The organism is Pseudomonadota bacterium, from assembly GCA_018823285.1.
In the GTDB taxonomy this organism is placed as follows: Bacteria; Desulfobacterota; Desulfobulbia; order Desulfobulbales; family JAGXFP01; genus JAHJIQ01.
In genome coordinates, this window is record JAHJIQ010000013.1 from 1 (window position 1) to 57,671 (window position 57,671).

General features: G+C 56.1%; 37 protein-coding genes (1 of these 37 running past the window's edge). 13 read left to right on the forward strand and 24 right to left on the reverse strand.

Features of this window, described 5'->3' with window-relative positions:
* Positions 1-236: 236 nt before the first annotated feature.
* The 4 genes from KKG35_03485 to lexA all read left to right on the forward strand — a co-directional run bounded on the left by KKG35_03485 (position 237) and on the right by lexA (position 3,151).
* A complete protein-coding gene (locus tag KKG35_03485) occupies positions 237-386 on the forward strand; it encodes a hypothetical protein (GenBank protein MBU1737176.1) in 150 nt (49 codons plus the stop codon).
* Between the two features lie 64 nt (positions 387-450).
* On the forward strand, positions 451-654 hold the full coding sequence (locus KKG35_03490; protein MBU1737177.1) for a hypothetical protein: 204 nt from the start codon (positions 451-453) through the stop codon (positions 652-654).
* Positions 655-1,275: 621 nt separating this feature from the next.
* Entirely contained in the window at positions 1,276-2,493 is a 1,218-nt protein-coding gene (locus KKG35_03495; GenBank protein MBU1737178.1) for an integron integrase, read from the forward strand.
* Positions 2,494-2,503: 10 nt separating this feature from the next.
* Entirely contained in the window at positions 2,504-3,151 is a 648-nt protein-coding gene (gene lexA / locus KKG35_03500; GenBank protein MBU1737179.1) for a transcriptional repressor LexA, read from the forward strand.
* Positions 3,152-3,206: 55 nt separating this feature from the next.
* On the opposite strand, the gene KKG35_03505 is transcribed toward lexA, so the two are convergent.
* The 5 genes from KKG35_03505 to polA form a co-directional block, all read right to left on the reverse strand.
* Positions 3,207-4,511 carry an NCS2 family permease gene (locus KKG35_03505; protein MBU1737180.1) on the reverse strand — a complete coding sequence of 435 codons (1,305 nt, stop codon included), beginning with the start codon at positions 4,509-4,511 and terminating at the stop codon, positions 3,207-3,209.
* 346 nt (positions 4,512-4,857) lie between these two features.
* Entirely contained in the window at positions 4,858-6,669 is a 1,812-nt protein-coding gene (locus KKG35_03510; protein ID MBU1737181.1) for an AAA family ATPase, read from the reverse strand.
* Positions 6,641-6,898, reverse strand: coding sequence for a hypothetical protein (locus KKG35_03515; GenBank protein MBU1737182.1), 258 nt, complete (start codon positions 6,896-6,898; stop codon positions 6,641-6,643). The genes KKG35_03510 and KKG35_03515 overlap by 29 nt, the downstream gene beginning before the upstream one ends.
* Positions 6,895-7,758 (reverse strand): carboxypeptidase-like regulatory domain-containing protein, encoded by an 864-nt coding sequence (locus tag KKG35_03520; protein MBU1737183.1) that lies wholly within the window; start codon positions 7,756-7,758, stop codon positions 6,895-6,897. Before KKG35_03520 ends, KKG35_03515 begins: the two co-directional genes overlap by 4 nt.
* A gap of 7 nt (positions 7,759-7,765) precedes the next feature.
* Positions 7,766-10,456, reverse strand: a complete 2,691-nt coding sequence (polA, locus tag KKG35_03525) for a DNA polymerase I (GenBank protein ID MBU1737184.1) — start codon at positions 10,454-10,456, stop codon at positions 7,766-7,768.
* Between the two features lie 228 nt (positions 10,457-10,684).
* Between polA and flgM the strand changes: the two genes are divergently transcribed.
* The gene (gene flgM / locus KKG35_03530) at positions 10,685-11,002 is read left to right on the forward strand and encodes a flagellar biosynthesis anti-sigma factor FlgM (GenBank protein MBU1737185.1); all 318 of its coding nucleotides are present in this window, start codon (positions 10,685-10,687) and stop codon (positions 11,000-11,002) included.
* A gap of 80 nt (positions 11,003-11,082) precedes the next feature.
* Here flgM and KKG35_03535 read toward each other — a convergent pair whose 3' ends face one another.
* Positions 11,083-11,181: a hypothetical protein gene (locus tag KKG35_03535; GenBank protein ID MBU1737186.1), complete on the reverse strand. Its 99-nt coding sequence runs from the start codon at positions 11,179-11,181 to the stop codon at positions 11,083-11,085.
* A gap of 219 nt (positions 11,182-11,400) precedes the next feature.
* On the opposite strand from KKG35_03535, the gene KKG35_03540 reads away from it, so the two are divergent.
* Positions 11,401-12,507 (forward strand): hypothetical protein, encoded by a 1,107-nt coding sequence (locus tag KKG35_03540; GenBank protein MBU1737187.1) that lies wholly within the window; start codon positions 11,401-11,403, stop codon positions 12,505-12,507.
* A 369-nt stretch (positions 12,508-12,876) separates the two neighbouring features.
* Here KKG35_03540 and fliW read toward each other — a convergent pair whose 3' ends face one another.
* From fliW to flgF, 11 genes are all read right to left on the reverse strand, one after another.
* On the reverse strand, positions 12,877-13,410 hold the full coding sequence (gene fliW, locus KKG35_03545; protein MBU1737188.1) for a flagellar assembly protein FliW: 534 nt from the start codon (positions 13,408-13,410) through the stop codon (positions 12,877-12,879).
* A complete protein-coding gene (gene csrA, locus KKG35_03550; GenBank protein ID MBU1737189.1) occupies positions 13,367-13,612 on the reverse strand; it encodes a carbon storage regulator CsrA in 246 nt (81 codons plus the stop codon). Before csrA ends, fliW begins: the two co-directional genes overlap by 44 nt.
* A 62-nt stretch (positions 13,613-13,674) precedes the next feature.
* Complete coding sequence (locus KKG35_03555) at positions 13,675-16,986, reverse strand: hypothetical protein (protein ID MBU1737190.1); 3,312 nt, start codon at positions 16,984-16,986, stop codon at positions 13,675-13,677.
* Between the two features lie 9 nt (positions 16,987-16,995).
* Positions 16,996-18,528: a hypothetical protein gene (locus KKG35_03560; GenBank protein ID MBU1737191.1), complete on the reverse strand. Its 1,533-nt coding sequence runs from the start codon at positions 18,526-18,528 to the stop codon at positions 16,996-16,998.
* Between the two features lie 1,000 nt (positions 18,529-19,528).
* The gene (locus KKG35_03565; protein MBU1737192.1) at positions 19,529-20,044 is read right to left on the reverse strand and encodes a flagellar protein FlgN; all 516 of its coding nucleotides are present in this window, start codon (positions 20,042-20,044) and stop codon (positions 19,529-19,531) included.
* 33 nt (positions 20,045-20,077) lie between these two features.
* On the reverse strand, positions 20,078-20,440 hold the full coding sequence (locus KKG35_03570; GenBank protein MBU1737193.1) for a rod-binding protein: 363 nt from the start codon (positions 20,438-20,440) through the stop codon (positions 20,078-20,080).
* Between the two features lie 14 nt (positions 20,441-20,454).
* On the reverse strand, positions 20,455-21,501 hold the full coding sequence (locus tag KKG35_03575) for a flagellar basal body P-ring protein FlgI (protein ID MBU1737194.1): 1,047 nt from the start codon (positions 21,499-21,501) through the stop codon (positions 20,455-20,457).
* Positions 21,502-21,962: 461 nt separating this feature from the next.
* Positions 21,963-22,679: a flagellar basal body L-ring protein FlgH gene (locus tag KKG35_03580; GenBank protein MBU1737195.1), complete on the reverse strand. Its 717-nt coding sequence runs from the start codon at positions 22,677-22,679 to the stop codon at positions 21,963-21,965.
* A gap of 28 nt (positions 22,680-22,707) precedes the next feature.
* The gene (flgA, locus tag KKG35_03585; protein MBU1737196.1) at positions 22,708-23,427 is read right to left on the reverse strand and encodes a flagellar basal body P-ring formation chaperone FlgA; all 720 of its coding nucleotides are present in this window, start codon (positions 23,425-23,427) and stop codon (positions 22,708-22,710) included.
* 5 nt (positions 23,428-23,432) lie between these two features.
* Complete coding sequence (gene flgG, locus KKG35_03590) at positions 23,433-24,215, reverse strand: flagellar basal-body rod protein FlgG (GenBank protein ID MBU1737197.1); 783 nt, start codon at positions 24,213-24,215, stop codon at positions 23,433-23,435.
* Between the two features lie 60 nt (positions 24,216-24,275).
* Positions 24,276-25,004 (reverse strand): flagellar basal-body rod protein FlgF, encoded by a 729-nt coding sequence (gene flgF / locus KKG35_03595; protein ID MBU1737198.1) that lies wholly within the window; start codon positions 25,002-25,004, stop codon positions 24,276-24,278.
* A 398-nt stretch (positions 25,005-25,402) separates the two neighbouring features.
* Between flgF and KKG35_03600 the strand changes: the two genes are divergently transcribed.
* Positions 25,403-25,738 carry a hypothetical protein gene (locus KKG35_03600; GenBank protein MBU1737199.1) on the forward strand — a complete coding sequence of 112 codons (336 nt, stop codon included), beginning with the start codon at positions 25,403-25,405 and terminating at the stop codon, positions 25,736-25,738.
* A 292-nt stretch (positions 25,739-26,030) separates the two neighbouring features.
* Here KKG35_03600 and KKG35_03605 read toward each other — a convergent pair whose 3' ends face one another.
* The 3 genes from KKG35_03605 to KKG35_03615 all read right to left on the reverse strand — a co-directional run bounded on the left by KKG35_03605 (position 26,031) and on the right by KKG35_03615 (position 31,688).
* Positions 26,031-27,377: a LysM peptidoglycan-binding domain-containing protein gene (locus tag KKG35_03605; protein MBU1737200.1), complete on the reverse strand. Its 1,347-nt coding sequence runs from the start codon at positions 27,375-27,377 to the stop codon at positions 26,031-26,033.
* A 126-nt stretch (positions 27,378-27,503) separates the two neighbouring features.
* Positions 27,504-31,379, reverse strand: a complete 3,876-nt coding sequence (locus tag KKG35_03610) for a hypothetical protein (GenBank protein MBU1737201.1) — start codon at positions 31,377-31,379, stop codon at positions 27,504-27,506.
* 33 nt (positions 31,380-31,412) lie between these two features.
* Positions 31,413-31,688, reverse strand: a complete 276-nt coding sequence (locus KKG35_03615) for an EscU/YscU/HrcU family type III secretion system export apparatus switch protein (protein MBU1737202.1) — start codon at positions 31,686-31,688, stop codon at positions 31,413-31,415.
* 173 nt (positions 31,689-31,861) lie between these two features.
* Between KKG35_03615 and sfsA the strand changes: the two genes are divergently transcribed.
* The 5 genes from sfsA (at position 31,862) to KKG35_03640 (ending at position 36,971) form a co-directional block, all read left to right on the forward strand.
* The gene (gene sfsA, locus KKG35_03620; GenBank protein ID MBU1737203.1) at positions 31,862-32,563 is read left to right on the forward strand and encodes a DNA/RNA nuclease SfsA; all 702 of its coding nucleotides are present in this window, start codon (positions 31,862-31,864) and stop codon (positions 32,561-32,563) included.
* Between the two features lie 215 nt (positions 32,564-32,778).
* Entirely contained in the window at positions 32,779-33,453 is a 675-nt protein-coding gene (locus KKG35_03625; GenBank protein ID MBU1737204.1) for a molecular chaperone TorD family protein, read from the forward strand.
* Entirely contained in the window at positions 33,356-35,605 is a 2,250-nt protein-coding gene (locus tag KKG35_03630) for a molybdopterin-dependent oxidoreductase (GenBank protein ID MBU1737205.1), read from the forward strand. Before KKG35_03625 ends, KKG35_03630 begins: the two co-directional genes overlap by 98 nt.
* Positions 35,606-35,669: 64 nt before the next feature.
* Positions 35,670-36,419: a 4Fe-4S dicluster domain-containing protein gene (locus KKG35_03635; protein ID MBU1737206.1), complete on the forward strand. Its 750-nt coding sequence runs from the start codon at positions 35,670-35,672 to the stop codon at positions 36,417-36,419.
* Positions 36,420-36,755: 336 nt separating this feature from the next.
* Entirely contained in the window at positions 36,756-36,971 is a 216-nt protein-coding gene (locus KKG35_03640) for a hypothetical protein (GenBank protein ID MBU1737207.1), read from the forward strand.
* 60 nt (positions 36,972-37,031) lie between these two features.
* On the opposite strand, the gene KKG35_03645 is transcribed toward KKG35_03640, so the two are convergent.
* From KKG35_03645 to KKG35_03660, 4 genes are all read right to left on the reverse strand, one after another.
* Positions 37,032-37,436 carry a helix-turn-helix domain-containing protein gene (locus KKG35_03645; GenBank protein MBU1737208.1) on the reverse strand — a complete coding sequence of 135 codons (405 nt, stop codon included), beginning with the start codon at positions 37,434-37,436 and terminating at the stop codon, positions 37,032-37,034.
* Between the two features lie 400 nt (positions 37,437-37,836).
* Complete coding sequence (locus KKG35_03650) at positions 37,837-39,342, reverse strand: hypothetical protein (GenBank protein ID MBU1737209.1); 1,506 nt, start codon at positions 39,340-39,342, stop codon at positions 37,837-37,839.
* Between the two features lie 259 nt (positions 39,343-39,601).
* A complete protein-coding gene (locus KKG35_03655) occupies positions 39,602-51,193 on the reverse strand; it encodes a DUF2341 domain-containing protein (protein ID MBU1737210.1) in 11,592 nt (3,863 codons plus the stop codon).
* 5 nt (positions 51,194-51,198) lie between these two features.
* Entirely contained in the window at positions 51,199-55,881 is a 4,683-nt protein-coding gene (locus KKG35_03660; protein ID MBU1737211.1) for a CxxxxCH/CxxCH domain-containing protein, read from the reverse strand.
* A 1,013-nt stretch (positions 55,882-56,894) separates the two neighbouring features.
* On the opposite strand from KKG35_03660, the gene KKG35_03665 reads away from it, so the two are divergent.
* Positions 56,895-57,671, forward strand: the 5' portion of a protein-coding gene (locus tag KKG35_03665; GenBank protein ID MBU1737212.1) for a cytochrome c biogenesis protein ResB. It continues 138 nt past the right edge of the window; 777 of the gene's 915 nt are visible here — the first part of the coding sequence; its start codon is at positions 56,895-56,897; the stop codon falls past the right edge of the window.

Below are 57,671 nucleotides of genomic sequence, written 5' to 3' on the forward strand. Positions count from 1 at the left end.
AAGAAATTGGTAGCCATAACCATATTCCAAACGGAGCAACTATAAGGCCTGTATATGCAAAAAATTTATACAATGGCCTAATGCCTATTGTTTCTATATTATCGATGCTTGCTTCCATTTTTGTTTAGACACACAACGCTTTAAATAAGCTGCGCCGCCTCTTTGGTGCAGATTTGGCGCGGACGTTCTCGGCGTCTGCTTAATTTTATTGTTATGTGATTTCGAGGATGATTATCATGGCACAAATTTTTATCACCTTAGTGATTGATGATGAAGAAACTGTTGAAAATTACAAAGAATGTGACCCTGACTATATTATGGATGATCTGTGGGATGGGAACCTAATCAAACAATGTTCAATGGTTGACGTTGTGGTTGAAGAATAATTTTACACATAACGCCATTATCAGCGGGCGCACTCGCTGGAATAACAATAACCAAGGAGATATTATGAGACAAGAAAATACCACAGAGAACGGACGTTCTAGCGTTCCGCTGGATAAAATTGTTATGCAAAATGGTTCGGTGGTTAAATTTGTAAAAAGTTGCGATGACAAGCCATTTGTTGGCACTGGCAAGATATTCTTTTGCCCGGAGTGTGGTTGCCCAACCAATGAAAAAACTGGTGCGATTATGTGCGAGTGCTTTGCATAACATCAAGTCTGCGGACGCCTGACCTATTGGAATAGGCGGATGGTAACCTATCACTTTGGACTTACAATCGGACGGCGCCTTCATTAAGCTTGACCAGTAATTCCTGGGAATCGCTGGCTCCTTTCCCTATCCTACAAATACTCTTTCCTGTCAATGAATCAGAGAGATCCTCTCTTGTCAACAAGAGAAGGTTCAGGTCTTGATTTTTGTTTGGCTTTACTCCTTTTGCCGCGCTGGATTTTTGCTGTAATAGGCGGAAGTCCAACCTATTGGAATGGGCGGAAGTCTCACCTATTGGGATAGGCGGAATCCGTACCTATTGGAAAAGGCGGAATCATTTTGCAAATTGCATCTCAATGTAAAAAAAATATTGACAATGGTAAATACAATGTGCGAGTAATTAAACACTGTTTACGCAACCTAGCTGTGAGGTTTTTACGGGAGGATGAAGACATGGATGCGGGATTAAGCAAAAAATACAGAGCAACAGTTGGAGCGCAGGTGAAATCCAAAAAGGTGGTTGAATTTTATTGTCATTGGGTCAAAAGTCTTGAAAAGACCTTTCCTGATAAGCCATTAAACATCATGACCGGCGATGAGATTCAATCTTATCTGAATCTTATGGTTTCTCGGAATAAATATCAGGTCTGGCAGCTGGAACAGGTTAATGATTCTTTCCGACTGCTGTTTGAAGTCTGCCTGAAATTACCTTGGGCCAGCCCCTGGCCGGTTCGTCTTGATGATTCAGCAAAAGCATCTGATTCTCTGAAAAAAATATTCCCCGGCTCTGATGCGCCAAACAAATTTAAGGATACCACAAATTATAATGGAGTTGCTTTGCGCTGCCCTGGTCTTCTTGACAAAACCAGAACCGTTTTGCGAACCTTGCATTATGCCTATAAAACCGAAAAGACATACCTGGAGTGGATCTGCCGATACATAAATTTCATTAATTTAAAAGAGCCGGATTCCGCAGGCCCAGAGGAAGTTAACAGATATCTTGAATATCTGGCCACCCGGCGAGAGGTGGCCGGGAACACTCAACGACAGGCTCTTAACGCCCTCGTATTTCTTTATGACAAAGTCCTCGAAAAGCCACTTGGGGAAATTGGGGCCTATGCAAAACCCAAAAAGCCACAACGGCTGCCGGTGGTCTTTACCAAGGACGAAGTAGACCAGGTGCTGGAGGCAATCGAAGGCACTGTCGGCCTGATGGCCGGTCTATTATACGGGAGTGGGTTGCGACTTACTGAGTGTATTCGTTTGCGGGTCAAGGATATTGATTTTGAACGCCAACAGCTTCTGGTTCGAGGCAAGGGTGACAAGGACAGAGTCACGGTCTTGCCAGAGCGTTCCCAGGAACCTCTCCGGGAACATCTGCAGCGGGTCAAGGAACTACACGATGCGGACCTGAAAAATGGTCATGGAGAAGTGTATCTTCCCACGGCCCTCGCAAGGAAATATCCGAATGATCTCACGGCCTGGGGCTGGCAATACGTCTTCCCTTCGGCCAATCTTTCCATTGATCCAAGAGGAGGCAAAGTGCGCAGGCATCATGTCAACGACACCACCTTGCAGAAAGCCGTGAAACGGGCGGTGCGGGAAAACGGTCTGACTAGACAGGGAAGCTGTCATACTCTGCGCCACTCGTTCGCAACCCATCTCCTGGAAGACGGTTATGATATCCGCACCGTCCAAGAGCTACTCGGCCACGCCGATGTCTCAACCACCATGATTTACACCCACGTACTCAATCGACCGGGCATTGCGGTGAAAAGCCCGGCCGACCGACCGAAGAAAGCAAAGGCAGTTCTTTTGCCCCGAAAAAAATCTCGATAGGAGCCAGTTCATGCGTAACCTGCTGACGCCAAAGCAACAGCGCGTTCTTGAATACCTGATGGCGGAAATTACCGGCCGGGGCTTTGCCCCCAGCTTACGGGAAACGGCGGCGGCATTGGGGATCAGCCATGCCGCAGTCGGCCAATATATAAAAACCCTGGAACAAAAGGGATGCATTCGCCGGGAGGGACGTTATGGCCGGGAAATCACGGTGCTTGCCGGGGGGGAAGGTGTCACCACGGGACAATTGAAACGCCAGCGTTTCCGGGAGGTGCCGATCGTCGGCAGGGTTGCCGCCGGCCTGCCCTTATATGCACAGCAGGAATGGGACGGCTCGGTCATTGTCGATGGCGATATCTACCGGGGAGACAATCTCTTTGCTCTGCGGGTCCAGGGTGACTCCATGAAAGATGCCGGGATTCTGCCGGGGGATCTGGTCCTCTGCGAACCCCGGCAATATGCCGAAAACGGCGAAATCGTGGTGGCGCTGATCGAGCATGAGGAAACCACCGTGAAACGATTTTTCCTGCATCCGGACCATATTGAATTGCGACCTGAAAGCGCTCAACACCAGCCATTACTGTACAATTTCGGCGAGGTACTGATCCAGGGGAAGGTCATCGGCCTCCAACGTGGTCCGGTGAATCCCATTTTGTGATATTCGTTTCCCGACAAACCATCGGGAAATGGAGGCTTGTTCAAAGCTGAGAGAGTCAATTGCTGCTGGTAATCAGCAGGTTGACGAGCGAGAGCAGGCCGATCAGCCACATGACCGGGGAGACCTCTTTTGCCCTGCCGCTCAGTGCGGAGATCACCACATAGGAGAGGAAGCCTACGGTAAGCCCGGTGGCGATGCTGAAGGTGAGCGGCATCAGGACGATGGTCAGAAAGGCTGGCAGGGCCATCCGGAAATCGGCAAAATCGATCTCTTTGATACTCCTGAACATGAACACCCCGACCACGATCAGGGCCGGGGCCGTGGCAAAGGAGGGCACGGCGCCGATCAGCGGGGCGAAGAAAAGGGCGAGGAGGAAGAACCCGGCGGTGCAGACCGAGGCGAGTCCGGTCCGGGCGCCATCGGCGATTCCCGAGGCCGATTCGATATAGGTGGTTGTGGTGCTGGTACCGATGAGCGCGCCTGCGATGGTGGCGATTGCGTCTGCCTCGAGCATCCGGTCGATATTCCGGATGGTGCCGTCCGGCTCCACGTGACCCGACTCATACGAACAGGCGACAATGGTGCCGATGGAATCAAAGAGATCGACGAACATGAAGGAGAAGATCGCCCCGGCAAGGCCCCATTTGAGCGAGGCGAGGATATCGAGCTTGAAGAAAAGCGGCGCAAGCGACGGCGGCGTCGATACGAGGCTCCCCACCATCCGCACCTCGCCGAAGACAATCCCGAGGAGGGCGGTGGCGAGAATCCCGAGGAGAATCGCCCCCCGGACCTTCTTCACCTCCATCACCGCAATCACCGTAAGCCCGAAAAGCCCGAGCAGCACCGGCCGGGTCAGCTCACCCATCGCCACCAGGGTTGGCTTGCTTGCCACGATCAGCCCCAGGTTCTTCATGCCGATAAAGGTGATAAAAAGCCCGATCCCGGCTGCGGCGGCAATCCGTAAACCCGCAGGAATCGCATTGACGATCTTCTCCCGGATCCCGACCACGGTCAGGACCAGGAACAGCACCCCGGAAACAAAGACCACCCCGAGCGCGGTCTGCCAGCTCAGTCCCTGGCCGAGGACCAGGGTATAGGTAAAAAAGGCGTTCAGTCCCATCCCGGGGGCCATCGCAAAAGGGACCCTGCCCCAGAGCCCGATCAGCAGGGTGCCGAAAAATCCGGCCAGGCAGGTGGCGGTGATCAGGGCCGGCTTGTCCATCCCGGCGGCGCTTAAAATGGCCGGATTGACGAAGATGATATAGGCCATGGTCAGAAAGGTGGTCAACCCCCCGACAAATTCCCGGCCGACCGTGGTTTTATGCTGTTCGAGTTCGAAAAATCCGGTGATGGAGTTCATGGTTTCCGATGTTCTTCATGCTAAAGCCGGGAGCCGGGAGCCGGGAGCCGGGAGCCAGGAGCCAGGAGCCAGGAGCCAGGAGCCAGGAGCCAGGAGCCAGGAGCCAGGAGCCAGGAGCCAGGAGAAAAATAAACCACCCGGACGCCTGACGCAACAACTTAACATGTTGATTTGATTGAATTTTGTACGATTCAGTCATTCCGGGCACGAAGTCTACGCTATCCGACCCGGAATGACAAGCATGAGTCTACAATCCACTCCTCGACCTCGCACCTCGCATTTTACATTTTGCATTTCACATTCTTCATTTTGCATTTTTCATTTTGCATTTTACATTGTTATTTCTTCACTCTTCTAAAAACCCCCAGTACGGATAATCAAACCGATACCGCGCCACCAGCCCCGGGCTGTGTTCACGGCTGGCAACGAGCCACAGGGAGTTGACCCTTTCCGACTCCGCGCTCTGCTTCACCGGGTCCCACTCGGGCAGGAAAACGAGGGCGTTGTCGGCGGTGTACTCGATGTCGCCGGAGCCCTTGAACATCCCCATGTGCGGCACTCCGTCGTAGCGGTCTTCCGCCTGGCGGTTCAGCTCGGAGAGGACCAGGAATGCTGCCTGGTGCTCGTCCCGGATCGATTCGAACTCCCGGAGCCAGGCGTCGATCCCGGTCCGGCGTTCGGAAAAATCCTTGAACGGCAGCTTGTGCAGACTGTCGATGACGATCACGATATCGTCCCGCCTGCTCTCATGACGGAGAAAATCGATATGCCGCCGCATGATCTCCGGCGAGAGCTTGCGGTCGTTGACCACCCGGAAATACTCGAGGATCGCCCGCAGCTCCTTTTCCGCTCCGGCAACCCTCTCCTTTTCGTCGCCCTCGGGGCTGCCTGCGACGAAACTTGCCACCGGCACCTTCCCCAATCGGGCAATGGTCCGCTGGTACACCTTCTGGCGGCCGTTTTCAAAATCGTAATAGATCACCGGCACCTTTCGCGCGGCCATCCCGGTGGCAAACTGCATGGCCAGGGTCGACTTGCCCGCCTTGGGAGCGCCGCCGATGATGTTGATCCCGTGCACCCCGCCGAGCGCCTGGTCAAAGCCGGGCAGACCGGTTTTCAGGTCCTGAAACTCGGCAGATTTCTGGCGCTCCAGCTCTTCCCGGAAGATCCGGAATTCCCGTTTCGGGGAGCCGAAGGGGGAAAAGGCCCGGGCCGACTTGATCATTCCGGTGACGGTTTCGCTCAATTTACCGGGCTCCGTCCGGGCGAGCCGCGCCAGGTTGAAATCCCGCTCCTGGCCGAACGGCCACTGGAAGATCCTCGCCTTGAAGCCGAGCCGTGAGGCAAAGCTCCGCGCCGCGACCTCCGATTCCTGGCTGTTGTTGACCACCAGAAAAACATTGCGGACATTGGCAAAACGGGCGACATCAATCTCGGCAAGATCAGCGGCATTCGGCACCGCAACTCCCGGAAACCCGAGCTCCCGGAGACAGAGCAGGTTCTCCTCCCCTTCCACGACAAAGATGGTGCCGTCTTCGCAATATTCGATGTCCGGGAGATTGAAGATCTGCAGGCCGCCGGTGGAGAAATTCTCGTCGCCATGCCAGAACAGCTCCCCGGATTTCTTATGGGAAACACAGCGCGCCACATAGCTGCAGGAGTTCTGCTGGAAATAGGGATAGACGATATAGCGGCCGTTGAACCCGACCTTCAGCTCGGCGAGAGTGGCCGCGCCGACCCCGATTCCGGCGAAATAGTCGCTGATCTCTTTGGTGATGCTCGCCTGGAATTTCGGGATCTCCTGATTGATATTGGTGATGGGCAGCACAACCTGCTGGATGTATGGCGCCCGATCCGGATCGTACCCCGGCACCAGCTCGGGGTCCAACGCCAGCAAACGTGCGAAGTGGGGGGCGAAACCGCCGGGGACACAGCGGGAGAGACAACGGAAATAACCGGTGAAATAGCCTGCGGCGTTTAAAAACACCACAATGGTGCCTGCCTTTTCCCTGCCCCTCCTCTCACAGAACGGGCACCGCCCCTTGAGAGTGGCCCCCTCCAGCGAGGTCTCCTGCAGGTTATTCTGGTAGAATTCCTGTAATTTCAGATCCAGTTCCACGCAAACCTCCCTATGGTTGACCGCACAGGGCAAAGGCATCATCCCAGCCCTGCCGGTAAGCGCCATTATACCTTGTCAGATCCTTAAAGTGGATATGATTTGCATCACCCTTCGCCGCCCGGCCGGATCCGCAGCCATCCAGATAACCCTGCCGGTAGTCGATCGAACTTTCCCCGGTTTTCACCATCAGGGAAACGATATTGTTACCGGCAGGAGCACATGCGGTGAAAAGCAGCGCCGCCAGGATAAAGAGGGTTCTTCCGCTCATTTCGCCTGCTGCCGGAGTTCTTTGATCTTTTCCGGGTCGGGAATGGTGAACATGACGATGTCCTTGTTGACGAAATGAGCCCCTGCTTCACCCACGACCATCGCTTCCCGCCCATACACGTTCCTGAAATTCCCCTGAAGGCCGACCTCCCGTGTTTCCCCGTATACTCCGAAGAGTTCTCCCGCGCGGGGCCTGCCGAAACTTGTCCCGTTCATTCTGGCAACAAGCAGGTATTCGCCGGGAGTAAGTTTCAAGAGATACTTTCCGGAACTGTCGACAGGTCTTGAGACAAATCGTGGCTTCAGATCGTCAAAAGCCCTCTTGGCCATCACCATTGCCCCGGGAACAGGTTCTCCCCTCTCCGTACTGATCAGGCCCTGGACAGTGAAGAGCTGCCCGTCATCGCCGCTCCTGTCGGTCGCCGAGATGGCGATTGTGCCGAAATCGATCTTTTCACCCGGTCCGACCGCATACCTTATGCCACCCGCTTCACCATCGGCGGCAAGATAGAATCGGTCACTGGCGGAAAAGGTTCCCCCGTATGCGAGACCGCTATCCAGGACTGCCCCGATAAAAAAGAGGCCGGGGCTCAATTCGACCCGGAACCTGCCCTCGCCATTGAGTTTTGCAACGGCATCAGGGACCCTGTTCACCCCTCTGGTATCAGGGGCACAGGACTGATCCGCCCTGAAAAGGGCCAGCCATCCCGATTGCAAAGGAGTCCCGGCAACGGTGACCACACCGCCGACCTCGGCCGGCAGCTCTGCCGCATCAGCCGCATTCCCCGCGAGAAGCAGCAGCGACAGAATGACCAGCGAGAGGGCCGGGCAGACCTTTCCGATGTAAGAATCTGATATCATTATACTTTCATGTTTCGGCGAGATTCTTGCCGCACGCCACGTTGACCACCAGGGGCACGGCCAGCTTCATGACCGATTCCATCTCCTCTTTCACCAGCGCGGAGACCTTTTCCACCTTGTTTTCCGCCACTTCGAAAACCAGCTCGTCATGGATCTGCAGGAGAAGCCGGGCCGGGAGATTTTCTGCCTTCAATCGCCGGTCCACCGCGATGGTCGCAAGCTTGATGATGTCGGCCGCGGTGCCCTGGATCGGGGTGTTGATCGCGGTCCGTTCGGCAAATTCCCGGGTGTTTTTGTTCGCGCTTCCGATGTCCGGCAACGGTCGGCGGCGTTTCAACAGGGTTTCCACGTAGCCGTCCTGCCGGGCCCGCTCGACGATCTCCTCCATATACTTTTTAACCCCGGCATAATGGGCGAAATAGCGTTCGATAAAAGTCGCCGCCTCCTTCCTGCTGATGTGGAGCTGGCTTGAAAGGCCGAAGGCGCTGATCCCGTAGACGATGCCGAAGTTGATGGTCTTCGCGACCCTTCGCATCTGGGGGGTGATAAAGGCCGGACTGACCCGGAATACCTCGGCGGCGGTCTCTGCATGGATGTCGCGGCCGGAGAGAAAGGCGTCAGCCAGGGCGTGGTCGCCGGAATAATGGGCGAGGACCCGCAGCTCGATCTGGGAATAATCGGCGCCCAGCAGAAGATCCCCTTTTTCGGGGATGAAGGTCTGCCTGATCCGCTGCCCTTCCGGGGTCCTGATCGGGATGTTCTGGAGGTTCGGGTCACTGCTCGAAAGCCTGCCGGTGGTGGTGACCGTCTGGTTGAACGAGGTGTGGACCCGGCCGGTTTTCGGATGAACGAGCTCCAGCAGCCGGTCGGCATAGGTGGACTTCAGCTTGGCCAGGTTTCGGTAATTGATCACCGCCGCAGGCAGGTCGTGGTAGTTGGCGAGTTTTTCGAGGACGTTCGCGTCGGTGGAGTACCCGGTCTTGGTCTTCCGGTCGTGGGGCAGGTTCAGTTTTTCAAAGAGGATCTCGCCCAGCTGTTTCGGGGAATTGATGTTGAATTCCTCCCCGGCCAGGCGATAGATCTCCCGTTCCATATCGGCAAGAGTTGCCCCGAATTCCCCGGTGAGCGTCTCAAGTTCCTGCTGCGAAACCAGGATCCCGGTCCGCTCCATGCCCGACAGGATCGGGACCAGCGCCATCTCGACTTCCGCAAAAAGATCCCAGAGGTCGAGCGCTTCGAGCTGCGGCCGGAAATGCTCCCAGAGAAGATACGTTCCATGGACGTCTTCACAGGAGTAATCCCTGGCAACCGCGATGTCGACCAGCGCGAAGTTGGCCTCATCTTTCTTCTTGCTCCCCTTTTTATCACCGCCGACCACCTCGGAAAAGGGAGTCATCCTGACCTGCAGGATCTCGCCGCAGAGATCATCGAGCTTGTGGGAGCGCCGGGAGGGATCGAGCAGGTAAGAGGCGATCATCGTATCGTACAACGGCCCCTTCATGGTCACCCCGTGGGTGGCGAGGACCCCGTAATCGAATTTAAGATTGTGGCAGATCTTCGGCAGCCGCAGATCTTCCAGGAGCGGCCGCAAGATCCCGAGCGCCTCCTCAATCGTCAGCTGGCCGGGGCACCGGGAGCCGTCTTCCCGCCGATGACCGGTGGGAACATAGAAGGCCTCCTTTTCATCCGCGCAGAGCGAGATGCCGACCAGTTCCGCGGTCAGGGTGTCGAGGGAGGTGGTTTCGGTATCGACGACCAGGGCCTGCGCCGCGCCGAGCTTTTTACAGATCTTCTTCAATTCCCCGGCATCCCCGACCAATCGATACCCTTTCGGATCGAGGTTCGGGTTCTCGACCTGGCTCTTTAAAAGCCTCGTGAACCCGAGAAAGGTGAAGAGCTCCCGGAGCTTGTCGTTGTCGGGTTCGGGAATCAGATACCCTTCGGCGCGATCCGGGATCTCAAGATCCTCCTTCAGCCGGATCAGGTCGCGGGACAGGAAAGCCTCTTCCCGGTTGGCGGCAAGTTTTTCCGCGAGCTTCTTCTTGTCGACCTCGGCAATTTTCTCATAGAGAGACTCCAGGGTGCCGTATTCACCAATCAAGGTGGCGGCGGTTTTCGGCCCGACTCCCGGCACCCCGGGGATATTGTCGGAGCTGTCGCCGACCAGCGAGAAGTAATCGAGAAGACCCGCCACCGGGATGCCGTATTTGGCAGCCACCTCCTGCGGCCCCATCACCCTGTCCTGCATCGGCTCCCAGACCGTTATCCGTTCGGAAACCAGCTGCAGCAGGTCCTTGTCGCCGCTGACCACGACCACTTCCAGTCCCTTCTTCTCCAGCGCCCTCGCCGCCGAGGCGATCAGGTCGTCGGCCTCGAAACCCGCCCGTTCCAGACAGGTGATATTGTACGCCCCGACAATATCCCGCACGTAGGGAATCTGGCAGGCAAGATCCTCCGGCATCGGCGGCCGGTTGGCCTTGTACTCGCCGTACATCTCATGCCTGAAGGTCGGTCCTTTCATATCGAAGGCCACCGCAAGATATTTGGCGGATTTTTCCCGGATCACCCGCAGCAGGATATTGACAAATCCATACACGGCGTGGGTGGGCAGACCGGAACTGTTGGTAAGCGGGGCCACGGCGTGATAGGCCCGGTAGATATAGGCGCTGCCGTCGATCAGATATACTTTTTCAGTCATGAACACTTCCCGCTCTTCAAATTTGCAAGGTGACTATCGGTGAAAACCAGTGATATCAGTTTTTGTACCAGTTGGGCAGAGAATTGCAAACCAACTGGAAAAATAATTTTCAAGTTTAGGATCAATATGCCGATAGTATATTCAGGAGAAGATAAAACCAGTTGAAATTCTCTCCCTTTTCAGGCATTACAGATAGCATAAAGAAGCTATTTTTCTTGGAGCAACATTATGAAACTGAACAGCATCTACCCACAGAACAAGGCCAGGACTGAAAGCAGGGTCGAGGTGAAAAAAGGCGGTGATGCCAAAGCCGAGGGGAAACCTCCGGAAACCACGGCCACCGGCGGAACCGACACCGTCCAGCTCTCTGCAAACTCCCGCGAGGCAGGAACAATTCGCCAGATCCTAGACAGCACGCCGACCGTGAGGGCCGAGCGGATCGAAGAGATCAAAGGCCGGATCGAACGGGGTGAATATCAGGTCGATCCCAATGAGGTGGCGGACAGGATGCTGGTGAGCCTGCTGACTGACTCCATGAAGCAGTAATATTCTCCGACATACAGCATAAAAACCCGGCGGGATCTCCCGATCGGGTTTTTTTTTATCCTTACGCCGGATCACCCGGGCTATCGATCCCCTTTTCCCCGAAGCGCCACCCGAATGACCAGGATCAGAACCTCCTGATCGACAATCTGATAGACCACCCGATAATCACCGATCCTGATCCGCCGAAAGCATTTTCATCAAAAAAAATAGCCGGCACCGATCGACATTTTTTTTACTGAACAATTACCGCAAACCCCGGAAACTGTTGACAGTGATAGTGGCAGATGTAATAAGATAAGCCGTAACATATCGGACAAAATTTGTCTTACTAGAAACCAGGGGCGAAACCGTGAATTTCACACCCACGGGCAAAACAACTTACAAGAGGAGGGAGAGCCTTGATTCATGAAATTGGGAGAGAGTTCTATTTGATCCGCAGCAGCGAAGATGACTTTCACCGGAATATCTATCTGAAAAGATTCGTCGGCAAGGACGGCCAGGCGGCGAACATGCTGTTCGATCCCGGCACAAAGCTCGACATGGCGACGTTGCTGCCGATGATGAAGGAAAAGGCCGGAGGAATCAAGCAGACCAATCTGATTTTTCTCAGCCACCAGGACCCGGACCTGACGGCCAATATCTCGACGATCATGGCCTCGGCGCCGAATTCTTACCTGATCTGTTCGGTCGACACCTGGCGCCTGGTCAAGATGTACGGGCTTCCCGAAAACAGGGTCCGGACCGTCGAGAGCTTTGATTCCTATTTCATTCATCTCAAGAGATCCGGGCACCGCTTTCGCTTTGTCCCGGCCCGCTATTGTCATTTCCGGGGAGCGATGATGCTCTATGACCTGGAGAGCAGAGTGCTTTTTACCGGGGACTTTCTCGGCGGGGTGAATACCCGCAAAGGGGCGGGAATTTACGCCGATGATACTTCCTGGGAGGGGATCAAGCTGTTTCACGAACTGTACATGCCCTCCTCCCGGGCGGTCCGGAAAACCGTGGAGCGGATCAATATGCTGAACCCGTTTCCGGAAATCATCGCGCCGCAGCATGGCGATGTGATCAAAGGGGAATTTGTCCGGGAGTTCCTCGACCGGTTGAGTACGCTGCAGGTAGGAATCGATCTGGTGGATGACAACAGCCCCGAGATCGACCTGGTCATCCTCGCCGTCAATAATTTTCTGGAACTGGTCGAGATCAACTCCCCGGACAGCTACTCCATGTTCATCAACAAGCTCCAGAAAGGCAACGACTTCACGTCCCCTTTCACCTTCAGGGACGGCAAGGTAAGGGGCATCAAAATATCTCCGGACAACGCATTGCTGCAGGTATTCGGACTGCTGGACGAGATCGATGATGAAGATATCAGGCAACTTCTCAAGGGGATGCTGGCAAATTCCCTCGACCAGCTGGACATCCATTTCCAGCTCAATGAGGATGCAACCGGCGCCGCCGTTGCCGCCGCTTCCCCGGCCATGAAAATCGACGACATGCTGGAGTAAGATCTAATACCGGTCCATAATATAAAAGGTTCCGGGACCAATCTGTGTTCCGGAACCTTTTTACTCAACTTTCCGACTTGTCTTATGGTGTTGATTTGCTGTTATAAATTAATTGAGAGGCATGGTGGCATTCCATTATGAGAATTCAGAAGCCAGGAGTCAGAAGCCAGGAGAAAAGCTTTAAAATCAGTCATTCTGGCTTCTGACTCCTGGCTTCTGGCTTCTGGCTTCTTGTAGAACACAGGCACGAAAAATCGCCAAAATCTCTTTATTTCACCCTGCGAGTATAAGTCTCGTACGAGCAGGCCAGCTGCTCAACTTAAGCTTTATCGGGAGATTAAACAAACTCAGAAAGTTGAGCTTTTTATTTTACCCGAACACCGGCCAGCACGGGTCGTACTGCACCGGGTCGAGCAGGACCTGCTTGGCAAGACGCTTCCGGACGTTGATCACCACCGGGGCAAGGAGGTTCGCGGTCATCTCCCTGGGTCGGCCGGCGGGCACAGTCAGGATCACCAGCACGTCCAGATCACCGTCGCGGTCTATCCCGAGCTCCTTTCTGACCGGCCCGGTAATCGGCGGCTTGAACTCCCGGTCGATCACCGCCGGCGGCACCACCACAAAGGCCAACGCCGGATCATCTATGGACTGCAGCCACATCAGGGGTGAATTGCCGCTGTGGCTCTGCAGGAAAAACCGGGTCGATCCGGGAAATCCCCAGAACGGGGCGGTCATCGTGATCACCCGCTCCTGGTCAATTTCAAGATCGCCGAACCTGGTGGTGCTGACTATTGCATGTCTCTGGGTTGCCGCTTCCACGTCTTCCGCCTCCGGTAAAACTGTTGCTGGTGAACCGGCCCTACTGTTTTTTCGTCCCCCGCCCGTCAAAGACGTCCAGGACATCAGCAAGATCGGCAGGCGCCTCACTGGCCGCCTTGAGATTTTCGTCGAGAATCTTTTTGAAGACCTCTTCCCGGTGGATGCTCACCTCCTCCGGGGCCTCGATCCCGATTCTGACCAGACCTCCCTTGACCTCAAGAATCCTTAATGTGATATCGTCGCCGACGACGATCGCCTCTCCGGCCTTTCTTGACAGTACCAGCATTGCCTTCGCCCTCCCTGGCAGTTATCCCAAAAAAACAGTGCAATGCCATGATTCTATCCACCTTACAGGAAATCCACAAGGCTCATCTGCATGACCTTGGACGCCGAATTCAACGCCGCCTCGTAGGCGAACTCCTTGGCCCGGAGGTCCATGATCGCCTTGACCACATCGGTATCCTGAAGCTCCGAAAGACTCTCCTTGCTGCTGACTTCAAGGGTGTCGAAGATCTGGGTCTGGATCGTGATCCGATTGGACTTCGCCCCGAAATCAGAGATCTGTTTGGTCAGGGTATCCATCAGCACATCCATGTCGGCGATGGAATTTTCAATCGCCTTGACCTGAAAGCGGTCCACGTCGATGTCCATCACCTGCAGGAAATTGCCGGTCTCATCGTCCATGCGCAGCGAAAACCTGGTCGGATCGGTGGTCGCAACCTGCAAGTAGCCGTTACTGTCGACATAGGAGGTCAGATACGGCACCCCGTCGATCCTGGCCGCCACGTCCTCCAGGCTGTCGTAGGTCCCGTTCACCGGGATGGAGGTGATGAAGGTCGAGTTGTAGAGATCGTCAGTGATCGTGATCCGGAAGGTGCCGTTATTCAGCTCGTCGGCCCGCGCCAGCCCGGAATTGCCGCCGGAGATGGTTTCGGCAGGCGAGGTTGCGGCGTAGCCGCTGGTGACCTCTCTGAATTTCTCGGCCCGCAGGGCGTTTTCAAAACTTTTCAGACCGGTGAAGACCCCGGTCGCCGCCAGGGCGTCCTGACCGTTCTTCCCCACCGTGAGGGTCGTAACCCCGCCGACTTTTATTTCCAGGTCCCCCAGCCGGTCACCGGCATAACGGACGGAGCCGTCCTGTTGACGGATGGTGACCGCGTCGATCCTGCCGTCCCCGGCCACGTCGGTCACTTCCCCGCTCACGGCCGCGCCGCCGGATAAGGAATAGGCGGCAAGCCCCGGTTCATAACCGCCCGCGGTGGGCGTGGTTTCGAGGGTAAAACGCCTGTCCGACTGAAGATGGACAGAGCCGTAATAGATCCTGTCCTGGGCGACCGGCGGAGTGCCGCCGTTCAGCCGGGTGACCGTTTCCCCGATCCCGGAAGTCTCTACATGCAGGTTCCTGCCGTCGGCGGCGGAAAGGATCAGGGCGCCGATGCCGTTCCGGGTCGCGGAAATCCCGGTTGAAGCCGATTTGGCGTTGATCGCGTCGACCAGCGCATTGTCCACATCCTCGCCCATGATCGCGGTGGGCACATCGAAGATATCCACCCCGTTGATGATCAGATCGCCACTGGTCAGGACCGAAGGTGTCGAACCGTAAACAAGAATGCCGTCATCCACTGCATCGCCGCTGATTCCGGTCACGAGAACTCCGCCGCCCAGTCCGAGTTCGTCGAGAATCAGGTCGTCGGTCGGATTGTTGGGGCTGGTCAGGGTAAACTGGGCGTCGGAATGGAACACGACCTGCCCGGTGTTATGGGTTGCATCGACCGCCTGGGTCACGTTCGCAAGACCGGTGGTGGCCGTGCCGAGCCCGCCGGAATAGCCGCTGATGACGATATCGGTTTCGTCCCCGGCCAGGGTGTTGCTCAAAACCACCGAGCCCGCGACCCCACCGTTGGTCCCGTCACCAAGGACCGCCGTGACCCCGGTCTGCGACGACACCGCATTGATGGCATCGATGGTATCGTCGGCGGGTGTTGCATCGGTGTCGAAGCTGACCGCCACCCCGTTCAGGTTGAAACTGACCGTGGTCAGGGTGCCGGCCGCAGCCGCCCCGCCCGCGGAAAGGGTGGTCAGAGTCGCATGGACCCCGCTGGCGGTCGCCTGCTGGTTGATCGCCTCCCTGGCGTTGAAGGCCTTGCCCATATTCAAGCCGTTGACCGCCGCCGCGCCCGCGATCCCCCCGATCACCACGCCGTTGATCTCAAGATCACCGGCCGCTATCGCATTGGCGGTGACCGTGCCGGCCAGCGCCGTTTGTTCGGTCCCGCCGACCACCGCGTTCGCCCCCCGCAGATACACCGGGGTAACGGCGGCCCGGACCCCGGTGGTCGCACTGTCGGTATTGATGACTGCCGCCAGGGCAGCGGCCGAAGAATCCGCCATCACATCGGAAATTCCGTCGGCCACCGCGGCGATCGCCGCCCGGCCGTTGACCAGCAGGTCTCCGGCAACAACCCGCCCCCCATAGATGAGAACGCCGTCGGCCGCATCATCGGCAAAACCGACCGCGCCGCCGCCTAAGCCCAGGGCGGTCAGGATCGAATCATCGGCCGGATTGTTCGGACTGGTCAAGGCAACGGTCTGCGCGGAACTGATCGAGATCTCCCCGGTGTTATGGGTCGCGTCGGCCGCCTGGGAAAAATTGCCGAACCCGAGGGCCGCGCCGCCCGCGGTGATCACCTGATAGCCGCTGACCTCGATTGTTGACTCATCGCCCGGCCGGAGATTGGAAAACACCACCGAATTCAGGACCCCGCCGTTGGTTCCGTCACCGACCACCGCCCGGACCCCGGTCCGGTCACTGATCGAATTGATCGCCAAAGCGGTTGTGGCGGCAACGGTCGCCGCATTGGCGCCGTCGGCCACCGTGACCGTAAGCGGCACATCGTTCAGATACATGAAGACCTCGGTATTGGTCAGATCAACCGGGTCGGCGGTCACCACCCCGCCCGCGTTCAGGGTGGTGAGATCGACTGAAACCGTCGGATCGGCCGCTTCGATCGCGGCTTTGGCGTTGGCAGCCTTGGTCATGTTGAGTCCATTGACTGCGGCCGCAGTATTGATTGCCCCGGTCACGTTGCCGTTGACGGCGAGATCGCCCGCCGCGATGGCCGCATTGGTCACCGTCCCGGTCAGCGCCGTGGTCTGGGGGGCTTGCGCATTGCCGCCGAGAAAATAACCGTCCATCAGGTCCTTGACGAACGGGGTCGGCTCGACCTCGGTATAGCCGATGGTCCGGTAACCGCCGAAGATGTACTTGCCGTTGACCTGGGTGTTGCCGAGAACGATCGCCTGCTCGAAGAAGTTCTGCGCTTCGTATGCCGCGTTCAGCCTGGTCTCGGTGGTCTGGCTCGCGTTGATCGCCTGCAGGGCAAGAGTCTTGGCACTGATAATCAGCTCCTTGGTCGACATCAGGGCGCTTTCCGAAGCGGCGATCACATCGTTGCCGAAACGCAGGTTTTCCTGGAACTGGCCGATCTCCTGCACCGAGGTCCGGAAACCCAGAGCCCCCACCAGACTGACCGGATCATCCGAAAGCCTCGACATCTCCCGGCCCGAGGAAATCCGGTTGTTGATCGAATTCAGATCATAGGTCAGACCATTGAGATTGGTCATGATCTGCCGGTACATGGTCCGCATTGTCACCCGCATAAGATCCTCCTACCGGTTCACCGTATTGATCAGCGCGAGCAGCATCTCGTCGGAGATGGTGATCAGCCTGGCCGCCGCCGAATAGGCATGCTGGAACTTGACCAGGTTTGCCATCTCCTCATCGAGGGATACCCCGGACACGTCATCGCGCATCGCGGCCAGCTGATTGCTGACCATTTCGTTGAACTCGTACTCGGTGTTGACCGTCCGTCCCTTGGAGCCGACCGCGCTGATCAGGGAATTGTAGAACCCGTCCAGGTTGCCGGTGGTCCCGCCGGTGAAAGTCACGTCCTGGGCCCGCTGGATCTTGGTGATCTCCAGAGCATTGGTGTTGTCGCCCTTGAAGATCTCGCCGAACTCGTTGACCCGGGCCGCGGCGATCAGATCGAGATTGTTGACCACGTCTTCGTTCACTTCCAGGGTGCCGGCGCTGTAGCCGGTAAAGAAGGTGTTGATCCCGGCCACCTGCAGCATATTGGAATTATCGGTACCGAAAGCGAAATCATGATTCACGTCCGGGGTCAGCCGCAACTGGTTCTGGTAGACCGAAGCGGTGAGCCAGGATGCACCGCCGCTGGCGTTGGTAATCGAAACATTGATCGATTCGGCCACATCCTGCAGGGTGACGACCCGGTCCATCGAAATCGAGACCGGCTGCGGCAGGGCGAGCGTCCCGTTCTTGTTGTAAAGCCAGATCTCGATGGACCCGCCGTCGGTCTGCAGTTCATCGGCATACTTGTACCCCTGCAGGGAATTGATGATCCCGCCCTCGGTAAAACTCCAGGTAAACCGGCCGTCCCCGCCCGGATCGTTGACATGCAGGCCGCCGCCCATGCCCAGCTGATCAAGAAAGCGGTCATCGATTCCCCCTTCGACCTCGTAGGGCTCATGGGAAAAAAGGGTGATCTCGCCGGTGTTGTGGGTGGCATCGGCATTATAGGTACCGGCAGTGAGCCCCAGGTTGGCCTCGATCCCGCTGGCCGGGGTGGAAAGGAGATTCGCGATGATGATATTCGATTCATCCCCGGCATTGGTGTTGCGGAGCACGATGGAGTTCAACACCCCACCGTTGGTGCCGTCGCCGACCGCGGCGGTGATGGTCACGTCGGTCGGGTTGGCGACCGATGCATTGTAAGCGGAAATGGCGGCGTTGATCGCATTGACCACGTTGGTGGCAAAGGTCGTCGCCGGCAGGGCGTCGCTGTCATCAGTACCGACACCGTCGTTATCCACCGTGTAGTTTACGGCGACGCCGTTGATCTCAAACGAGATCACCTCCCCGTCATTGAGGGGCGGCGCTCCCAGAGGGGTCACCGCAGCCCCGGCCACCAGGGTGGTCATTTTGGCGGTGACTCCCAGGACCGGCGCGTTGATCGCGTTGACCGCATTGTAGGTCTTGCCCATGGCCAGGCCGTTGACCGCAGCGGCGCCATCAATCCTGCCGACCTCGCGGTTGTTGATGATAAAGGTGTCTTCCTGGATGTTCTGGGCGGCGGTGGTCGCGTCAACGGTGGTGGTGAGGACCGAGGTGTTGCTCGCCATCGATTTGCCGAGGACATCGGCCGAAAAGGCTACGGTCCCGACCCCTTGCGAAAACTGCTGGTTGACTTCCCGGATCAGGGCATTGGCAAAGGCATCGAGCCGGCCGAGATAGTTGGTCGGAACGTTCTCGATCAGTTCGCCGCGCACCTCCAGCCAGCCGCCGATCTTGCCGCCGACCTCGGTCCCGGAACCGATGGTGCTGGTAAAGGTGATCCCGCTGGCATTGGTATTGGTCCATTTCAGGGAATTGTCTTCCCAGGAGAGTTTCCAGTATTCGGTCTTGTCCACGATCGGATGCCCGTCCGGCAGCATGACCGTATAGGCGCCCGCGCTGTTCTCGATATAGGAGATATCGAGAAGTTCCGAGAGCTGCCTGATCACCTCGTCTCGCTGGTCGCGGAGGTCGTTGGCCTTGTTGTTGCCGGTCTCGCTGCTGGTGATCTGGATGTTCAGCTGGGTCACCTGGGCCGACAGGTAATTGACATCGCTCAGGGCGGTATCGAGGGCCAGGGCCACATCGTATTTGATCTTGGTCAACTCCTCGTTCATGTAATCGAGCTGGGAGGAGATCACCTCCCCCACCTGGACCAGTGACTGCCTGGTCGCCTGGATGTCCGGATTGTCCGACACTTCCTGCCAGCTGTCCCAGAACATGCTCATCAGGCTGTTGAGCCCGGTGCCCTGGGTTTCATTGAGCACCGTTTCGATGACCCGCATCGAATCCTTCTGGGCCTGGAGATTGCCGAGCAGTGAACTCTGGTTGAAGATCCGCTGGGTCATGAACTGGTCGTAATGGCGGAGGATACTGTCCGCCTTGACCCCGCTGCCGAGATTGCCGATGGCTGTGGGCACCGAACTGTTGGCGCCCACTTCGAGCGTCTGGCGGCTGTAGCCGGGGGTGTCAACGTTGGCAATATTGTGCGAGGCGATCTGGACCGCCACCTGGTGGGTCAGGAGCGCTTCCTTGGCGATACTCAACGAATGAGTGATTCCGGCCATTTCAGACCTCCCTGCTTATCAGGGCGGGCCTTGGGGTGGAAGGACTGTGGTTGCCCCGGCTCTGATAGGCCGTGTGTTCGGCGATGGCCCCGGTGATCATCGAAATCGCATCCCCGATATACTTCATGGTCTCTTCGGCAAAACGGCGGTTCACCAGATTGCGGTCCTCGATCTTGAAGCGCAGGCTGGAAAGTTTTTCCCGGTAACGCCGGAGGGACGCCGCTTCATCATCGGCGATCACCGGTTCGAGCGCGGAGAGCTTGTAGACCCGGCCGTCGGAATCCTCAACCAGCCGGACGATGGTCTCCCGCAGGTATTCATCCTGGCGGCTGATCCGTTCGGCAAGGTTCTGCTTCAGACCGGAGAGCCTGATCAGCTCCTGCATGTTCATCGCGATCAAGGCGGCTTTTTCGATATCGAGAACGGTGACCAGTTCCTCGCAGAGTGCGATCTCTTTTTCAAGGCTCGCGAAAAGGGCCGCCACCACTCCGGGCTTTGCTTCGTGCAGTTTTTCCATGGTCCTACTCCTCTTCAGTAGAGAGTGAATGCATCATCTGTTGCCGACCGTCCGCCTGTTCTGCCCCGAAAGCTGTCGGTACAGCACCTCGCCAAGCCCGGCGCCGCGGCCTCTGGAAAGTTGATCGGCAAGCGCCTCGTCCTGCAGGGTCTGGTACATCTCCCTGGCATGACTGTCGCCGAACAGCTCTCCTTTCGGAATACTTTTTCTCATGGCTGACAACAATTGTCTGAGGAGGATTGCCTCGAAATCCTTACAGGCCCCGCGGAGTTCCTCATCCCGGGAGAGCTTCCCTTCTCTTCCCTGAACCGAATTTCCGGACCTGCCTTTACTTATTACGGTATCGGTCGGACCGCCCGTTTTCTTGAGGCTTAAAACAAAATTATTGTCACCCATGACCATTCTTTCCGTTAAATTATCTCAAGCTCGGCCTGCAGTGCTCCGGAGGCCTTGATCGACTGGAATATCGAGACCATGTCCCGCGGGGTCACCCCGATCGAGTTCAGGGCCCTGACCACCTCTCCGAGCGAGGTGCCGTGTTCGATGGTCAGGAGACTGCCCTGCTCCCCGGAAGCTTCTTCTCCGCCGACTTTTATACTGAGATTACCGTGGGACAGGGCCATTCGGCCAAGCCTGATATTATCACCCATAACCACCGTGCCGGTCCTCTCGTCGAGGATCACCCGGGCAATCGAATCGGGTTCCACTTCAAGGTTTTCCAGGGCGGCAAGAAGGCTCACCTCGTTATTTTTAAACAACTCGGGAACTTTCACATCAACAGTGGCGCCGTCTCTGGCCACCGCATACGGGCCGCCCAGCAGGGAATCAACGGAGCGAACCATTCTTGACACCGTTGTAAAATCCTGATTGTTCAGGGTCAGGGTGATCGTCTCCCTGCCCACCCAGCTGACCGGCACATCCTTTTCGACGGTGGCCCCCCCGGGAATCCGGCCCACGGTTTCATGCTTCTGTTCATCGGTTCCGCCGATGACCACCGCCCCCTGGGCCATTGCATAAATCATGTTATCCAGCCCCTTCAGCTGGGTCGCCACCAGATTACCGCCCTGCAGTGACCTTGCGTCACCCAGGGAGGAAAGAAGGACGTCGATTTTCTGGCCCGGTTTGGCGAAGGCCGGGAGCTTTGCGGTAATCATCACCCCGGCGACGTTCTTGACCCGCAGATCGTCCTTGGCCACATGGACCCCCAGGTTCTCCAACATGTTGGCCAACCCCTGGGTGGTAAACGAGGCCCGGTTGCTGTCGCCGGTCCCCTTCAGGCCGACGACCAGACCGTAACCGACCAGCTGGTTGTCCCTGACCCCCTTGACCACCGCCAGGTCCTTGATCCTGGCACCCTGGCTGGTTGCCCCCATCGCCAGCCAGGCCGTCAGCACGACCAGCAGAAATAGCCCCCTTCTTCCCGAAACAGATACCCCGGCCCGACTTCCATTCTTCATGTTGTGTTCCCTGTCAGAATCTTGATGGATAGCAGTTTTTTCTCTGTCAGCTTGAATTTGCAATTAGGATGCCACCGCCCGGGCAAGATGCCCCCGAACAAATAAAAATGATTTCTCCTGTTATTTCAGCACTTTACCAGAAGACCGAATCATTCCGGCACCGCCAATTTTCGGCGCTTTTCTGCCGGGGCGGAGTGGTGGGGAATATTTTTCCTAGTGTGGGATTTGCAGGGGAATTGAAGGTGGGCCATCCTTCGACAGTTCGACAAGCTCACTGTCAGGATGACGGTTTCGATGGGCTCAGGATGCACGGCTTTGATAATCCCAGGATGATCAGGAGATGAGTCCTTCCGCTCATCCTGAGCCTGTCGAAGGATGTGACTTTGGGCTTGTCTTACCGGGAAAGAGCCCCTGGCTGAAATAGAGTGCAGCTCGCTATCAGCAAAAACCCTGCCCGGTGATCAGAACGGCCAGACCACGTCAAAGGTGCGGGCGAGCCAGCCCGGCTGCTGCTTTTCGCTGATGATTCCCGAGCCGCTGTATTCGATCCGGGCATCGGAGATATGGGAGGAAAGGATGGAGTTGTCTTCTGCAATGTCGGCCGGGCGGATCAGGCCGGAGAGGATGATGTGCTGGGTTTCGTTGTTGACCCGGATCTCCCTGAAACCGCGGATCAGGAGATTGTCATCAACGGTGATGTCCATGACCCTCGCGGTAATGGTTGCCGTAACGTTGCTGTTGCGCTTGGTCTCGCCGGTGCCTTCGAAATCATTGGTGAGCCCCGCCTGCAGGGAAGTGGCTGATGGCGTGAAACGGCTGTTCCGCTCACCCAGCCATTTCTCGATCCCGAAGAGGCTCGTTACCCCGCCGCTGACCGTTGACTTTCTCTCGGTGGTAGTCGTCGCCTTCTTTGAGCCGCTTGAGGTTTCGACAATTTTCACCATCACCAGGTCCCCGATCCTTCTCGCCCGGCTGTCACTGTACAGATCCATGCCGGTCCCGGTCCGAAAGATGGCTCCTTCCCGAACCACCGGCAATGGTTTTTCCGCACCGGGCATGATGTAGGTTGGCGGCAGTTCCGTACGGGGCGCCGACTTAGAATTCTCACCACTTACGGCGACGCAGCCGTTCAACAGCAGAAAGACAACCCCACCCGCCAGCAGTATTCTTTTCTTCATGCCCACACCTCTCCTCCCGTCATTGTCTTCAATAATCAACCACCACGGTCCTGTCATCCCTGACTCTGGCCAGGAGAACCTTTCTGCTCATCATGTTCTTGACCCTGACCAGCTCCCCTTCCGTTCCGTCCTCCCGGACCCGACCCGGAGCGGTTACCATCAGAGACGCCCTGCCGGCCATGATCGTTACCGTGTCCCCGCGACTGACGAGCGGCTGCTCGGCAAGATGGTCTGCCAGCAGCACCGACCCGGCCCGCAGGCTGTTGCGTAATCTCTTCCCCACCGCATTCTCAGGATTGAAAATCACCCCCGCCGACTGCCAGGTCAGATCACTCCTGATCATTCTGATATCTTCTCTCCGCAGCACGTCTCCCCGGTCGACCTTGTTGACCGTGCAGGCAACGGTCCCGAACCGGTGCAGCTCCCCGGAGAGTTTCACCCTGCCCAGCTCTTTGCCTGCCGCCGAGATCGCCAGCTCAAGGTTCTTGTAGCCAGGGTGTTTATCGGGGACATTGCCGACCATCCGGTACTCGATCTCGCCTTCCACCGGATTGATCTTCCCGGAGACGATCCGGAACTTCCTGATCTCAAGATCCGCCTTCGGCCAGGGGGTGAGCGCGGTCACATATTTCTCGAAGATACGGAGCAGCGCCTCTTCGTCAAGCAGCTCCCCGGCGGCGGATCCTGCCGCTACCCCCGGCGCCAGCAGGAAAATCGCGAGCAGAGTGGAGAGGATCCTCATCACCATGATTCCTATCTCACCAGACTGTTGCCGATCTCGAGCAGCCGGTCGGCTGTGGTCACCGCTTTGGAATTCACCTCGAAGGCGCGTTGGGTCACAATCAGGTTGATCATCTCCTCGGTCACATCGACATTCGAGGTTTCGATAAATCTCTGGGCGATGGTCCCGAGGCCGTCGGAACCCGGATTCGCCTCGGTGGGATCGCCCGAGGCGTCGGTGACTTTGAAAAGATTGCCACCCACCGCCCGCAAGCCGCCGGGATTGACGAAATCATGCAGAGTCACCTGGACCGAGGCGAGGATCTGCTGGTTGTTGTCCTTGGCGGTCAGCAGACCGGTCTTGTCGATGGTGATCACCGTGGTCCCGGCCGGGATGGCGAACTCCGGCTGCAACCGATCACCGTTCTGGTTCACGATAAAGCCGTCCGCGTCACGGGTGAAACTTCCCGCCCGGCTGTAGAATTCCTCTCCGTCCCTGACGATCTGGAAAAAACCCTTGCCCTCAATGGCCCAGTCGAGCTCATTGCCGGTTTCGGTGTAATCGCCCTGGGTAAAAATCTTCTGGACCGAGGTCGGCCGCACACCCATACCGACCTGGATACCGCTCGGCACCTGGCCGCCGTCACCGGTGGTTGCGCCCACCGCCCTGATTTCCTGGTAATACAGGTCCTCGAACTGGGTCCGGCTCTTCTTGAACCCGGAGGTGTTGACATTTGCCAGGTTGTTGGAAATGGTGTCCAGCTGCAGCTGCTGGCCGATCATGCCCGTGCGGGCTGAATACAATGCGCGGATCATAAACCTGCTCCTTTTATTTGTTTCCCGGCTGCAAGCCGGAGACCTTGATTCCCTGAAACTTTAGGCGAGCCTGCCGACCCGGCTCACCGTGTCGCTGTTCATTTCATCGACCACCCTGATCACTCTCTGCTGGGACTCGTAATCCCGGTAGAGGTCCATCATCGCGGTCATCTCGACGATGGTGTTGACATTCGCCCCTTCCAGATACCCCTGCTGCACGGTGAAATCCGTTGCCGCCTCTTCCCCGCCTTCGTCACCGACCGGCCGGAACAGGTTCAACCCCTCTTTTTCAAGCAGGGCCGGGTCAGCAAATCTGACAACCTGCAACCGCGCCACCTCGGCGTCATCAACAATGACCGCGCCGGTGCTGGTGACCGTGACCCGCTCCCCCTCGATCACGATGGTGCCGCTCTCCCCCAGCACAAGGTGGCCGTTTGAAGTGGCCAGCTGCCCCTCCCTGTTCAATTGGAAATTCCCCGCCCTGGTATACCTGACCCCGTCGGGGGTCTGGACCCTGAAAAACCCCTCCCCGGAGATCGCCACATCGAGCGGGTTTGCCGTGGGCTCAAGGGTCCCCTGGCTGTGGTCGGTAATTACCTTTACCCCCTTGCCGACCCTTGGCGGCCGGTCCATGTGCTTGATCAGCACCTCATGAAAGGTGTTGCTTTCCCGCTTGTATCCGGCAGAATCAACGTTGGCCAGGTTGTTGCTGATCTGGTTCATCCGCTGCTCCTGGGCAACCATCGTTTCCAGGCTTTCAATCAGGGCAAGTTTGTTTTTTATGAACACCGCTCCACCTCGCGAAAAATTGTTTGCCCCTGAAATCTGCAACATGTGTGCCGGAATAACGGCAAAAGCGGCAAACGCATGCGGCGCAAAGGGAGGCAACGTATTGCCGTATCAGGAGCAGAGCGGGAGCAGACGGGAAACGAATAAGAGAAGGCAGTTTTTTCCTAGCGGCGATCCCCCATAATCGGTGAGCAACTTGGCGCAATGGGGTATTCAAATAGGCATTTCGTTATACATAAGCGCAGCAAGTTGCGGGAAATTAAACCAGAACCAGATAAGTACAACGGGACATAATTAGCATCAGACATATTGACTATGGCAAACAAATGCAGTTATATGCCTAACACTACATTTTTTTTATTCATTTTTATCAAATTATCATTAAGAGGAGAAAAGAGATGAAAAAATTAAGTTTAATTATGGTAGCAGCTCTCCTGTTGTGCTCAGGTCTTGCACAGGCCCAACAGCAGGAGGAATTCAACAAAGCGGTTGCATCGGTCGGGGCACAGGGAAGTTTTAACGGTCCGGGCACCCTCGGTTACTTCAGAGTCGTCGGCGATTTTGCCCTTCCCTGTATGTACGATGTAGTTTACTTCAATCCGGCTAACGATTTCGGCAAAGCCGCCCAGAACACAATTCTTGCGGCCAAAAACACCGGTCACAACCTTTCCCGGGTAGTCTATGATCAAGGCGCTGACCAACTTTGCTATCTGCATCTGGTTGAATTCGAATAATCAAAAACAAGCAACCCCCCACTTTAGGCAGTTCATCCCCCACTACTGCCTAAAGTGGACAAAGGGGAGGCGGCACTAAGAGAAGGCAGAGAGGAGACAAATCTTCATTCTTAACATGCGCAAATGAGCGCTCATCATCCTGTCATATTTTATGCGCAAATTGATTTTCGCCGCATGCCGGAAAACCCTTTGTGATTTGAAGCTCTCCGCAGCAGGTAGCGAACAGGGAGAGGCTTTTCACTGCGGGGGGATTAACCACTCAAGGGGGGGGGAAACTTATCGCTTTGCCTGTTCAATCCCGGCCCGTGGATTTTTTGGTGATCCGGATGACATCGCCGGGATAGATCCAGTCGGGGTCCTTGATCCTGCTCAACCTGGCGAGCTCGACGTACTTGAACGGGTCTCCCAGGTATTTTCCGGCGATGGCCCATAAGGTGTCGCCTTTGGCAACGATATGGGTGACTTCGATATTACCGGTCTCGGGGTTTGTGACGATCGTGGCGGGGGTGCCCGGCGGCAGGTCGTCCTGCCGTTCGGAGGCGGGAGGCCGTTCCACGGTCAGGGTGAAGTTTTCCGTCTTGACCCTGAGCAACTCTGAGGTCCCTTCCGGTTTCGTCGGTTCCGGCGCTGGGGGCATTTCCTGCGCCGTCACTGCGGGTTTTTCCTGCTCCGCCGCGACCTTCTCTGCCGGTTTCACGGGAGCGGGTGGCGGCGGTTCGACCGGGGCCGGTTTTTCCGCTCCCCGGGTCTTTGTCCCGATTGGTTGATTCATAGAGCCAAAGTCTTCCAGCCAGACAGCCAGAAAGACAACCAGCGCCAGCATGGCAAGAATTGCCGCAGGCTTTTTGTATTGCCGGCGGGGGGGCGGTTTTTCTCCTTCCCCATCCGGCGGGGAGATCGGTTCGGATAAACGCACCGGGCTCCGCCTCTCCTCATGCCCTGAGGAAGGAAGCGGCGGCACTCGATATTCAACGGCAGGTTCAACAGCGAGACTCTCCCTCGGCAGCAGCCGCGGAGGAGGTTCTTCCAGCATCGCCAGCTCTGCCGGAAGGAGGGGCGGGGCGTCGATGTCTACCGGTTCGGTCACATCCGGCGGCGTGGGAATCGATTCGAGCAGAGCTGCCAGCGCTTCGTCGGAAACCAGACTCTCGATCTGTTCCTCGAAGGTTCCGGTCTCGCCGCTCTGCGCTTCAGGGGCAGAGCGGCCGTTTTCGCCTGGATCACCGCCGAGAAACGTCGCCATGTCCCTCTTTGCTCTCTCCTCATCCAGCCGGGCCGAATGGTTGAAATACTCATAAAACCTGGAAAGATGAATATGTCTTTGTTCCAGCTGCGAAGCGGAAACGGGATCGGCCACCTCATCAACCCTGAAGCAGACGACATCGGATCCCAGGCGGAGGACGAGGTAAAGCCCGCCATGGTCCGGAAATGGATCGAGGCCGAGCTGCCTGCGCATATCGATGACCATGCTGATCTTGTCATCGGCCAGGAAGCCGCTGTCCAACCGGGGCAGAACCGAGGCCGTTTCGCGAACGTTTTCCGGCATGACCGCGCCGAGGGCGATTCCTGCCGGGCCGCAGAAATGATGCGGGCCGACCTTGCACAGAAGGCTTTGTTTTTCCTGCTCCTCAAGCTCCATGGTCGCTCCAGGTCACCCAAATTAATTTTTTACAGGGGGAGAGATAAAGCAATGTAACAGAAAACCGGGAGATTTCCAGCAGGAAGGTGCTATCTGACCGGCAAAAGAGTTTTTGGTTTAAAATGATCAAGGGGGATTTGCCGGACTCCGGAAGGGTCCGGATACTTTTCTTTCCCGGATGACCTCGAATTCTCCCGAAGGAGTCACCCGGAGGAGACCCATTTTCACCAGAACCAGAGTTCCATAAAGGTTGCGGATGGAAAATGGGTGCTCCCCCCACCTCTGTCTGAAACTTCCTCTTGCCAGTGTCCGGTAGTCTTTAAAAATCACCTCAATTCCACCACTCTTTCTGATCCGTTGAAGATACTCCATTTCATGGCTGAAACTGTCACGGGCGAGAGCGAGGATCCAATCCGGGACCCTTTCAGGCAGGACGGCCCGCTTCAGAAGCTTCTCAAGGACGTACAGCCGCCTGATATCGCAGTAGCCGCTCTTATCCAGATCCTGAAAAAATGCTTCCGTATCGTCCAGCTCCTTGCGGGTTTTGGCATCAAGCGGCCGGCTGGTCAAAAGCTCGCGCAACTCCCGTTCACGACGGAGGGCAAGGGAGGCCGCTGCCGGACTGTTTTCCGCATCCAATATACTGTCGAAGTAGATCCCCGTTTTGGTAAAAAGCGCATTCTGAGGCGCGTTGCGAGCATCAACAATCTTTGCCATGGGACCGCAGGGCGAGAGAAATTCCCCCTCGACCCGGATGGTTGGCGCATGATTGAGGTCGAGCCCGCCGGGTTGACCGCTCTTTTGCGTGAAATAGCCGCCAAATTCAAGAGCGCGGAACATGTTCTCGTTCAGCAACGCCCCATCACGAACTGCGGCGATCTCCTCACCCCAGATCATGGCAAAATCTTTTTGCAACTCAACCTGTTTGAACAGTTCTGCAAGGATGGCGGTCTGCAAACGTTGCGCCTCTTCACCCTGCCCTTCCAGAAATGTCAGCCCATTCAAAAAGGTGATTGCCGCCACCCGACCGGACAGGTTCTGCAGGGTGGCGCCATAGCCCTCAAGCCACCCCTGGAGATCCGCAGCTTCCTCAATCATCCGGGATGACTCCAGCTGGTCCCGCAGGCGGACAAGATCAACCAGGGCAGAGGCAAACCCCGACTGTTCCTCTTTGATGGCTTTCGCGATCAGGCGTTGATACCGGTCTTCCCCCAGCCAGTTTCTCATCGGCTTTGCAAAAAGAAACCCGGCCGGATCACCGGCCCCGAATTCAATAAAGCGTGAAAAGGTGATCTCATCCGCTTCGACGTCACTTCGCGAAAGTGCAGACAAGGCATTGAGTCCGTTGGCATAATGGAGGACATTTCTCCCGGCCGCTGCGGAATCTGCCTCAAACACCGCCATGAGCAGGTCAACAAGTTTCCCGGCGATACTTTTCCTTGCAATATCATCGCCAAGGATGTTGGCGCCGCGCATCAGTTCATCCAGCTGCAACTGGGCCGGTGCGACCTGGTCATTGCCCGCACGGCCAGGGCGCCAGGCCTCCATCCCTTCGAGGGAGATCATCCTGATCCGACTCCGGAGATGTTCCCGGGCCAGCTGCACAGTCAATCCCGTTTCCAGGAGGGAACGGAGCTCCCGCACATCGAATGGCTTTCGGGCAAGATAAAGGATATAGTCCTCCCCTGCCCGGGCCGGATCAAGAACTCCCTTTCGGACCAGGAACTGGGCAGCCCCTACCCTGATTGCCGGATCCGGGTGACGTTTATACAGCTGCCGGGCCGCCTGGACAATCTGCTGCCTGCTCTTTTCCAGCAAAAGGAATCTGTCGAAATAACCGAGCATCTCGGCGGTCCGCTGCCGGTCCGGCGAGACCGTCCTGTTCTCCGGCGGACCAGTTGCAATCATGGGCTGCAGATAGTTGAGAAAGGCGTGAACCGCCTCGCCTTCTCCCAGCAATTCCACCATATCCTTGATAAAACCCGGGGAAAGCCCCTGCCTGCCACCCTGAGCGAGAGTTTCGGCGAAGGTGAGAGACGCCGGAATTTCATGGCGCGAGCGTGCCTCACCCCCGGCAGAATCAACCACCTTGGATGACAACACATCTTCAAGCAGAGAGATCCGCTGCTCAAGGAGATCATCACCCTCTCGGGGATGGCCCAGCAGCTCTGCCTTGGCGATGGCTATCGCCCTTGCGGAAGTATCGTTTGCCCGCCGCTCCCGCTCGACATCTACCGGCATTGACAGGTCATAGAGATCATCAAGGAGCCCGGCAACAAGGTCACGGGGTTCTGCGAATGGCGCGAAGATGGCAGATACCCCCTGTTTTGGCGCAGAGAACAGAAATTCCCTGATCTCTCCCGTCAGCTGGAGCTTTGCCGGTGGCACCACCACCCGGGTGAGTTCGGCCATCCGTTCCCTGTTCAACCTGAGATACTCGCCATGTCCTGCAAAATGTGATAACACCACCAGGTTACCGGGAGAGAGCTCAAGCTTACCGCCCGCCTTCTGCTGCTCAATGGTGGCAAGAAGATCCCCATATTCCGGGATGTAAGGTGCGATCCGCAGAGGTCTTTTAAACCTGGCTGGATAGGTTGTGACTCGTTTGCGCAGGTAAAGATCCAGCAGAGACTGCCGTTCATCCGGTGCGGTCAGCAACAGGTGAAAGAGCAGATCACCGTATGGATCGCTCTCATTGAGCAGCTCCCGTTCACTGTTCAGGGGCTGGTAACGGACCAGCATCTCATGCAGCAGATGATCTTCCCGGCCCATCATCCGGTAAGGACCTGAATAGGGCGCGTTCTCGCGCCGCAGAATGATCGTCGACACCTTCTCTTTCACCACCAGGGGATGATCGCTTTTTGTGTAGAGATCAAAATCACCTGCCAGCGGTTCACCGTTCCTGGCTAATGGCGAATTGAAGCGGCAGAAGTCATCTTCCAGGTCCGGCAGATAGTCGAGAAGGATCTTTTCCAGGGGATACAGCTCGCCGATAGTGTACTCCTCCACCAGGACCGTATCCAGTGACACCGTTTTAAAGACCAGCCACCGACCGTTTATTTTCACTGCAGGGTCCATATGCCCCATCAGGGTGCCGTCGTATTTCCGCACACTGCCGCGCACCGTCCCCAGTTCGAGCTCGGGATGATAGCGGCTGAAATACATCAGCAGCTCTTCGCTTCCCGACCGGCAGTTGTAGATGTCGTACCAGATTGAATTGAACAGGGAGTGGCCGCGCCTTTCCTCGTATATTTTATCCTTGCGCCAGGCGATGAGGAGTGCGGTGCCCCGGTCTTCAGGAGACACTTCGTTCACTTCCCGCCTGATCGCCGCGATTTTGTCACGAAATCGATCACGGACCTCGGTATAACTGAAATCCGGTTTCTTCCCCTTTTGCAGAAGTTCATCCTGCAGACGGAAATAACGCAGCTTAAGCAGCGCTTCTTCCAGAGGGATCCGGTCCAGCCGGCAGTCCTGCAGATCTTCGGCAAGAGCCTGCCGAAAAAGCCCCTTCTCGCGCTCCAGCTCATTCTTATCGTAGTCAGCCGCCACCACCCGTTTGAGGACATCATGATCGGGGTCAATGGTCAGCTCTTCGATGACCGGTGGAATATAAGGCGTAAATTCCGGAGGCCGGAGGTTTGGCGGTCGTTTGGTGTGGGTCTTGATCACCCTCCCCTTTTCAATAACGATTCCCGGACCAAGCTCGTCTTTCGTAAAGACCGGGTTTCCCCAGAAAAGGGGTCGCTCGGCGCCTGCAACAGCGCCCCCGGAGGTAAGCACGGACATCCCCTCCGGCCCGGAACCATTCCATTCATCCCGGGAGAGGCCGGTTCCCTTTTTCTGTTTGGAGTCCTGGGTCTCCGGCAGGTTGACCAGCGGGATCGAACCGGGGAATGTAATCACCACGAGATGAAGTACAGCACTCAGGGCGATGCCCATGACCGAGTCGGACACTCTGGCCCGCAACCAGTCACGTATGGAGTTCAAGCGAAGATGCATAAGAAAATATACCGGAAAAGAGAGACCCCGCTTTCAGTACTTTTCGTTGGTACGATAGATAAAGGCGAGGACTTCCGCGACCAGGACATACGCAGACGGCGGGATCTCGGCCATCAGGTCGAGACGGGAGAGAACTTCGACCAGATCGGAATCTTCATGGATCGGGATGTTGTGTTCTTCAGCGAGAGCAATGATTTTTTCGGCCAGCAGGTTCAGACCCTTGCCGACCACTACCGGGGCCGGGTCCCGGGCAGGATCATAGCGCAGGGCAACCGCCTTCTTTTTTCCCTCTTTTAAATCCCGTGCCATCGACAACCACCAACCGTATCGGTTATTTTATTATTCCCTGAGAGGGAAATACCCCGAAGCCCGAAGTCTCTTTTTGCTTGTTCTCTGCTGCGGGACAAACCTTTACCGCGATCCCGGACATTGCCAACCGGGATCGACACCTTAATACATTACCATATCGGAAATCTCTCGACATGAACTTCCCATCCCCCCTGCAACCGGCCAGGCTGATCAAACGCTACAAGAGATTTCTGGCCGATGTCGAATTGCCGGACGGCCGGGTGCTTACCGTTCACTGCCCCAATTCCGGCAGCATGCTGGGCTGTTCTGAATCGGGTTCCGAGGTGATGATCTCGAAATCCGGGAACCCGAACCGCAAATACCCCCATACTCTGGAAATGGTGAAAACCGGATCAGTATGGGCGGGGATCAACACTTCACTGACCAACCACCTGGTCCGGGAGGGTATTGAAAATCACGTTTTTCCAGAGCTTGAACCTTTCAGCTCAATCAGGGCCGAAGTAAAAACAGGAGACAGCAGGCTTGATTTCCTGCTGACCCACATGGAACACCAGACCTATCTGGAGGTCAAAAACTGCACCCTGGTCCGGGCCGGCGCCGCCATGTTTCCCGACGCGGTGACCGCCCGCGGCACAAAGCACCTGCAGGAACTGATGCGACTCAGGAACTACGGTCACCGGGCTGTTCTGATCTTCTGTGTACAGCGTGAAGATGCGGACCGCTTCACCCCGGCCGCCGATATTGACCCTCTCTATACCTCCACCCTCGCCGAGGCTTCCGACCACGGCGTGCTGATCCTGGCCTGCCGGGCAGCGGTGAGACCCCTGTCGATCATTGTCCACAGCCAATTGCCGGTGGAACTCCCTCGCCGGTAATCCCGATTTCGAGAACAAAAAAATCCCGCCTGGAAATTATCCCTTGCACTGTTTAAGTATTTTATTATATTCTTTAAGACATATTTGATTGTAATGTTTTACATAAAATATTATTTACGGTTTATATGAATATTTAAATTTACATGTCGTGCGGTTCAGAAATTTTTACAGTCCCCGGACCGCGCATTCAATTTTATCCCGGTGGTGACGAATCAATGCCTGCTGACATAGAAGACACCAATGTGAAGCTTGCGGCAATATACCGTTTTCTTGCCCGGTCAATGCAGTATCCCGGACAACAGTTTCCTGATGATTCAGTCCTCCCTTTTCTCTATCTCCTCCTTGAACAGCTGGGCAGATTTGATGCCCAGCACGAACTTCAATGCGCCCTTAAAAACGATCCCGATCCTCTGGAATCCCTTCAGGTGGAACATACCCGCCTCTTTATCAATGGGGTGCCGGGGACCATCGCCCCTCCTTACGGGTCTGTCTACCTGCCCGGAGAAGGAACGCTGATGGGGAAGAGCACGGAGGAGGTCCTCGGCTTTTACCGTCTGAAGGGTTTTGATCTCGCCGCCCGGGAGGATATTCCCGATTATCTGGTGACCGAACTTGAATTTTTATCCCATCTGGCAGAAGCCGGTGACACCGACGGCGAAACCCGGTTTCTGAAACGGTATTTCCGCCCCTGGTTTGAGATATTCCAGCAACGAGTAATTGAGGAGGCCGCCCACCCTTTCTACAAAGTCATGGTCGGCCTGATTGATTTTTTTACCACGGAGGGAGAGCACGATGTCATACAACCTGACGAGACGAAAGTTCCTGCAGACCGCTTCTCTGGCAGCTGCTTCAGTACCGCTTGCGAAAATCGCCCGGGCGGAGCAGAGTAGCTTAACCAGAAAACCATTCACCGCCCCGGGGAGTTTTGCCGACACCAGAACCGTCAGCGGCGGAGTCTGCGAGATGTGCTTCTGGCGCTGCCAGCTGATCGGCAAAGTCCGCGACAACCGGCTGGTCAAACTCGAAGGCAACCCCAAGAGCATCGAGAACGGCAAAAGCATCTGCGCCCGCGGCAACGCCGGCATCCAGCTGCTGTACGATCCGGACCGGCTTAAATACCCGCTGAAGAATGTCGGCAAACGCGGCGCCCCGAAATGGAAACGGATCAGCTGGGAAGAGGCTCTCGACGAAAGCGCCGAAAAACTGAAGACGATCCAGAAAAAATACGGCCCCCACTCGGTGGCCCTTTTCCCCCATGGCGCCTCGGCCTTCTACCCCCTGCAGTACTTTGAGTTCACCGGCACCCCCAATATCAGCGAAGCGTCATTCTACCAATGTCGCGGAGTCCGGGACATGGCCTACATGACCACTTTCGGGTTTGCACCGGGAGAGAATGTCGACATGGCCAACGCGAAGGCGATTCTCCTGATCGGCACCCACCTGGGGGAAAATGTCCACGTTTCCCACCTGAAACAATATTTGAAGGGGCTTGAAAACGGCGCCAAGCTGATCGTTCTCGACCCCCGTTTCTCGGCCGCCGCCAGCAAGGCCGATATCTGGGTGGCCATCAAACCAGGCACCGACACCGCCTTTCTGCAGGCGGTCATGAACCGGCTGATCACCACCGGCAAATATGACAAGGAGTTTGTGGCCAGGAGCTGCACCGGCTTTCAGGAATTCAAGGAAAGCATGAGCCACGCCACTCCGGAGTGGGCGGCCGAAACCTGCGACGTACCGGTGGCACAGGTCCTCCAGGTTGCCGACCTGCTCGGCGCTTCCCTGCCGAACGTTTCAGTCCATCCCGGGCGGCATACCACCTGGTACGGCACCGATTTTCAACGGCTGCGGGCCCAGGCCTGCCTGACCGCAATTCTCGGCGCTTACGGGGTCCCCGGCGGCCTGATCAGGCCGAAAGGCATGAAGCTCGGCAAAAAGGGCTGGGGACACGGGGTCTTTGCCGAAGACTGCGATCTCTCCACCTTCTGGCCTTTCCACCCGCCCGGAACCCCGACCGACGCCATCCGGGAGACCACCCTGACCGAGAAGCCGTATCCGATCAAGGCGTGGATTGCCTGGGGACAGAATCCGATCCAGACCATCCCCGATCAGCGGAGGACCATCGAAGCCCTGCAGAAGGTTGATTTCGTGATGGTCACCGATGTCATGCCGATGGACATCACCATGTATGCGGATATCCTGCTGCCGGAGAAAAGCTATCTGGAAAGATACGACTACGTCAAGACCGGCATGCAGTGGAACCCGGCCGACAAACCGCAGCAGTTCATAACCGCCAGGATGCCGCTGGTCGAGCCGATGTTCGAGCGCAAGGACTCGGTCTGGATCATCAACGAACTGGCGAAAAGAATGGGTTACGGCGACAAGATCCCGGTCAACTCCATCGAAGAGCATGTCGATATCCGCCTGGCGGAGGCCAAACTTTCCATCGCGGCCCTGAAAAAACTGGACGGCATCTACCTGCAGGATGGCAAGTCACCATACGCTCCTGCCGGGAAGCGTGAGTTCGAATTCGAGACCGACAGCGGCAAGGTCGAATTGTATTCGGAACAGGTTGTCGACAACAATTTCCCGGGCTCCCCGGCCTATGTTGCCACCGAAGAGGTTCCGGCCGGCTTTGCCCGTCTGGTTTACGGCCGATCTCCGGTCCACAGCTTCAGCCGGACCCAGAACAACAGCTGGCTGCATCATGAAATGCCGGAAAATCCTCTCTGGCTCAATGACCAATCCGCCGCAAAAATGGGCCTCAAGGACGGCGACCGGGTGATGCTGATCAACCAGGACGGCATTCAATCCAGGAACAGCACGGTGGTCAAGGTGACCCCGGGGATCCGGAAAGATACCGTGTACCTCGCCCATGGTTACGGCGCGATGAACCCGGAACTCACCGTCGGCAAAGGGCAGGGAATCGATGACCAGGCGGTGATCACCAGATTTGCCATCGACCCGGAAACCGGCGCCACCGGCATGCGGACCAGCTTCGTCAAGGTCATCAAGGACGGAAGGACCCTGGAAATACCGGCCTGAACATCCGGCGCAATGAATAACTGATCAACAATCAAAGGGAGGAATCACCTTGAAACAATATGGAATGGTTATCGACCTCGAAAAATGCATCGGCTGCCATGCCTGTGCGGTTGCCTGCAAAGCGGAATGGGACGTCCCGGCCGACAAGGGCAGGAACTGGGTGAAGAGACTGGGACCGAGCAATACCCCCCATGGACTCGCCTCAACCTACTATCCGGGGTTATGCAATCATTGCGACCAGCCAGCCTGTGTGGCCGTGTGCCCGGCGGATCCGGTTGCAATGACCTTCACCGAAGCCGGGACCGGTAAAACCAAAACCATGGAAGTCGCCGCCACCTGGAAAGACCCGTTTGACGGCACCGTCCAGATCGACAAGGAAAGATGTCTTGGCTGCGGCGCCTGCGCCGATGCCTGCCCGTACAGCGCCCGTTACGTCAATCCGGCACTGGGCGAAGACGGCAAAGCCGACAAATGCACCTTCTGCGTGGAAAGAGTGGCCGCCGGCCTCGAACCGGCCTGTGTCCAGACCTGTCTGGCCGGAGCCCGGATCTTCGGTGATCTGAACGACCCGAAATCAGAGGTGGCAAAGTATGTAAAAAAAGGCGCCGTCAAAATGGAATCTGATGCGGTAAAAATCGGCCCGAACGTGAGGTATTTCGGCAACCGAAGGGATCTTCACCTGCTCACCGAAAGCAGCACCCCGCAGGTGATGCCGGAAGCCTCGATGAGGAGAATCATGATGGCAAAAATGCTCCGCCCCCTGACGAAAAAAGCCGGGACCAAAAATGGTCTGCTGGGCATCCTGACCGGATGACATGGAGCGAAAGCGAAAGTCGAGAACTTCTTATCAAATGAAACAGATATCAATTTCCCCCTGATACGCCCCATTCAATGACAAACGACCTAAGGCCACTCGATCCCCCCCCTGATCCGAGTGGCCTTTTTTTTTGATGGAGAAAACCCAATCAGTATCAGCACAAATTCGGAGCAATAAAGACTCATCGCCCCGCACGCACTGATAATTGCTCCTTCAGGGCAAAAGGTATTTTTCCCGTAGTCCTGAAGCTTTCAATTCAGGAGCGATCTCTCTACAATTTAATGAAAGGCTTTGGCAGTCAGACCGGCTTCACCATAACAAGGGGGCAATATCATGATTTCTGCAGCACGTTCCGTCAAAAAATCTTTTCTCCTCGACCTTTTTCATCAATGCCCGCGCGGCTCCAATACGGTTAATCAAGGTTGCCCGCTCTTCAACGTGAGAAAACTTACCCCGGAAAACAAGGCCATCTACATCGAAAAGCTGTCCGATCTCCAGATGAACAACATTATTGAACATCATCTGCATTGTGTCAGCAAACCCGATTGACACTCTCTTTTTGCTTTGCGGGAATTATTTTCAACGCTTCCCCATCACCAAAAGCAACAACTACTCGGATCCTTTAATCTCTTCAAGGTCGGAAATCAGGGCTTTGAACACATCACACCCCTTACAGATCTCCATTTTTTCCTTCCAGCTTTTCTGAATTTTGCATTCGCATATGGTTCCGTTAATGAACCAGCAGAACTTTCCGGCGTCAAATTCCCAGGCTGGGCAATTTTTTTTCCGGTCGGGGGGGCATTTCTTGATCACCCAGCACGGTTTTCGGGAATCAAAACTCTGTCTGAGATTGCCCAGAAGAAAGTAAAGCTGCCGCTCCACATGGGTCGGAATATTCCGCCACCCCTGCTCATAGCTGTGAATGGCCTTCAAGGAAGTCCCCAGCAATTCTGCAATCTGCTTCTGGGTCTTGTTCAGTTTTTTCCGATAATAGATAAACTCTTCGTTGTCCACTCCGACTCTCCATGGCCCCACAGTCTTATCCCGTGGGAGGCATCAACCAAAACACCGGAACAACCGGCGCACAATTTCAACAAGACCTCCTTTATAACACAATATCAATAATTAATCCCATGAAAACGGCAAGGGGAACCAGGTTCTTCCCGGTTGGAATGGACCGACAAAACAATCTCCGCCGCGGCAGAGAACAAACAGCACGGGATTTGAAACCGGGAAGGCATGAACATGAAAAAGCGATACGTTTACCCCCGTTGCGGGCTGGAGGCTCTAAGCCTCTCGCTGTTCGCTATCTGCTGCGGGGAGTTTCAATCAAGGTCGGAAAGCGGATCTGATGATGATTAATCCGCCCGGACAACCATGAAAGAGTTATGCCCGGATCTCTTTCCGGATTTCTTTAAGGTTTTTTCTCATCAGGCTCGGCAGGATTCCGGGCTGAAGCCGGATCTGGGGCAAGGGACATCAGAAACAGTTCGTACCCTTTGCCTTTCCGCACGATTGCACCATTGGCTCCGGCAGGAAACCCCGGTGAATTTGTCAGACCGGCAAGCACTTTCCGCTGCTCTTTTCCGAAAGTCATTACCGGCGTGCGTTCGTTCACAGCACCATCGGTAAAAACAGCCTCATCAACAGTTTTCAAATCCGGACTCATTTTGAAAACCACAATATCTCCCTCTCCTTCTTTGCGGATTTCCCGGGCACTTCCAAGCAAACCGGAAATTGTGGTCGAGTCGGTGTCACCACCGATGTATACCCCCGAATCATCCTGGGAAATCAAACTAAATGCCCAATCCCTGCCACCACCTCCCAGGAAGGTCGATGCGAGCAGCTTTTCAAAATTGGCGCTGATCCGGCTGACAAAGATATCCGCCTCCCCATTGAAACTCTCGTCAAAGGAGCCGGAAGTTACCGGAAAATCAGATGACAAGGTCAGACCGGTCACATAGAAACTGCCATCCTTGCCGGGAGCAAGTGAGTTAACCACATCATGGCCGCTGCCGCCCAACAGAACTGCGGCCGACATATTCTCCAGATCGGCGTCAAACCTGGCAATAAAACCATTGCCGTTTGAGTCCGCAGGATTTACAGCAAAGGGGTTGGCCGAAACCGGGAAATCCTGCGAATCGGTGAACCCGGCCACAATCACATCGCCTGATTCTTCTACCGTTAATCCCCGGGCCAGTTCCCAGCCCATTCCCCCGAGGAAAGAGATGCGCAAAATATTCAGGCTGCCGGCCAGCCGGGCCACAAAAATATCGGCCGGCCCGCCATTATAGCTCCTGTCCCAACCTGGTCCGGACGAAGGAAAAGTTGCTGAATTTGCCTGGCCCACAAGATACAGACTGCCATCATGACTCCCTGCCAGGGCGAGCCCTTTGCCGGGACCCAGCAGACTGACACCCTCAAGATGTTTGAGAGCGTTGTCGATCCTGGCAACAAAGACTGCCTGGTCTTTCAGAAGAGGCCGTCCGGCGCCGGGAACATTGGATACGGTGGTGAAATCAGACGAATTTGTACTGCCGGTCAGAACAAGAGTGCCATCCCGATCGACCATAATCGCCCTGACCCATTCAGCCCCGCCACCACCCAGAAAAGTCACGGTAAGGAGAACTGAAGAGAGGCCGTCGAATTTTGCAATGAAGATGTCGCTCGGGCCGCCGTTATAGGTTGAATCATAGGCATCCCGGGAGACTGTCATTCCGGACGAAGCGGACCCCGCCAGATAGATGAACCCCTGACTGTCCACCGCCAGTGCATGGCTCGGCACATCAAAGTCGGGGGTGTCAACCGGCCCCAAAAGGGCGGCAAAATCCGGTCCGGCTAAAGCCACTCCCGACAATGCCGGAAACAGGACGGCAAGCAGTAGCAGAGTTATCGAAAGCCTTTTCCAGCACAACAGCATAAATGCAGCCTCATCTGTTTTTTTCCCTTCGGGTATATGCCTCGGTGTCTCGCTTGCTCGCTTTCGCCCGGGGGCATAAGTTTCGTATAAGCAGGCACGCTGCTTAACTTAACTAATCAGTACGAGCAGGCGAGCTGCTCAACTGGAGCTTTTCACCCTTCGGGTATAAGTTTCGTACGAGCAGGCGAGCTGCTCAACTGGAGCTTTTCACCCTTCGGGTATAAGTTTCGTACGAGCAGGCGAGCTGCTCAACTCAGCTTTATCTGCAGGTCGTATCATCCAGCCCGCCTCCGCCGATCACATCGGTAGTGGCGGAATCTTCGTTGCTGTAAGCTGAATAACTGGTATGCCCGTCACGATGCGCCCTGACTCTGTAGGTATAGGTAGCACCCGGATCCAGGGTGGTCGTGTCGATATACCCGACACTTCCCGGCCCGACCTCGGCAATCTTGATAAATTGCCCGCCGAAGATCATCTTTTCGATCTCATAGCCCTCTTCATCAGCCGCGTTATCAGTCCAGACCAGACTGATTTTTCTTGAACCGCCCGCTGTTGCGGTCAGGACCGGAGCCGCCGGATTGGTCAGCTCATTGACCTTTGCGGTGTAGAGATTGTCCCAGGCCGGGCAACTCGTCTCCTTGAAGGCCCGGACCTGATAATAATAATCCGTCGAGGCGGCCAGGTTGTCGGAGTCACGGTAAATGGTCGCAACCTCTGAATTGATCCGGAAATCATCGATCACCGCCTGCAAAGATACCCCCGCTTCGCTCTGGTGAGCAAACTGACGGATGGCGACAAAGGAGGGAACCGCTCCCGGATCGGCGCCGGCTTTAGAGAGTATGGCCTGCCAGCCCCTGGCCTGCCAATCCCAGTAATAAAGGGTGTACGAAGCCCCGGCACGGATCATTCTGAACTTCCCGGCAGTATCACTGGTCACGGCAATCTGTTCGCTCATAACTCCGTTCAACAGAATTTCTGCCCGGTAATAACTGCCATTCACCTCATCAACAGCCCGATCCAGCAGAATCCTGTCCACTCCCATATTCATCTGGAGCCGCGTATGGATATGCTGATGGCTGGCCGATTCCGGAAGTGTCACTGCGGGCAGCACCCAGGTGAATTCAAGATCAAGATCGCCGCTTCCCAGGGAGGCCGGATCTGCAAGCCCCAACAGTGCCTGGTTCCAGTTGACCCCGGTGCCGGCGGTTGATGAGGATTCAAGCACCGCGGTCCCACCAGCCTCCGAGATGGCGACCGACCCGGTTTCGTCACTGAGATTAACTAGCGGCGTATAATCCCAGGCCCCAAGCCCCAGTCTACCGCCCTGCACCCACATGGAACCGATCCCGGCGGTGAAACCGTCATGATTCAGCAGACTCCCGATCTCACTGTAGTTGGTGTCCAGGGTGTCACAATCACCGGAAGCGGTCTGGTCACACCGCTCGATCCTGAAACCGGTCTCGTCACTATTGACATCCGTCCAGACCAGATCAATCCGCCGGCTGTCGTTCTGCTGGTCGTAGACCTCCGTCAAGGCCAGACCGCCCGGCGCTGTCGGCGCACCGGAAGTTGTCGCGTCGTCGGATGGGCTCGGGACTGAAACCCACTCGCCGCTCCGGACCGCCTTGACCCGGTATGAATATACAGTGTCCGGGCAGACCGAGGTGTCGCTGTAATAATCGATTCCCGCGCCGACGGTAGCGAGCTGGCTGTAGCGATTGTCCGGATCACCGTCACAGAAGGTCTTGTCCCCGGTACAACGGTCGATAACAAAACCGGTTTCCGAAGAGGTCGTGTCGTCCCAGGTCAATTCTACCCTGGTGTTTTCAACCCCGTCGGCGATCAGATTTTCCGGACCGGGAATATCGGTCGTAGCGGTTGCCGTGGAAACAAATCCGCTGTCCCAGTCGCAGGCGGCGCCATCCTTATGGGCCTGGACCCGGTAACAGTAGGTGGTATTGTACGCGAGCGCCCCGTCCGGCAAATCCGCGCCGGTATCGAGATAGGTAAAGATATCCTGTCCCGCAGTCTGACCGATCTCGTCAAAGTTCGCGCAGGTTTCATCACCCCGTTCAATTCTGAACCAGGATTCGTCGGGGTTGATGTCGTTCCAGCCCACCTGAATCGAGGACTCGGTAACTCCAATAGTGGTGCTCTGGTCCATAACCGGCTGAGAATGGAGTGCGGTGATAACCGTATCAGAATCACTGCGCAGTGAGTTCCATACTTCAACCGGAGTTGACTCCTCAGCGCCGAGGGTGATACCCATTGTCCCGGGCCCGGCAACTGCCACCATATTCACCTTCATCTGATGGTTGTACTGGGTAAAGGCGACCCGCAGGGTCGCATCGGTATAGTTCGTGGTCTCCTGGATCAGCCGCCAGTCCGGATAGGCGCCGCCCCTCAGATAATAACGGGCTCCGGCGCTTTTCAGCTCGATCTTCACCTCGTAATCGGTATTGGCGATGTACGGGGTGGCTACGATGTAACTCCGGCCGCTTGCTTTTTCGTAGACATCGATGTTTCCGAAATTCGGCCAGAACAGACCATATATCAGCTGGGTATAACTTGGATTGGTCGTCTGATTCATTTCCCAGCCGGCCATCAGATTATCCGACGTCGGCCCGTTTTCAGGGCGAACCTGCATGTACAACACCATGCCCACGGTGCGGGGAAAGGTCTTTTTGGAGATCAGGGCCGCGTTCCAGGAGTTGTCGACAGAACTGAGGAGAAGCGCGTTGTTCTGGCTGATCTGCCCGACTGCCGTATCGATTTCAACCCACTTGTCACTGTCGATCGCCGTTCCCTGGAAATCATCAAAGAACTCGGCCGAGGCCATCACTGCGGCCATGGTTGACGGGGATGAGGTGGCCGATGGATTGCCGTAATAGAGATTCACGGCGTTCAGATTGCCGGTCACAAACCAGACCTTGGCCTGAACGCCATCCGTTTTGCTGTCGATCACATAGGGCAGTTCCAACCCGGTGTCCGCATCAACAAAGCGAAGATCGGCAAAATCCGCCAACATGTCCGAATCATACGGGATCGTGACAAGGGCTGTCTGATTCGCCTGAAAGCCGGTAATCGCAAGAGCGCGTCTTCTGCTCCAGCTCCCGCCGCCACCGTTGCTGAATCCGTTGACCGGCAGGCCGTCGCTCTGCGCTTCGACCTTGTAGGTATAGGTCTTGCCGCTGCAGACCGTTTCGTCGGACCATGAACGCTGGTTCGGTCCGGCGTTTTTGATCTCTGTGAAATTGGCATCGCTCGCGCAGTCTGCGGTATCATCATTACAACGCCAGATCCGGAATGCGGATTCCGACTCGGTAGTGTCGGTCCAGGAAAGATTTACCCTGGTCGTGTCAGACGGCGTAACCGTAGCCGAAATTACCGGGGTCGTGATCGTGGTGGTGGCACAGAGCGGTGCGACCGGATGGTACTCAGTCTGCCAGTCACACGAGGGCCCTGTTTTGACCGCCCTCATCCGATAACAGTAGGTCGTGTCAGAGTTCAGGCCGACGTCCGAGTAGCCGGAGGCGCCGCCGCCAACCGTAATGGTCTGGCAGGAAACACCCACGCATCGCTCAAGCTCCAGAGCGGTCTCGTCATCATTCAGATCGGTCCAGTCAAGATCGATCCTGGTCTCTGAAACCCTGGTGACGGAATCAAGGGTCGGGGTCACCATGGCATCGGTGGTGACCGGGATTGATTCATCGCTCCAGTCATCCGGCCACGGCACACCCTCCTCCTCGCCGATCGCCCGGACCCGATATTTGTACTCGGTTCCGTTACAAACTCCGGTGTCCGAATAGGACTCAACATTCGGCCCGACCGTTACCACCGGGACGAAGGCGTCCCAGCTGCTGCCGTTATACATGCTCCGTTCAATGGCAAAGTTGGTATTGGAAGTTGTATTATCGTCCCAGACGAGATTAATCCTGGTGGTGTCAAACGGGGTCGCGACCAGGTTGGTCGGTTTCGGCGGCGCCAGGGTCGACTCGGTGAACCGGACCGTATCCCCGGTATCCCAGATACAGGCTGCATTGTCCTTCACCGCCCGAAGGCGATAGGTATATTCCGTGGAAAGCGAAAGCCCGCTGTCAACATGAACCGACCTGGTCAGGACATAGTTGAATATCCTCGCATCATCAATCCGGCCATCAAAATGGAAGGTATACGCGGCCCCCGGGGTAGCTCCGACATAATACGGCGAGGTCCCGAAATCACGCAGCGTCCCGGTGTATGTCAGGGAGCTCTGCAGGCGGTCATCTACGAACAGTTTGAGCTGTTTGTTCACAGCGTCAACGGTCCCGACCACCTGGTGCCACGAACCGGGCAGATAGGTATCGGAGGATAAAGCGGAAAAAGGCTGGTCCTGATCGTTGTAAACGGTAAGGGCAAACCTGCCGTTCGAATTATAGAATATACCGGTATGCCAACCCGGCCTGGAGATGATCGTATAATTATAGTTATTGGCCGGCGGATTGGGATCGGTGGCCGGCGGGACCGTGTCCGGATTCACCCAGGCGGCAAAGGTAAAGCTGCCATCGGTCAGATCCTGCAGGGTAGCGGAATTGGGGATCTGAATATAATCGTCCACTCCGTCAAATTCTCCGACCAGCCCCCGCTCCGGATCCGTAACGATCCCTGCCCCGTTATAAGAAGTGCCGTGGTTCGCGTTCCCCGAGCTGTCCTGCACATCACCGGCGGTATTGGGCCAGGAGGCCTCCTCCATCAGGTATGCCACCGTAGGGGTGACCACCGCCACCGGCGGCAACACCAGCGACCAGTCAAAATCAGGGGCTCCGACTGCAACACAATCGGCGTCATTCCCCTTGCAACGCTCCAGCAGAAAACCGGTTTCGTCATCGGTTTCGTCCAGCCAGGAAAGTTTAATTTCCGATTCGGACAGGGCTTCCGCGGTAAAGCTTGACGGAGAGACGGCGGCTTGCACAGTCGGGGTAATCAGATTGCTGTCGTTACTGGTCCAGACGTGGGGCAGATTGTTGCAGGCAACGTCCACCGCCGGATCAAACGCCACCACAGGCAAAGACGGAGAAGCGTTCAGGACCCCGATGGAATGAATCAGGACGTCGGAGGTGTACTGGAGGACCCCGATCCGCAGCGGATCAGTGGTGACCAGATTAGCACCGGTGAGGGTGGTGGTGTCTTTTATCAAGTCCCAGTTCAGATGCCGATAGGTCGCGATGGTGTGCGTGTAACCGCCCCGCAGATAAGACCTGGCCCCGCCTGTTGGAACGACCTCGACCTTGGTCTCGTACTGGTAGTTGATGTCAAAGTACCTGACATAATCCCGCCCACGATCCACATTGAGTTCGTGGGTGTAATTCACGTAGTTGTTATAAGGACCGAAACTGTGGGCAAAACCGGCCACACTGATACTGGAAGTCTGATCGGTCTCCCAACCGCCATACCAATGCCGCTGACTGTAACTTGAGGTCAGAGGCGTCCAGCGAAAATACACGGTCGGGGCAGCTGCGCGATCAAAAGTCCTTTTTGAGATCAGCGAAAGCCAGCTGGTATCCTTATAATCAAGATAAAGCCCGTCATTCTGGTAAATTTCATTCTGCGCGTCATCGTTTTCCTGCCATTCGGCGGTATCGATGGTTGTCCCCGCAAAATCATCGAAGAAATCAAAGACCCCGGTTCCGTCGCTGGTATCCAGGGCTTCGGTATTGCCCCAGTAGAGGTAGAGATTGTCACCGTCCGCCGGGGTGCGCAGCCAGATCACCGCGCTGACCCCGTCGGTTTTCTTGTCAAACCAGTGGGGGATGACTTCTCCGTAAGCTTCCGAACCATCGGTGAAGCGGTAGAAGCGCAGGTCACCAAAGTCAGCCTGCATACCGGCAACATGATTCACCGTGAATTGAACAACCGTCTCCGGAGTGAAAGGGGTGATGGAGATCTTCTGCCGCTTGGTCCAGCAACCGTTCATACCGCCGGGAAGATCCTGGCTGATGGCCCTGACCCGGTAAGTATACTGCGAGTTTTCACAGACCGAGGTGTCGGTATACCCATTCACCCCGGCATCAAGTGCGGAGGTCTGGTCCACGGTAAAGGTGGCCGTACAATCTCCGTCACACCGTTCCAGGATAAAGCCGGTCTCATGTGCCGTGGTGTCGGTCCAGGAGAGATCGAGCCGGGTCGTATTCGGTGAGACCGCAGAAAGAGAGATTGGCGGAATAGCGGTGTCTGCCGAAACCTGAGGCGTTGTGAAAGCGGTCTGCCAGGAGCAGGCCCCTGCAGACTTGACCGCCTTGACCCGATAGTCGTAGGTGGTATCGGGGATCAGCCTGCTATCAACCGCAGTGACCATACCTGTACCCGCGCTGGGAGGAAAGGTGACCTCGATGCAGGAGGCGCCGATGCAACGCTCGACCACAAAGCCGGTCTCATCGATAGTGCTGTCGGTCCAGGAAAGTTCAATCTCCTCTTCGTTGAGGCGCAGGGCGGACAGGGCCGATGGCGCAACCGCACTGCCGGTTGACGCTGTCAGTTCATCGATGCTGGCCGGAGTTTCCCAGACCGGCACGGTGGTTCTGACCGCCTTGACCCGATAGGTATAGGTTCCGGAGCAAGCTTCGGTGTCGGTCCAGCTGACAGTCCCGCCCATGCCGGGATTCGGTCCGGTGGTAAAAGAATCATTCACCACAAATGCGCCGGTACAGTCACCGGTACAGCGTTCAATGACAAAGTTTTCCTCAAATTCGGTGTTGTCCTGCCAGGTCAGATTAACATGTGTCGTCACATCGACCGGATCAGTTTCTGCGCTCAGCAGAACAGGAGGGCCCGGAAGTAAGGTTGTGCCCTGGTCATAACCGCCGGCGCCGCTTTCCCAGCCGATCCCGGCGCCGCAGGCGGCAGGAGTGGCCTTGAACGCAGTCACCAGATAACGATAGATCTGGTTTGCATCAAGAAATTCATCACTGTAGGTCGTTGGAATATTGCCGCCGCCATAGTAATCGGCAACTTCAGCAGCACCCAAAGCCCGGTTATAGATGGTAACCTCATCTATCTCACCATTAAAATCACCCCAGAAACCGGTAGGAGTGACCGCCTCGCCGTCCGGCCTGGCCATCCCGATGGTCAGCGGTGAAGAAGCACTGTCACTTAACAGTCCTTCCGGATCATCCCATTGCGCAAGAAGTGCTCCATCCAGATACAGCTTGGCTTCAAAGGTATCAGCCGCATTCTGATCATAGGTGAAGACAAGATGATACCAGATGTTGTTCTGGATGTTACCGTCGACCGCCAGGCCGAGTTCGGCACTCTTGGTTTCATTCACATCACTTGCGGTGTCAAGATACAGCTCAATATAGCGACCATCGGTGCCGATCTCAAAGTTGTCGTTGGTAACGGCCGACGACTGGGCGATCAGCACGTTATTGATGTTATGGTTGGTTGCCGAAACTGTTTCCGAATCACGGCGGAAACGCAGCTCCACCGAAAAGGCACCCGGCGCATCCATGGCATCGAGATCACCCAGATCGACATAATCGTCCGTTCCGTCAAAAACACCCCGCTCAGCATCGCCATATGAGGTCCCGTCGAGATTATTCCCGGAACTATCGAGAACATCCGGGCTCCCCGATGTCCAGGAGGACTCGTCCATCTTCAACGAAACGATGCTGTCCAGCGGGGCGCTCACCAGGGCCACCGGCGAATCGGTTGCCGGATCAATGGTGCAGCCGGGTCCCGCGCACCGGTATATCCTGAAACCGGTCTCATCACCATTGGTATCCGACCAGGCAAGATCGATCCTTCCTTCCGACTGAGGAATCACCGAAGTGATGACCGGATCGGCCGGGCCGGGGGTGGTCGCTTCGGCGTAGGCCCACAAAGGCTCTTCACCCCAGAGGGTGTTCACCGCTCGAATCCGGTAGGTGTATGCCTGGGCCGGGCACACGGTTGGGTCGTCGAAACTGACCCCACCGGCTGGTACACTGCCAAGATAGGTAAAGGAGAGATCGGAGGTGCCGCAATTCGCGGCGGTGTCGTCACACCGCTCGATCCTGAAACTTTCCTCGCCGTTCAGCACATCATCCCAGGTGAGCTGCGTTCTGGTCGTGGTAACGGCAGCCGCGCTGAAATTTACCGGGGCCGGCGGCACCGTGGTTGTGACCTGCCGGTAGAGCCAGCGGGAGTCTTCACCGCTTGCGGCGACGGATGTTTTCAGCCGGAAACAGTAGGTCTGATCCATGGCCAGACCGGTTTCGGTATGGCCGGTGTCCGTCGGCCCGAAAGTTCGCTGCCAGGTGGTGTCGGTGTCGATGATGGGACAGGCCCCGACTTTCCCTTCCAGGGAGAAACTGTCGGCAGCGGGCGCGTTGTTGACCCAGCTGAAATCCACCGAAAGATAGTGCGGCGTTACGGTAAACGGCGCCGGGGCCTGCAGAACATAACCCTCGCAGAGCATGACCAGATAGTCGTAATCGCCGGCGGGGTTCATGGTATTGCCGGCGACAAACCCCTCGCCGTAGCGGTTGAAAGTGACCGCCGCCGCCATCTCATCAAGCGGTGGGTAATGCCCGCCATCGTAAGAGGTTGAGCCGAGAATTTCCCCGGCATAATCATATTTGACGGCCAGCAGGTCTTTGGAACCGCCGGTTCCCATCGTCCCCGCAATGCAGATACTTCCGGATCCGTCCATACCCATGGCCTGCACCTTGTCATCGGTTGCCGGCGAGTCATACATATCATCCCAGATCACAGCCCCGGCGGTGGTATACCGGGTCATCCTGAACTCATTGTTGCCAACCCCCAGATTCCAGGTGGCCGCTGCAACAAACTCATCATCATTGCGATCCATCTCAATGGCAACAATCCTGTCGTCACCATTGCCGGGACCGTTCTCAATAATCGGCGCACCCCATACCTCGGCGCCATCGCCGGAAGCCAGTTTGACCAGATAGGTGTCCCTGTTGCCGCCGCCGGCAACAAAACCGGCCACATAGACGTCACCGGATGAATCCGTCGTTACATCTGCCGGCTCATCGTCACCGTTCCCGCTGTCATGCACCACCGTCCAGATGACTTCTCCGGCAACCTTCCCTGCGGCAACACAGGCAGCGCTCGTATCGACCGCACAATATTTTCTGGTGATCATATCATAGCCGCCGCCGGACATGACCCAGCCGGTCATGATGATATTTCCTTCCTGGTCAATGGTGAGCGCCACCGGCCGGTCATCTTCACCGCTGTAATCGTAATCGTCCGCCCAGAGCCTGGTCCCGTCACTGAGGTAATAGAGAACGTAGATATCATAGTTACCGGCAACATTCTGACCATAACCGGCCACCGCCACGTTGCCGCTCCCGTCCGTGACCGACTCTATGGCCTGGACGTAGTCGTCACCGCCGCTGCCGTCATACTGGTCTTCCCAGATAAAGGGGTCGCCGAACGGCGGCGGCCCCGAGGCAGGATATTTTCTGGTGTACACATCGTTGGTCGCTCCGTAACCGCTTGTAAACAGGTACGAACTCCCGGACACCACAACATCGTTGTTCTGGTCCACGGTGAGACACTGGGCCATGTCGTCACTGTTGCCGGGATCATCATAATGATCATCCCAGAGCTGGCCGACATAACCATCAAGGATGGCTGCGTCAACATATCCGCCGTTATCGGTCAGCGTCCAGACGCTGTTCGCATGGTCCCACGAGAGGGTGATGCCGATCGCGTTTCGGTCGATCTTGTCTTCATTGTGTTCCGGCACGGTGATGGCGGAGAGCGTTGTATTTCCTACCGCATCACCGGTATGGGCTCCGGGAATGACCGCCCCGCTCAGGGTTGTGTCGAATACCACGCCGGCATCGGCCGTCAGGGGAGCTGTAAAATCAGCCTTTATATCGGCAAGCCCATCGCCATTCAGATCGAGCGATACAGAACCGGCATCACTGTAAATCAGATCATGCTGCAATTTGACCGTGTAGTAATCAAAACCGGCCGAGATCGTGCTGAAACCGGTGACGACCGGATCAAGGTCCGGGCCCACCGCAATATCCATGGCCACATCATCACCGCTGTCCGGACCGTCATAGCGAAAAACCCAGCCCGGATCGTTGTTCATGCTGATCACCGTGGTCTTGGCATAGATCTCGGGGCTGTAATGAGAATACTCCTCCAGGGCGGAATTGTACCCCCGCACCCGGTAATAGTATTTGGTGTGCGGCGCAAGCCCCACGCCCTGTTCGTCGTCCCGGTAGGTTGTGATATCCTGGCCGACCGTATCGATCGCGACGTATGTGCCGCCGGTGCCGATCTTGCGCTCGATGATAAACTCTGACTCATTGGGATTAGGCGCATTCGAGTTATCCGTCCAGAGGAGATCGATCGTGTTCTCATCGACGACCGTCGCCTTCAGGTTGGTGGGAGTCTCCAGATCACCCGGATTGTAGCGGATAGCGTAATAATCATAATCAAGAGTTGCCGTGGTGGACTTGTCGGACCAGCCGGCCACATAAACCTTGCCATTCACATCCCGACCGACATAGATGGCGACATCATCCTTGCTGACCACCGTATTGTTATAGGTGGCAGCGGCAGGCCAAAGTTCATGGCCATTGTCCTTATTGTATTTGAGGGTGGTAAAATCATCGTCCGCCCCATCCTTGGCGGTGTAACCGGTGACCATCACTCTGACATTATTGACCGTCAGTGAGGCTGGAATATCGCTGTTGCTGCCGCCCGAGCTGTAGAATGATGTCCAGGTCGGAAAGCCGGTCGCGCCGTTGTAACGGATGGTCACAAAATCACTCATCCCGGTGACCGTAAGAGTAACGCCGGTGACATAGATATCACCGTTTGCGTCAAGAACCAGATCGCGGGGCCGATCGGGTCCGTTATCCGGATCAGCGTAAGTCATCTCCATACCGGGGATGACTGTGCCGTTTGTGCCGTTATACTTGACCGTGTAGAGATCCTCGTTCGCAACACTGTTCAGAACAGTTCCGGTCACGACCACATCTCCGGCCGCATCCATCGCAAGATCAACGCCCTCGTCATTGCCGAAGGTCCCGACCCGGACCGTGTCCCAGATCTTCCCGCCGTTGAAATCATATTTTACGGTCAGCATTTCCCAGCCGTTAGCCGCCGTCAGGCTCTTGCCGGTGACGGCAATTCCATCTGGGCCGGCGGTTATCGCCGTAAACCGGTCATGGTCATTTTCGGAGATATTGTTATAGCTCGTATCCGGCCACATTCTGGCGCCACCGGGGCTGTACTTGACAACCAGTCCATCGTCCTTGCCGTTACTGCCCGGGGTAAAGCCGGCCACATAGACGTTGTTCAGGTAATCAACCGTCATGGCCACCGCATAATCATCGCCGGTTCCGGAAAAATTATAGGTTTTCTCCCAGATCACAACGCCGGTGGCGCCATTATATTTCACCGTATGAAAATCGACGTTCCCGCCGCTGTTCGTCGCATGCCCGGCAACAATTACGTCACCGGCGCTGTCGATGACCACAGCTGCCGGGCGATCCTCACCACCACTGAGATCAAAAGGCGGGGCGGTCCACTTGAGGGCGGAGCCATCCGCTTCGAGCTTGACCGTATAGAAATCATCCCCGTTACTGTCGGTATAACCGGTGATGACCAATTCACCACTGACCGGATCCAGAGCGGCCGCAGTGGCGGTCTGTTTGCCGGCCTTGGAGTCCCGGTACTGCCACTCAATGTCTCCACCAGCCGCGAAAACAGCCCCCCCATACCCGAAGGCAAACACCAGCGTCAGCAGGGCCACTTGCAAAGTTGTACCCAGCTGACTCTGGATATCTCGACACCTCAACATGTTGATCATAACGTTATTCCCGCCGGTTTTATTGGATGTCATATTTATCACCATGGCGTCACATTATTCCAGAGCTGTTTGTCCTTCCAGTCAACGCCGGGATTCAGCGGCGCCTGGACATGACAGGCTCCGGCCGCTTCATAGGAAGGGAGGTTCCCAAGAGTGTCGGCGATGGGATAGCCGCGATGCTCCCCATGACCATTGGCGCTGGGGTGTTCCAAATCGGCCAGCCACGGCAGACCGCCGAAAAGACGACCGCCCCGGTGTTTAAAATCAAGACAATTGGTCTGCAAGAGCCGCGGCAGACCAGAGGAGTGCGGCTGATGGCACTTTGAACAGGGATAGGAGTGTTCCGTATTGGCGCCCCAGCCCTTGACCGATTCATGGATCCGGTCGCTCGACCTGAACTCGGTGTTCTTTGCCAAACCGTCTTCCAGATTGGGAGATCCGTCCTTGTTGGAACGGGGATGACAGTTGAGGCAGAGCCCGGCAAACCGGGAATCGTCTTCGGCGATTCGCTCGGTGCCGAAAGTGGTCCGGTCAATGTTCCAGCGGGCATCCTCCGGCTGATACGGGGAGGGGTGAGTGTACCCTTTCCCCCAGGACTGCGGATCGCCGTTGGCATGGGTGGTCACGCTATTGCCATAAGGATCCGGCACGGTGGTATCTTCCTTGAACGGTGAAGTGAGCCAGGTCCCTTTGAGCAGCGGCACCGCGTACTGCTGATTGGCCCCCAGGACCGGGCTGACGCCGTGCGGATCATGACAGGGGGTACAGAGCCCGTCGATACTGCCGTAAACGGTGGTATTCATGGCAGTATCGGTAAACCCGTCAGTCCGCCGGGCATCACTCGGAGCCAGATTATGGGAGGCGTTCATGTGGCCGCCCATGGTTACCCTGCCCTGCCGATATGAAAGGTCAACCGTCGATTCGGCAACCGGCCGTCCAGGAAGGGGCGGCGACTCGGTGATCCCCGGGTAACTCCCGACAAAACGCGGATTGTCCTTATAACCGACAATCGGTTCCGCCGCCCCGTAGGTTGACTTGTAACCCCACGGCGTCCGGTTGCTGCCGGAAGTTGCGTCCCCACTGTTCTGCGTCTCATGGCAATCGAAACACTGCCCGGCGCCGGCGTTATAAAAATTCACGGAGGTCGGGTCCGGATAGGCGGTCGCCTTGTAATTGTTCACATACCCGCCATAACCGGCCTGGGTCTCTTTCAGGTTGGCGCCATGTTTTTCACCATCAAATGAAACGTAGCTGGAGGTGATCCCTTCGACAAACGACCCGTGGGAGCTGTGACAGTCATAGCACTGCACATTATGGCCCTGACCGTCCAGGGACTGATCGTTGGCGCGGGTGTTGACGCCTGTCCCATTCACTCCGGTGGCCGGATCAAAACCGCCGCCGTTGCTCACCGCCTTGCCGTGGGCGGAAAAGGCCTTCTGCAGATTCTTGGCCGCAGCATTTGGGTAACCGGAATATTTGCCCCAGGTTGCGGTCTCGGTCTGACTGTAGCGGGCGTCCACACTCTGCCCGTCCCAGGCGTACTGGCGCGGAGTCTTGCAGTCGCCAAACACTTCCGTGTCGTTGTTCTGGTCGCTGTGACAGCCAAGACAGTGCGGGGTCAGGTTTTCCACCTGCACCCTTTCCTTTTGCAGCTTCACCGCCGGATCAAGATCGTCGGAATTCATATCACTCGCAAGAAAGGTCACCGCAGTTGGTACGCCCGGACCGTCCGGACTGGTACCGTCCAGATCGTAGACTTCCGGTCTGCTGCCCCGTGCAGGATCCGCGTCAACTCCTGAACCGGGCGTATCTTCCTTGTTCCAGATCACCAGATCGACCGCAGCACCTGGCGTACCGTCATGGTCTTTGTAACTATACCCCTCATGATAGGTGAGATTGATCAGACCAAGTTCCGTTGCTTCCCAGTGACAGGTATAGCAGTCTTTATTGGTTATGGTCCCGTCAGCACGCTGGATATGATGCGACTGGGACTCGGTGAGCTGTTTCATGATGTTCAGCCTGCCGTTCAAGACACCGTCATGACATTTCGTGCAGTCCCGCGTCTGCCCGAAGGCGGTGTGACGGGGCACCGGCTTGTTCTGGTGACAGGTATTACAGGTCTCTTCGCCTGCATGACTGTCGGTAAAACGATGTTCATGACAGGTGGTGCATGTCCTGCTGGCGTTGTGGGTATCGCCGCTGGAACGGTTATAATGCCTGGCCCGGTCATCATTGCCCGGATCGTCATCATGACAGACATTGCAAATCCCGTCGTACGGCGGGTCTTTCCGGGCATAGTCACGGCCGTTGACCTTCCGGGTGAAAACGACGTCACGCCGTTTGGCGGGTATCGGCTTGCCGTATACTCCATCGGTTTCGGTGGCCACCTTGTTCTGGACCATGTAGATGTTGAAATCACCGATGTAGTTGCGGTCTCCATGAGGATCATGACAATCCCAGCAGAACTTGCCGCCCTTCCAGACCGGGCTGTTCGGGTCGGCCTGGACACTTTTTTCGTAAGCGAGATAGTGCTTGTACCCGAAATGGAATGATGAAGCCTTCGCTTTCTGCGGTTGTTTAAATCCGAGTCCTCCCATCTGCGGGTCAAAGCCGGTGGTATACTGAGCACCCTGATGACAGGTCTGGCACTCACCGCCGGAATCATCGTCATGGCATTTGAGGCAGACCCCCATCATGACATACTGGTTCTGGACGTCCGCTTTCTCAGCCGTGGTCCAGATCTGGTCGGAATCGGTCTGGTGCCGCCGGGCATCGTTCACATGACAGTCAGTACTGTCGCATCGCTGAACGCCATTAATAATCGGCGCCACTCCATGATCCGGTCTACTGGTGTTGTTGTAATCCGGCAGTATCGTGCCGTCCACGCCAATGGCGCCCAGTTGCGGAGCCAGGGTAAAGGTACTGTTATGACAATCCATACACTGGATTTCGTCAAGCTGACCCGGCAGGCTCGGTTCCTCCGACATGTGGCAGTATACGCATTCCTTTGTAAATCTCTGGTTGAAATGATCGTGTTTGCGAAGCCGGAAAGGATTTTCCTCGACCTGGTGCAAAACCTTGTTGTCATGGCAGTACCAGCATCCATTGGCGGGAAAATCTGCGGCCGGATTGCTGGATCCCGGATAATTGCCGCTCGCAGCAGGGCGCCCATGACCGTTGATGATCCACTCCTGATAATTGATTCGGGCCGGATTACCGTTAAACCCGCCAAAATCGTCTTCATCTGGCCCCACAGTGGTGTGGCAGTTGGCGCAGGTGACGTTGCCGTCCACCGAACCTCCCCAGACGGGCGGAGTGCCGAGTTCGTGACAGGCAGTGCTTGAACAGGTTTTAGTTGCGGAGTCATAGGTGCCGCCGCCTTTAAATTTCACGGACTTTCGTTTATCGACATGATAGGCGCCGTTGACATGGTTGGTATCGTCCATATGGCCGGACGGCACTCCCGAATCATGGCAGTCGAGACAGCTGCCGACCACCGTGTCCACGTGACAGTCATCACAGGAAAAACCGGTGAAGATATGTCGGAAATGGGAGTTGGCCCGGCTCGTCCCCGGCCCGGTATTGGCATACATCGGCATGGCCGACATCCAGAGCTGCTCCGGCGCCCAGCCCACTGTGCCCGTATGACAGTCCGCACAGTCATTTTCGACCGGATTATGGCCATGACAGGAGTTACAGGGTTTAGGACCGCCGCTCCAGGGATACGGACGCATATCGGGATCGACGATGGTGCCGTCGGTATGGCAGTATATATTGGAGCACACCTGGCTTGGCTGATCATAAGTTGGTACTGCCGGGGGATCCTGGTCGACGATTACCCAATGCTCATCAACAGCCACATCCCGGGCGCCGTTCGCATGTTTTGCCAGCAGATTTGAAGAAGAATCCACAGACTCGTCATGGCAGTAATAACAGGGATACTGGCGAATCCCCGCTTCACCGACCAGCCGATCGTGGCCGTCGTTTGACATAACCAGCGCGTCCATCCCCGGCCGTCCGTTATGGCAGCCGTCGCACGAGAGATTGTAGGAACCGTTGGTCCAGTTTTCCTTGTAATCGTTATGGTTCGGCAACCCGCCACGGCCATCGTGATGACAGGCTTCACACCGCCCGCTCGTCCGAGGATCGATTATATCGCCGTTGCCATCCCGCATGTTGGCAAGGTCGTGACAGTTGGCACAATTTCCTCCCGCCCCCACATGCGTGCCATGCTGATTGCTGTTGTGACAGTCGGCGCAGTTATCGCCATTGCCGGCATCCCCATGATCAAACCCGTTGTACACATCGTGGCAGGTCATACATGGCGCATTTGCCCCATTGTGGTTTCCATTGCCGATCGAGCCATCGGATCTCCAGTAACTGGTATCACTGTGGCAGACCTGGCAGAGACCGACAGGGGTAGTCACTGAAGGAGTGTAATCAACGTATCCGCCATAACTGTCGATCACCGGCTGGGGTTTGAAAAACTTAATGTCCCTGAATCCGTTGCCGTGCGCATCAAGCATGAATGACTTGATCGACTGGCCATATATGACACCCCAGGTATTACCCAGAAAATTGTTGCCAGAATAAGTCATATCACCTTTCACTTTCATTACATTGCCTACTACATCGATAATCTCAAAAGTTTCCTTGGGATCTGCAATGTTCGGCACCAACAAAAGGCCGCGTGTCCCGTCGGAAGCACGACTCTTATCCATGTTCGCTTTCCCAGCCACTCCGCCTTTCGAATTCCAAAGGGAGAAATCTTCAAAACCAGGAACACCGATCTGACGAGCAATTGTTATTGACGTAGAAAAGGTGGAACCTGAAAAAGTTGGTTGGGAAACAAATACACCCTTGCCTAAATATAGTTTGGATGAATCCACCCCCTCAAAATCAAGCTGACCCTGGAAATGTGGATCGTGGCAGTCAATACATTGAGTTGACCAGATTCCGTACGATTCAGAAGTCGTAGAACTTGCATGAAGTTTCTTCTCAGGTCCCGGAACATAGGGGAATCCTGGATTATTAATATCCGCCGAAGTCCCATGGCAATTCAAGCAAACCTTGTTTTTCCCTGATATATCCGGATTAATCGGATCAATGGGTTCATTAAACGGCGGATCAATATGACAGTAATTACATTCGATACCATTCGATTCATTATGCGGCGAATCCAGATAGTATGCCTCACTTTGAACCGAGGTTCCCCAAACGACGACCATCATCAGCCCGATTTTCAGTACCAGTTTATTCACGGCATATCACCTGATCACAATTTGTAATGATGTTATGTAAACAAAAAAGTGCCCGGACAATACAATCCGGCGTCCTGTCAAAAGTGAAATACAGACGAGCTTTTACGGGGAGTTGAGTCTCGGGGGAGCGGAAAGAAAGGGGCAGGGCGAAGCGTTGATGCAACAGTTCGTACGCACCAGGTGCGGCAAGCTGAGTAATGACATGTAACTCCCCCGTTAACACGTATCACACCCCCTAACCGACACACTACCATAAAATGTTTGGGCATTTCAACACCCAATTAATTAACAATAATTCCTGTTACTATCGTTTAATTTCCATTTTCTGGGGAATTAAATTGACGATTCAGACCTAATCAGCTTCACTATCGACAAGCGATACAAGCCAGTCACTGGTTAGAAAACCAATGGGATAAACGATTAAAATTTCAGGATAGATTTCCTTGAAACAGCAACAAAATTTTTCCAGGATTATGATTGATTTTTTTATTTCGCCGAAATTGACGATCGGTCTTTTTGCCACACTGATCTGGGTGCTTGTGCCTGCAACTTTTTCAAAGGCACCCGCCGCTTTTCTCCACTTCCCGGCAATCCTTGTTCTGACCCTGATCGCGATCAACCTGACGGCATGCACTCTGTCCCGCCTGAAATCACTGAAGGCATCCACCCTGTTCATCCATTGCGGAGTATTGATCATTCTAGTCGGCGGACTCATCAACGACCTGGGCTTTGTCGCTACCGTCAATATCTTTACGGGTGACTCGGTAAACAAGGCTTTCAGGTGGGACCTTGAAAAGGATACCGCGCTGGGATTTGATCTGCGGATTGCCGCCATCAATTTTGATTACTATCCGGTCGCCGTCAAGGTTGGAATCATGAATAACGGCCGGAAAGAGAACCTTGTCGTAACCCGCACCGGAGAGTCGTTTGTTTTTGAAAAATATCGGGTGCAGGTTGCTTCGCTGAACCATGAGACCAGCGATCTTGAGCTTGCGGTGCAATCACTTGAAGGGGGCCCGGTCGGAACTTTGTCTACATCCGGCACCAGAGACCTGCCTGCGGATTTTCCCCTGGACTTTAAACTGGTGGCGTTCCAGACCCCAGATATCAAAAGGATCCGGGTCGATCTGGAGTTGTTTGAAAACGGCGAACTGGTAGCATCCGGAACTTCCGAGGCCAACCATCCATTTCGCTGGCGGGGCATGCAGTTTTTTCTCACCAGGGTAACAACGGATGAATTCAACCGGCGC

Excerpts from the sequence above, each read along its gene's own strand:
- KKG35_03485 (MBU1737176.1), top strand. The coding sequence starts at position 237 with ATGGCACAAATTTTTATCACCTTAGTGATTGATGATGAAGAAACTGTT.
- KKG35_03490 (MBU1737177.1), top strand. The coding sequence starts at position 451 with ATGAGACAAGAAAATACCACAGAGAACGGACGTTCTAGCGTTCCGCTG.
- KKG35_03495 (MBU1737178.1), top strand. The coding sequence starts at position 1,276 with ATGGTTTCTCGGAATAAATATCAGGTCTGGCAGCTGGAACAGGTTAAT.
- lexA (MBU1737179.1), top strand. The coding sequence starts at position 2,504 with ATGCGTAACCTGCTGACGCCAAAGCAACAGCGCGTTCTTGAATACCTG.
- KKG35_03505 (MBU1737180.1), bottom strand. The coding sequence starts at position 4,511 with ATGAACTCCATCACCGGATTTTTCGAACTCGAACAGCATAAAACCACG.
- KKG35_03510 (MBU1737181.1), bottom strand. The coding sequence starts at position 6,669 with ATGCCTTTGCCCTGTGCGGTCAACCATAGGGAGGTTTGCGTGGAACTG.
- KKG35_03515 (MBU1737182.1), bottom strand. The coding sequence starts at position 6,898 with ATGAGCGGAAGAACCCTCTTTATCCTGGCGGCGCTGCTTTTCACCGCA.
- KKG35_03520 (MBU1737183.1), bottom strand. The coding sequence starts at position 7,758 with ATGATATCAGATTCTTACATCGGAAAGGTCTGCCCGGCCCTCTCGCTG.
- polA (MBU1737184.1), bottom strand. The coding sequence starts at position 10,456 with ATGACTGAAAAAGTATATCTGATCGACGGCAGCGCCTATATCTACCGG.
- flgM (MBU1737185.1), top strand. The coding sequence starts at position 10,685 with ATGAAACTGAACAGCATCTACCCACAGAACAAGGCCAGGACTGAAAGC.
- fliW (MBU1737188.1), bottom strand. The coding sequence starts at position 13,410 with ATGTCCTGGACGTCTTTGACGGGCGGGGGACGAAAAAACAGTAGGGCC.
- csrA (MBU1737189.1), bottom strand. The coding sequence starts at position 13,612 with ATGCTGGTACTGTCAAGAAAGGCCGGAGAGGCGATCGTCGTCGGCGAC.
- KKG35_03555 (MBU1737190.1), bottom strand. The coding sequence starts at position 16,986 with ATGCGGGTGACAATGCGGACCATGTACCGGCAGATCATGACCAATCTC.
- KKG35_03560 (MBU1737191.1), bottom strand. The coding sequence starts at position 18,528 with ATGGCGAGCAACACCTCGGTCCTCACCACCACCGTTGACGCGACCACC.
- KKG35_03565 (MBU1737192.1), bottom strand. The coding sequence starts at position 20,044 with ATGGAAAAACTGCACGAAGCAAAGCCCGGAGTGGTGGCGGCCCTTTTC.
- KKG35_03570 (MBU1737193.1), bottom strand. The coding sequence starts at position 20,440 with ATGGGTGACAATAATTTTGTTTTAAGCCTCAAGAAAACGGGCGGTCCG.
- KKG35_03575 (MBU1737194.1), bottom strand. The coding sequence starts at position 21,501 with ATGAAGAATGGAAGTCGGGCCGGGGTATCTGTTTCGGGAAGAAGGGGG.
- KKG35_03580 (MBU1737195.1), bottom strand. The coding sequence starts at position 22,679 with ATGAAGAAAAGAATACTGCTGGCGGGTGGGGTTGTCTTTCTGCTGTTG.
- flgA (MBU1737196.1), bottom strand. The coding sequence starts at position 23,427 with ATGGTGATGAGGATCCTCTCCACTCTGCTCGCGATTTTCCTGCTGGCG.
- flgG (MBU1737197.1), bottom strand. The coding sequence starts at position 24,215 with ATGATCCGCGCATTGTATTCAGCCCGCACGGGCATGATCGGCCAGCAG.
- KKG35_03600 (MBU1737199.1), top strand. The coding sequence starts at position 25,403 with ATGAAAAAATTAAGTTTAATTATGGTAGCAGCTCTCCTGTTGTGCTCA.
- KKG35_03605 (MBU1737200.1), bottom strand. The coding sequence starts at position 27,377 with ATGGAGCTTGAGGAGCAGGAAAAACAAAGCCTTCTGTGCAAGGTCGGC.
- KKG35_03610 (MBU1737201.1), bottom strand. The coding sequence starts at position 31,379 with ATGCATCTTCGCTTGAACTCCATACGTGACTGGTTGCGGGCCAGAGTG.
- KKG35_03615 (MBU1737202.1), bottom strand. The coding sequence starts at position 31,688 with ATGGCACGGGATTTAAAAGAGGGAAAAAAGAAGGCGGTTGCCCTGCGC.
- sfsA (MBU1737203.1), top strand. The coding sequence starts at position 31,862 with ATGAACTTCCCATCCCCCCTGCAACCGGCCAGGCTGATCAAACGCTAC.
- KKG35_03625 (MBU1737204.1), top strand. The coding sequence starts at position 32,779 with ATGCCTGCTGACATAGAAGACACCAATGTGAAGCTTGCGGCAATATAC.
- KKG35_03630 (MBU1737205.1), top strand. The coding sequence starts at position 33,356 with ATGTCATACAACCTGACGAGACGAAAGTTCCTGCAGACCGCTTCTCTG.
- KKG35_03635 (MBU1737206.1), top strand. The coding sequence starts at position 35,670 with ATGGTTATCGACCTCGAAAAATGCATCGGCTGCCATGCCTGTGCGGTT.
- KKG35_03640 (MBU1737207.1), top strand. The coding sequence starts at position 36,756 with ATGATTTCTGCAGCACGTTCCGTCAAAAAATCTTTTCTCCTCGACCTT.
- KKG35_03650 (MBU1737209.1), bottom strand. The coding sequence starts at position 39,342 with ATGCTGTTGTGCTGGAAAAGGCTTTCGATAACTCTGCTACTGCTTGCC.
- KKG35_03655 (MBU1737210.1), bottom strand. The coding sequence starts at position 51,193 with ATGACATCCAATAAAACCGGCGGGAATAACGTTATGATCAACATGTTG.
- KKG35_03660 (MBU1737211.1), bottom strand. The coding sequence starts at position 55,881 with ATGGATAAGAGTCGTGCTTCCGACGGGACACGCGGCCTTTTGTTGGTG.